The 48231-nt window shown below is 68.7% G+C and carries 29 protein-coding genes and 2 pseudogenes; 10 read left to right on the forward strand and 21 right to left on the reverse strand.

What is annotated here, in order from left to right; all coding sequences use genetic code 11:
* Nucleotides 1-314: pseudogene (locus QH195_RS24070) on the reverse strand (hypothetical protein); the annotation flags it as partial.
* A gap of 253 nt (nt 315-567) precedes the next feature.
* Between QH195_RS24070 and QH195_RS24075 the strand changes: the two are divergent.
* The gene (locus QH195_RS24075; protein WP_280437111.1) at nt 568-2697 is read left to right on the forward strand and encodes an ATP-dependent DNA helicase UvrD2; all 2130 of its coding nucleotides are present in this window, start codon (nt 568-570) and stop codon (nt 2695-2697) included.
* Nucleotides 2698-3352: 655 nt separating this feature from the next.
* The gene (locus QH195_RS24080) at nt 3353-3634 is read left to right on the forward strand and encodes a WhiB family transcriptional regulator (protein ID WP_280422011.1); all 282 of its coding nucleotides are present in this window, start codon (nt 3353-3355) and stop codon (nt 3632-3634) included.
* A 236-nt stretch (nt 3635-3870) separates the two neighbouring features.
* Here QH195_RS24080 and QH195_RS24085 read toward each other — a convergent pair whose 3' ends face one another.
* The 5 genes from QH195_RS24085 to QH195_RS24105 form a co-directional block, all read right to left on the reverse strand.
* Nucleotides 3871-5214, reverse strand: coding sequence for an ABC1 kinase family protein (locus tag QH195_RS24085; protein ID WP_432278509.1), 1344 nt, complete (start codon nt 5212-5214; stop codon nt 3871-3873).
* Between the two features lie 83 nt (nt 5215-5297).
* Nucleotides 5298-6164, reverse strand: a complete 867-nt coding sequence (locus QH195_RS24090) for a TOMM precursor leader peptide-binding protein (protein WP_280437112.1) — start codon at nt 6162-6164, stop codon at nt 5298-5300.
* A 561-nt stretch (nt 6165-6725) separates the two neighbouring features.
* Nucleotides 6726-8171: a zinc-dependent metalloprotease gene (locus QH195_RS24095; RefSeq protein WP_280437113.1), complete on the reverse strand. Its 1446-nt coding sequence runs from the start codon at nt 8169-8171 to the stop codon at nt 6726-6728.
* Between the two features lie 175 nt (nt 8172-8346).
* Entirely contained in the window at nt 8347-9300 is a 954-nt protein-coding gene (nudC, locus tag QH195_RS24100) for an NAD(+) diphosphatase (protein ID WP_280437114.1), read from the reverse strand.
* A 40-nt stretch (nt 9301-9340) separates the two neighbouring features.
* Nucleotides 9341-10417: a potassium channel family protein gene (locus tag QH195_RS24105; protein ID WP_280437115.1), complete on the reverse strand. Its 1077-nt coding sequence runs from the start codon at nt 10415-10417 to the stop codon at nt 9341-9343.
* 140 nt (nt 10418-10557) lie between these two features.
* On the opposite strand from QH195_RS24105, the pseudogene QH195_RS24110 reads away from it, so the two are divergent.
* Nucleotides 10558-10740: pseudogene (locus tag QH195_RS24110) on the forward strand (hypothetical protein); the annotation flags it as partial.
* Between the two features lie 135 nt (nt 10741-10875).
* Here the strand turns inward: QH195_RS24110 and QH195_RS24115 are convergent.
* Both QH195_RS24115 and QH195_RS24120 read right to left on the reverse strand, forming a co-directional pair.
* Nucleotides 10876-14271, reverse strand: a complete 3396-nt coding sequence (locus tag QH195_RS24115; RefSeq protein WP_280437117.1) for an ATP-dependent DNA helicase — start codon at nt 14269-14271, stop codon at nt 10876-10878.
* Entirely contained in the window at nt 14268-18338 is a 4071-nt protein-coding gene (locus tag QH195_RS24120) for a PD-(D/E)XK nuclease family protein (protein ID WP_432278510.1), read from the reverse strand. The genes QH195_RS24115 and QH195_RS24120 overlap by 4 nt, the downstream gene beginning before the upstream one ends.
* A gap of 96 nt (nt 18339-18434) precedes the next feature.
* On the opposite strand from QH195_RS24120, the gene QH195_RS24125 reads away from it, so the two are divergent.
* The 4 genes from QH195_RS24125 to QH195_RS24140 all read left to right on the forward strand — a co-directional run bounded on the left by QH195_RS24125 (nt 18435) and on the right by QH195_RS24140 (nt 22494).
* On the forward strand, nt 18435-19211 hold the full coding sequence (locus tag QH195_RS24125; RefSeq protein WP_280437119.1) for an alpha/beta fold hydrolase: 777 nt from the start codon (nt 18435-18437) through the stop codon (nt 19209-19211).
* Nucleotides 19212-19218: 7 nt separating this feature from the next.
* On the forward strand, nt 19219-19515 hold the full coding sequence (locus QH195_RS24130) for an MGMT family protein (protein ID WP_280437120.1): 297 nt from the start codon (nt 19219-19221) through the stop codon (nt 19513-19515).
* Nucleotides 19516-19574: 59 nt separating this feature from the next.
* Nucleotides 19575-21623: an NTP transferase domain-containing protein gene (locus tag QH195_RS24135; RefSeq protein WP_280437121.1), complete on the forward strand. Its 2049-nt coding sequence runs from the start codon at nt 19575-19577 to the stop codon at nt 21621-21623.
* A gap of 145 nt (nt 21624-21768) precedes the next feature.
* Nucleotides 21769-22494, forward strand: coding sequence for a MerR family transcriptional regulator (locus QH195_RS24140; protein WP_280437122.1), 726 nt, complete (start codon nt 21769-21771; stop codon nt 22492-22494).
* Nucleotides 22495-22616: 122 nt separating this feature from the next.
* On the opposite strand, the gene narI is transcribed toward QH195_RS24140, so the two are convergent.
* From narI to QH195_RS24160, 4 genes are all read right to left on the reverse strand, one after another.
* Nucleotides 22617-23357, reverse strand: a complete 741-nt coding sequence (narI, locus tag QH195_RS24145) for a respiratory nitrate reductase subunit gamma (protein WP_280437123.1) — start codon at nt 23355-23357, stop codon at nt 22617-22619.
* Between the two features lie 58 nt (nt 23358-23415).
* Nucleotides 23416-24096, reverse strand: a complete 681-nt coding sequence (gene narJ / locus QH195_RS24150; RefSeq protein ID WP_280421998.1) for a nitrate reductase molybdenum cofactor assembly chaperone — start codon at nt 24094-24096, stop codon at nt 23416-23418.
* Between the two features lie 31 nt (nt 24097-24127).
* Nucleotides 24128-25894 carry a nitrate reductase subunit beta gene (gene narH, locus QH195_RS24155; RefSeq protein WP_280437124.1) on the reverse strand — a complete coding sequence of 589 codons (1767 nt, stop codon included), beginning with the start codon at nt 25892-25894 and terminating at the stop codon, nt 24128-24130.
* A 105-nt stretch (nt 25895-25999) separates the two neighbouring features.
* Nucleotides 26000-29704, reverse strand: coding sequence for a nitrate reductase subunit alpha (locus QH195_RS24160; protein WP_280437132.1), 3705 nt, complete (start codon nt 29702-29704; stop codon nt 26000-26002).
* A 478-nt stretch (nt 29705-30182) separates the two neighbouring features.
* Here QH195_RS24160 and QH195_RS24165 point away from each other — a divergent pair, with 478 nt between their 5' ends.
* Nucleotides 30183-30929 (forward strand): hypothetical protein, encoded by a 747-nt coding sequence (locus QH195_RS24165; RefSeq protein ID WP_280422000.1) that lies wholly within the window; start codon nt 30183-30185, stop codon nt 30927-30929.
* 6 nt (nt 30930-30935) lie between these two features.
* Here QH195_RS24165 and QH195_RS24170 read toward each other — a convergent pair whose 3' ends face one another.
* From QH195_RS24170 to QH195_RS24210, 9 genes are all read right to left on the reverse strand, one after another.
* Entirely contained in the window at nt 30936-31910 is a 975-nt protein-coding gene (locus QH195_RS24170) for an alpha/beta hydrolase (protein ID WP_280437125.1), read from the reverse strand.
* A gap of 41 nt (nt 31911-31951) precedes the next feature.
* Nucleotides 31952-32725: a DUF6875 domain-containing protein gene (locus tag QH195_RS24175; protein ID WP_280437126.1), complete on the reverse strand. Its 774-nt coding sequence runs from the start codon at nt 32723-32725 to the stop codon at nt 31952-31954.
* Nucleotides 32722-36819: an amino acid adenylation domain-containing protein gene (locus QH195_RS24180; protein WP_280437127.1), complete on the reverse strand. Its 4098-nt coding sequence runs from the start codon at nt 36817-36819 to the stop codon at nt 32722-32724. The genes QH195_RS24175 and QH195_RS24180 overlap by 4 nt, the downstream gene beginning before the upstream one ends.
* A 602-nt stretch (nt 36820-37421) precedes the next feature.
* A complete protein-coding gene (locus tag QH195_RS24185; protein WP_280437128.1) occupies nt 37422-38381 on the reverse strand; it encodes a sirohydrochlorin chelatase in 960 nt (319 codons plus the stop codon).
* Entirely contained in the window at nt 38378-39595 is a 1218-nt protein-coding gene (locus tag QH195_RS24190) for a uroporphyrinogen-III synthase (RefSeq protein WP_280422004.1), read from the reverse strand. The genes QH195_RS24185 and QH195_RS24190 overlap by 4 nt, the downstream gene beginning before the upstream one ends.
* Nucleotides 39592-39990 carry a nitrite reductase small subunit NirD gene (gene nirD, locus QH195_RS24195; protein WP_280422005.1) on the reverse strand — a complete coding sequence of 133 codons (399 nt, stop codon included), beginning with the start codon at nt 39988-39990 and terminating at the stop codon, nt 39592-39594. The genes QH195_RS24190 and nirD overlap by 4 nt, the downstream gene beginning before the upstream one ends.
* Nucleotides 39991-40106: 116 nt before the next feature.
* A complete protein-coding gene (gene nirB, locus QH195_RS24200) occupies nt 40107-42635 on the reverse strand; it encodes a nitrite reductase large subunit NirB (protein ID WP_280437129.1) in 2529 nt (842 codons plus the stop codon).
* 24 nt (nt 42636-42659) lie between these two features.
* Entirely contained in the window at nt 42660-44135 is a 1476-nt protein-coding gene (locus tag QH195_RS24205; RefSeq protein WP_280437133.1) for a nitrate/nitrite transporter, read from the reverse strand.
* 324 nt (nt 44136-44459) lie between these two features.
* Complete coding sequence (locus tag QH195_RS24210; RefSeq protein ID WP_280437130.1) at nt 44460-45722, reverse strand: MFS transporter; 1263 nt, start codon at nt 45720-45722, stop codon at nt 44460-44462.
* 65 nt (nt 45723-45787) lie between these two features.
* Between QH195_RS24210 and QH195_RS24215 the strand changes: the two genes are divergently transcribed.
* Together QH195_RS24215 and QH195_RS24220 are read left to right on the forward strand one after the other, a co-directional pair.
* Nucleotides 45788-46456, forward strand: coding sequence for a FadR/GntR family transcriptional regulator (locus QH195_RS24215; RefSeq protein WP_280422008.1), 669 nt, complete (start codon nt 45788-45790; stop codon nt 46454-46456).
* Nucleotides 46457-46661: 205 nt separating this feature from the next.
* Nucleotides 46662-48149: an MFS transporter gene (locus tag QH195_RS24220; RefSeq protein WP_280437131.1), complete on the forward strand. Its 1488-nt coding sequence runs from the start codon at nt 46662-46664 to the stop codon at nt 48147-48149.
* Nucleotides 48150-48231: the final 82 nt, after the last annotated feature.

Raw genomic sequence — 48231 nt, forward strand, 5'->3', positions numbered from 1 at the left:
GTATCGGAGAGCCGGATCAGCAGGGCGCGCAGCAGCGGCGGATCGCCGATATCGAACAGTTCCCCGCCCGCGGCCTGCTCAAGCGCCAGCGCGCGCCCGGCGGCGGACCGCCCGGGGCGCCGCTGCAACACCCCCCCCCCCCCCCCGCCCCCCACCCGCCCCACCCCGCCCCCGCGGGTGCGCTTTGCCCGCTGCGGCGGCCCCCCCGCCGCCCATACGCGTCCCGGCCCGCGCGGCCCGCCCGCCAGGCCGGCGACGATATCGACCTCGGTCAACCGCCAGGGGGGCCCGGGTCTCGAGGTCCGCGACACCACTGCGCGAACATACCGGCGCCCACCACAGGCCGCGTCGGGCCGGCCACCACACAGTGCAGGAGGAACAGGGCGGGCGGTGTTCTTGCCTATCGGCGACGCCGGACCGGCAGCCGGCAGCCGCGACCTCGGCCCGGACCGGGGGCTTCGGGCATTCCGCATCTCCCATCCGGCGCCGAGCCGGGCTCGCGTGGCCCGCCGAGCCGACCGGGCGTGCGGCTCGGAGCCCGCCGAGCGGGCTGTGCACAATGGACGCGTGGCCGCAGTCGATCTTTCCGCACTGGATCCGGAGCAGGCCGCCGCTGTCCGCGCACCGCGGGGACCGGTCTGTGTACTCGCCGGGGCCGGGACGGGTAAGACGCGCACCATCACCTATCGCATCGCACACCTGGTAGCGGCCGGGCAGGTGCGCGCCGACCAGGTGCTGGCGGTCACCTTCACCGCGCGCGCCGCGGGCGAACTCCGTGGGCGGTTGCGCGGTTTGGGCCTGGGTGCGGCGGCGAATACGGTCCAAGCCCGCACTTTTCACGCGGCGGCGCTGCGTCAACTGCGTTATTTCTGGCCACAGGTGGTGGGCGAGGTCCCGTGGCGTCTGCTCGACCGCAAGTTCCCGGTGGTGGCCCAGGCGGCGAACCGGGTGGGAGTCGCATCGGGCACCGACAGTGTCAAGGATCTGCTGAGCGAGATCGAATGGGCGAAATCCGCGCTGGTGGCGCCCGAGGACTACGCGGCCGCGGCCGCATCCCGGCAGCGCGATATTCCCTTCCCGGCGGCCCGTATCGGTGAGGTCTACGCGGCCTACGAAACGTTGAAGACGACACCCGAGGGCATGCTGCTCGATTTCGACGATCTACTGCTGCACACCGCCGCCGCGCTCGAAGACTATCCGGCGGTCGCCGATGTGTTCCGGGAACGCTACCGCTGTTTCGTCGTCGACGAATACCAGGACGTCACTCCCCTGCAGCAGCGTGTACTGGATGCCTGGCTGGGCGACCGGGACGATCTCACCGTGGTCGGCGACGCCAACCAGACGATCTATTCGTTCACCGGCGCCAGCCCCGCCTATCTGCTGGACTTCTCCCGCCGGTACCCGGACGCGACGGTGGTCCGGCTGGAACGCGACTACCGCTCCACACCCCAGGTGGTCGATCTGGCCAACCGGGTGATCGGGATGGCGAAGGGGCGGATAGCCGGAACCCGGCTGCAATTGATCGGCCAGCGCGACGACGGGCCGGAGCCCGAGTTCGCCGAATACGCCGACCTGCGCGAAGAGGCCGACGCGGTGGCACACCGGATCACTGATCTACTGGCCGGTGGTACCCCGGCCGCGGAGATCGCCGTGCTGTATCGGATCAACGCCCAGTCCGAGGCCTACGAACAGGCCCTGACCGAACAGGGCATCGCCTACCAGGTTCGCGGCGGCGAAGGTTTCTTCCAGCGGCCGGAGGTCCGCCAAGCGGTCGAGGAGCTACGCAAGACCGCGGCGCGCGACGATCTGCCCGCCGCATCGCGTACCGGCGAGAATCTGGTCACCCTGGTCCGGGCGGCACTGGCCCCGATCGGGCTCACCGCCGCGGCACCGGCCGGCGCTCAGGCGCGGCAACGCTGGGAGTCGCTGGTGGCGCTGGTACGGCTCACCGAAGAACTCACCGAACAGCAGCCCGAGCTGGATCCGGCCGGGTTGTTACGCGAACTCGCCGCACGCGCCGAGGCGCGCCAGCCACCGACGGTGCAGGGCGTGACCCTGGCCTCCCTGCATGCGGCCAAGGGACTGGAATGGGATGCGGTATTCCTGGTCGGCCTCACCGACGGCACACTGCCGATCAGTTATGTCCTCAACGGCGACGGCTCGGTCGCCGATCCCGCCGCGCTCGAGGAAGAACGCCGGCTGCTCTACGTCGGGGTGACCCGGGCGCGGAGTCATCTGCGCTTGTCCTGGGCATTGTCGCGGGGTGACGGGGATCGCCGCAATCGCCGGCGCTCCCGGTTCCTCACCGGCCTCGTCCCCGAGGAATCCCCGGCGTCCCGCATCGCCGCACCCCCGCGGCCCGGCACGGAAACCGCCCGCCCGGTCTGCCGGGTCTGCGGGCGGGCCCTGCTCGATTCGGAGACCGTGCTGCTGCGCCGATGCAAAGGATGTGTGGGCGAACCGGATCTGGAATTGCTGGGGGCACTACAGGATTGGCGCCGGGAGAAGGCGGCGGAACTCGCGGTGGACCCGCGCGGGATCCTCGGAGTGAACACGCTCACCGCGATTGCCGAGCAGCTGCCCGAGGACGAGGCGGGACTGGCCGCGCTCGGGGTCGGTGCGGCGAAGGTGCGCCGGTACGGCGCCGAAGTTCTGGCGATCATCAGGTCGCGACGGCGGTCCCTGTCGAAGCCGTAGCGCAGTAGAGCGCAAAACCGCAGGTAGAAAATAGGTTGTCGAGCCCGGTGAGATTGCCTTAAGGTGGGAATCGCGCTCGGGAGGGTACATCCACGCGCATCATTGGAATTTCGGATCACGAGTACAGGAGGGAGGCAGACAGATGAACGGCATGACGAATTACGGCATCGTCCCCGTAATCCCGAATACGCGGTTGTCGGCTGCTTCCCGGGGGGTCCTCGCTCTGCAGGGGACCGGCCCGTCCTGCATCGATCGTTTCGGTGCGCAGCCGCGCGTGCGCTATTCGCATCAGCCGAACTTTGTCGAACTGCAGGACCAGTCCGTCGCGATCTGGCACCCGGCAGCTGCATTCGCAGCCGCCGGCTCGCTCGCTATCGATACCGCCGCAGCACCCGCGGTGGCCGATAAGGGAGCGGAAAGCCTCCGCAAAGGACACCACGCGACCGTGAACAGGCGGCCCCACCGCCGACCAGGTCCGGGGTAACACCCCGAACCTCCTGGCCACGGGTCGCATATGCGAAACCGTGGCCATTTTTTTGGCCTTCAGCCCACAAGGCAGCGGTTTCGCAGCAGGAACACCGAACCGCTGCACAACAAGCTGAAGGAGAACGACGTGGTCACCACCACCCAGAGTTGGCCGCAGGCCGCTACTGATGTGGCGTGTCGCACCGTGGCAACCGACCCCGAAACTCAGCCGCTGACCACCCTGCCCTGCCGGGCGGGTGATCCGGATCTGTGGTTCGCCGAGAGCCCGGTCCAGTTGGAGCAGGCCAAGGCACTGTGCGCGTCCTGCCCGATCCGAAAGGGCTGCCTGAGCGCCGCGATCGATCGGCGGGAGCCGTGGGGTGTCTGGGGCGGGGAGATCTTCGATCAGGGGGTCGTCATCGCCCGCAAGCGCCCGCGGGGCCGGCCGCGCAAGGTCGCCAGCTGTGTCTGACCGCGCCGGCGGTCACCCGCCCGCGGATTCGCGCCGACACCGGAAACGAGCCGCTCATCGCTTCGCCGATGAGCGGCTCGTTCGCGTTCAGGGTGAAATTCACCGGTGGCGAGCAGTTTTCGTGCGGCTGCGCGGAACCACCCGCCCGGCCCGTCGGCGAGCCGCCGGCCCGATACCCGGATGTATCGGCAGCACCTACCAAGATCAGCCCTGTAAGGGTTGAACTGCAAGGGTTTTCAGGCGCTGTTACGTTCCTCGCGGAACCCGGGCAGCCAGCGGGAGGCCAGCTGCATGAAGGGCACCTCGGCATCGAGCTGGGCACAGATGCCGATCGAACCGCCCAGTACCCGGAAGATCATCACGTATTCCCCGGGCAACATCATGGCCCGCGCGGTTTTCATCTCCGGCGAGGAATAGTCGGTGGCCTTACCCGCTACCCGCTGCATCCAGCGGCGGGTGAAATGGAACGAATCGGAGCGGATCGGGTCGGTGAACGGACGCAGATAATCCTCGATCTCCTGCTCGGTGAGGGTTTTACCGGGCAGTACCCATCCGTTGGCATGCAGTAGTTCGGTGAGTTCGCCGTATTCCTCGGCCACCGCCAACGCGAGTATCCGTCCCAGGAGCTCGGGAAAACCACCCGGCAGCGGGGCGCAGGCACCGTAGTCGATCACCGCGAGCTTGCCCTCGGCAGTGATCATGAAATTACCCGGATGCGGGTCCGCGTGCAGCAGCCCGACGATTTCGGGCGAGGAGAAGTGGAAGCGCCCCATCAGTCCGGCGACCCGGTTGCGCAGAACACGAGTTCCCTCGGGATCGGCTTGACCCGCGGCGATAATGGCGGAAACCGGTGTGCCGTCCAGCCATTCGCTGACGATGACCTTCGGCGCGCTCGCGACCACCTTCGGCACCACGAATTCCGGGTGACCCTCGTAGGCCTTGCTGAAGGCCCGCTGGTTCGCGGCCTCGTTGCGGTAGTCCAGCTCTTCCTCGGTACGTTCGTTGATCTCGGCGAGCAGCGGTTTCACATCGGCGCCGGGGATAACCTTCGCGAACAGGCCCGTCATCCGGTTCAGCGTCCGCAGATCGGCGCGCAGTGCCTCGTCCGCGCCGGGGTACTGGACCTTGACCGCGACCGGGCGGCCGTCCGACCACACCGCCTTGTGCACCTGCCCGATACTGGCCGAGGCGGCCGGGGTGTCGTCGAACGATTCGAAACGTTTCCGCCAGTCGGTGCCGAGCTGTTGGTCGAGGACGCGGTGCACCGTGGCCGCAGGCATCGGCGGGGCTGCGGCCTGCAGTTTGGTGAGGGCCTCGCGATAGTGCTCGCCGAATTCTTCGGGAACCGCGGCCTCCATCACACTCAGCGCCTGACCGAACTTCATGGCGCCGCCCTTGAGCTCACCGAGCACGGAGAACAGCTGCTCGGCCGCCTTCTGGTTCATCTCGGTGTTGATCTCTTTGCGATCGCCGCCCGCGAGCTTGCGGCCGAATCCGACCGCGGCACGACCCGCCACACCGAGCGGAATCTTGGCTAACTTCGCATTGCGGGACATAGGCCGGCGCACGATCTCAGACACTCCCCCATCATGGCCGACGGACCGGCGGATCTGCCACGGAAAACCGAAGAGAATTACCACAGCGGCCAGAAGTGTGATTGCCATCACACAACCGCGCTGCTCGGCTGCGGCATCAGGCAACCGCACCGCTCGTGCGGGGTCCAGGGGCGCCGGCTCAGCTCCCGGGTACCGAGGTCGAATTCCAGCGTGCGATTGAGCGTATCCGGTGGCGACGCCGGGTCGCAGGCGAGAATCGTCTCGAGTTCGCCGAGCGCCAGGGCGGCCACGGCGGCGATTCCGGCGGGGCTCGCATGCCCCATCCGGCCGAGCAACTGAGCGGCCAGTCGCGGCCATTCGGCATCACGATCGGCCCTGGCGAGATCGGCGCAGCGCAGACAACTCGTCAGTCCGGGCAGGACCAGTGGACCGACGAGTCCTTTACCGTCGCGCAGGCGGACCACCAGATGCGCGATCCGGGCCCGGCCCAGCTCCCGGACCAGGCAGGGATCGGGAATCAGCGCGTCGGCCAGCACCACCAGATCCGCCGGCGCGACCGGACCGGGCAGCCGGGTGCTCCGATCCCGGGAGCGGGACGGCCGGATACCGAGCGCACACAGGCCGGAGCTGATCGCCTCGGCGAGCGGGCCCGTCCCGTGGACGCGGATGGACCGGACGCAACCTGCCGGGCAGGAGGGATGTACCACCAGGCCCGCCGCGTCGATCACTTCGAACAACGCGGTCGCGTGCCGGGGTTCGAGACCGAGCGAACGCGCCCGCCAGACGATCGCCGGACGACTGTTCAGTCCGTCGAGTAGGCGGAGGAATCCCAGGACCTGCTGGGTGTCCAGGCCCGGGGCCTCGCACAATACGGCGGTCTCGGGGTCCCAGCCCAGCTGGACCTGGCCGGTCGAACGCACCAGGATCGGTACCCGGGGATGCAGGAGCGGCCCGCGCGGCCGAAGCGTCGTCATGCCCGAAGTATGCGACGGCCGTTGTGGCGCAACAGGTTCCCGGAAGGGAGTTATCCACAGGGGTAAGGCCTGTGGATAACTCCGATGCTCGCAGGTGGCGGGCGGTTCGCGGCAGCGTTTCAGGGTGCGCGGGAAATCCGCACGAAACCGGGCACTCCGTGGACCGTCCACGGCTCCGCACGGTCCCGTTCCGAGTTCCTACGCCGCCCTCCGCAGAAGCTTCTGCGGGCCGACCCCCGAACTCCGCAATATCTGGATATCTGGCCCCGCCCTCGCAGGCTGAGATCGAACCCATAGTGGCCGCGTTGCGGCGGTTGCCCCAGGCAGGTCGTCGGCACCATGGCACGGTCGCAGCCCGCATGCCTATCGGCTGATGCGGCGACGCATGGTTCCGGCGAGCATCGATGACCCGGGGTGCTGCCCCGCGACCGAGGCTCAGGCTTTCCAGCCGCTGCGCCGGCCCGCAGCGGCTCGGTCGAGAATTGGAGCCGGGCAGTACGGCCGGTCCGGATCAGCGACCGTCGGCCGGCCCGCGAACGAATATCTTGCGGGTGCGGCCGTTCAGTCCTTGCCGTTACCGGGTCCGGGATTCTCCGGGCCCGATTCGTCTCCACTCCGATCGGTGGGCGAATCCTGCGTCTCGCCTTTATCGCCCTTACCGGCCTGTTCGCGTTCCGCGGCCTCCGTGGCGGCCAGCTGGGCCAGCGGATCGTCGAACGCGCCCGCACCGCCGCCGATCACCGAATCGATGAACCCGGCGGGCGCATCGAGATCCGCGGCGTCGGGCAGCAGATCCGGATGGGCCCAGACACCGTCGCGCGCCGCGATACCGGCGTCGTCGGTCAAGCGCTGCCACAGCGTGGCGGCTTCGCGCAGTTTGCGCGGTCGCAGCTCCAGGCCGACGAGCGTGGCGAAGGTTTGTTCGGCCGGGCCGCCGGTCGCCCGCCGGCGCCGCAGTGTCTCGGCCAGTGCACCCGCACCGGGAAGGCGCTCCCCGACCGCCGCACCGACCACGACCTGGACCCAGCCCTCGATCAGGGCGAGCAAGGTCTCCAGCCGGTCCAGGGCCTGTTTCTGTTCGGGGGTCGTCTGTGGTTCGAAACTCCCCTGGGACAGGATCTCCTCGAGCTTGCTCGGATCGGTCAGCGCCGAGGGGTCGAGATCGCGGGCCGCCTCCTCGAGCGCGGAGAAATCCATGGTGATCCCGCGCGCGTAGTCCTCGACCGCGCCGAGGAGCTGTTGGCGTAGCCACGGAACGTGCACGAACAAGCGCTGATGGGCGACCTCACGGGCAGCGAGGAACACCATGATCTCGCTCTCCGGCTGCTCGAGCCCCGCACTGAACTGCGAGATCGCGGTCGGCAGCAGCGCGGCCGTACCGGCCGGGCCCAGCGGCAGCCCGATATCGGTCCCGGTCAGCACTTCCTTGGCGAGCTGGCCGAGCGCCTGCCCGAGCTGCGAACCGAAGGCCAGCCCACCCATCTGACCGAGCATTCCCATCATCGGGCCGGCCATTTCGCGGGCTTCCTCGGGCAACCCGGCGGCCCACATACCGGAGATCTGCTGTGCCACCGGGTCACAGAGCCGCTGCCAGGTGGGTAGCGTTTTCTCGATCCAGTCGTTGGCAGTCCAGGCCACCGTGGTCGTCGCGCCGGCCGGGAAGGTCGTCGCATCGTCGAGCCACAGCTCGGCCAGATGCGCGGCATCGGCGACAGCGGCGGCCGTGCCGCTCGACACCGGCTCGACGGTTTTACCGAGCTGCTGGCGGGCCAGCTGTTTGGCCACGTCGTAGTTCACCGGGCCGGAGCCGCCACCGCCGGCGACGCCCTGTCCCATACCGCTGAGCATCTGCCCGAGCGAGGTGAGCATCTGGCCCAGTGCCGCCGGGTCGAAACCGGCCGCGCCGCCACCGAGACCGAACGGATCGTTACCGCCGCCGGGCTTGTCACCACGGCCGCGGTCGTCGTCCTCGCCGCCCTGGGAGAATCCGAATCCGAAATCGCTCATGACGCCTCACCCGCCGTTACGACGTCCGGGTGGTGTCCGGGGAGCGCGCGCGCACCGAGCGAACCGGCCGGCGCTTCGTGAAGCTGCATGTTCTCCATAGTAGGCGCGGCGAACCGGCCGGTCCGCCACGGCGGGGCGGCTTCGCGCTCGGTGAACACGCCGGACCGGTGACCGCTCACTCCGCGGGCGAATCGGCACGGTCGGCGGCAACCCACGATTCCACGATGGTGCGGGCGATGGATACCGAGCCCGGCAGCAGCAGTTTCGCCCCCGCGGCCGGGTCGGGGTCGATTCCCGCACCCGGCCGGGCGGGCCACCCCCCGGCCGCCAGTGCCGCGCGCACCTCGTCACGGGTGAACCAGCGGGCCTCGGCGATCTCGCCGTCGGTGAACACCAGCGGTTGCCCCGGATCGGCGACCGCACAGAAACCGAGCATCAGCGACCTCGGAAACGGCCACGGCTGGCTGCCGAGATAGCGGATATCGCGGACCTCGAGCCCGACCTCCTCGAGCATCTCCCGTTCGACGCAGCGTTCGAGCGATTCCCCGGCCTCGACGAAACCGGCCAGCAGCGAGAACATCGTGGCCGGCCAGCTGTGCTGGCGACCCAGCAGGACCCGGTCGCCCCCGTCGTGGATCAGGCAGATCACCGCCGGGTCGGTGCGCGGGAAATCCTCGCGGCCGTCCTCGGTCACCCGGGACCACCCCGCCTTGGCGGGGATCATCGGACTGCCGTCGGCACCGTGGAACGCGGCGCCGGCATGCCAGTTGATCAGGGCGAGTGCGGCCGAAAGCACCCCGGCGGTGAAATCGTCGATCGGGCTGTCCGCGAGCTGACGCAGATCACGCAGTTCACCGGCGAGTTCGCGGTCACGCACCGCCCACAGGTGCACACCCTCGCGGACACCGAGAAAGACCGCGTCCGGGCTGGGTTCGGCAGCGAGTTCGGTGGCGGCTTCCCAGACCAGCGCACCGGATTCGTAGCGCACCGCACCGCGCCGCCCGATCCGTAACAGCCGGGCGGTGGCCCAGCCTTCCTTCAGCGCATGTGCGTCGCCACGCAGATGGTCGGCGCGATCGAGCGCCGAACGGGACAACAGAGGGATCTGATTGAGCTCGAATACCGCCACGACCCGAGACTATCGCGGCGCGAACCGCGGGATAGCCGGGTCAGCGTGCGCGACGGATATAGAGCAGTTTGTCCCCGGTTTCCAGGGCGTCGACAGCCGGTTCGCCCACCCGGATCAGATCGCCGTCGCGTACCACACCGAGCACGATATCGCTGAGGTGACGCGGCGATCCGCCCACCTCACCCGGCTCGACCTCGCGTTCGGCGACCGCGAAACCGTGTTCCGGGGTGAGCAGATCTTCCATCATCTCCACGACGCTGGGTGTGGTGGTCGCGATACCGAGCAGCCGCCCGGTGGTCTCCGAGGACACCACCACCGAATCGGCACCGGACTGGCGCAGCAGATGGGTGTTCTCCGATTCCCGGATCGAGGCGACGATCTTCGCTTTCTTGGTGAGCTCGCGGGCGGTGAGCGTGACCAGGACCGCGGTGTCGTCACGGTTGGCGGCCACGATGACCGAGGCCGCGTTCTGCACCCCCGCCAACCGCAGCACATCGGACTGTGTGGCCGTCCCGTGCACGGTGACCAGGCCCGCGGTGGCGGCCGCCTCGAGGGCGATGGCGTCGGTATCCACGACGACGATTTCGGCAGGCTGCACGCCGTCCCCGAGCATGGCGTCGATAGCGGTGCGGCCCTTGGTGCCGTACCCGACGACGACGGTGTGATTACGCACGGTGCGCCTCCAACGCTGGATCTTCAATGCCTGGCGGGAACGTTCGGTGAGCACCGCCAGGGTGGTGCCGACCAGGACGATGAGGAACAGCACCCGCAGCGGTGTGATGACGAAGATATTCACCAACCGCGCCGAATCGGTGACCGGTGCGATATCGCCGTACCCGGTGGTGGACAGCGATACGGTCGCGTAATAGAACGCGTCGAGCAGGTCCACCGAACCGTCGGAATTGTCGTTGTAACCGGCACGGCCGAGGTAGACGACGATCGCCGCGGTGCACAGCAGGCCGATCGCGAACAGCACCCGGCGGGTCAGCGAAATCCACGGACTGTTCTGTACCTCCGGGATCCGCAGCACCCCGACCAGCGCGAAATCCGGACGCTCGCCGCCGAGCCGCCCCCGGCCGCCCAACTGGGCGAACCGGGCACTGACGGGGGCTACCATCCGCTACCCCGGGAATTCGACACCCTCAGTCCCTCCGACACAGCTCGGGAGCCTACCCGCTCGCGGGCGGTCCGGCCCGGTGCGTGCCCGGCGGTCCGCAGGCCCGCCTTCGCCCGTTCCCACGGATTACGGTGAAGCTCATGGCAGACGACACACATTCGGGCACCTCCGACCCCGGCCGCGCCCCCGCGCTGCGCCTGGCCGCGATCCTCCTGGGTGCGGGGGTCATGCATTTCGTGGCTCCCGGGCCGTTCGATTCCATCGTGCCGAAACGGTTGCCCGGCAAGGCGCGCTCTTACACGTATCTGTCCGGTGTGGCCGAAATGCTCGAGGCGATCTCGCTGCTGCGTCTGCCCTTGCAGGTGCCGTTGATCACCCAGGCCTTGGCGGTGGGCCGCCGGGCGCCGCGGGCCTGAACGGGCGCACGCGAGCGAGATTCTGCTCGGCTTCCCCGGCCACTACCGCCGCGATCTCTCGTCCGGATCGCCGGAGCCCTCTGCGTGGGTCGTGTTCGTGAGCAGCTCGGTGAGTTCCGCGGGCCCGGGCAACCGGTCCGGAGAGACAGTGCGGCCGGTGTGCACATAGTGGAAGGCGGCGCCGACCCGTTTCAGCACCTGCTCTTCGTCTTCCCCGGTCCGCGCCGCCAGCAGGCGCGCCCAGGCCAGGCGGTAGACGGCCAGCTGCATGGCGACCGCGGGTTCGTCGGCGGGGCCGGGTTCGGCACCGGTTTTCCAGTCGACAACGGTCCAGCCGTCCTCCGGTTCGGCGAAAACCGCATCCATCCGGCCGCGGATCACGATCCCCGCGATGGTCGTTTCGAACGGCACCTCTATCTCCACCGGGCGCCGTGCCGACCAGCGCGAGGACAGGAAAGCATCCTGCATCCGGGCCAGTTCCACATCGGCCGCGGCGCCCGCGTCCGCCGCACCGGGCAGATCGTCGAGGCCCGGTAGCTGGTCGGTGGCGAACCAGCGCTGCACCCACGCATGGAATGCGGTGCCGCGGCGAGCCAGCGGATTCGGTGGGTACGGCAGTGGGCGGCGCAGCCGCGCGGCGAGCTTGCCCGGATCGGCGCGCATTTCGACCAGCGCGGTGGCGGGGAGCTGGCTGGGCAGTTCCACATCGGTGACCGTGGCCGCCGTCGACCGGAATTCGGCGAGCAGCGCATCGACATCGGCGGCCCAGCCGTCCGGATCGTCGTCCGGTTCCGGTTCGGGCACTCCGGCGGCGAATTCGGCCAGCGCGGCGTGCACCAGAGCCGCCCCTTCCTCGATATCCGCGCGGCGGTCGCCCAGCGGATCCTCGGGCCAGGGCGCGGTATCCGGAGTCGCGGCCAGCGGGTTCGCTTCGCCCTCTTCCGGTTCCGGCGCCCAGTACGCGATCTCCACACCACTGTCGGGCAACTCGGCGGCGGCTTTCACTTCCAGCAGGAACTCCGAGGGTCCCTTCGGTTTGTCACCGGATTCGGGCCAGTGATGGGCGGAGACCAGCAGTACGCGTTCGGTTCTGGTCAGCGCGACATAGAAGAGTCGCCGGTCCTCGTCGAGCCGGCGGCGCTGCAATGCCTTCTTGTGCGCGGCCAGACAGCGCTGCAGGTCGGCGCGGTCGGCGCAGTCGGCGAGCTCGAGCACCGGCACACCGTCCGGTGAATCCGCGGTGGCGCGGTCGCCACGTAGCGAGGTAGGCAGCTCGGCCAGCGCACCCAGCCAGGTGTTCACCCCGCGGGTGGACGGGAACACTTCCCTGCACACATGGGGAACCGCGACCACCTCCCATTCCAGGCCCTTGGCCGCATGCACGGTGAGCACCTGGACACGGTCCGGGGCGACCTCCACCTCCCCGGGTTCCAGACCGTTCTCCACCGATTCCGCGGCCGCGAGAAACGCGAGCAATCCGCCGAGGCTCGCTCCGGTATCCGCGGCGAAACCGGCCACCACTTCGGCGAAGGCATCCAGATGTTCGCGTCCCGCGCCGGACCCGGTCAGGGCACGCCGCGCCTGCGCTTCCACACCGACCCCGATGGTGCGCTCCACGTCGGCGACCAGTTCGGTGAGTGGCTGCCCGGCCCGTTCCCGAAGCATCGCCAGTTCCCGGCCCAGCGTGGTGATCCGCCGATACCCGGCTGTCGAATAGCGTTGCGGCGGGCCGGGGTCGGCGATCGCATCGGCGAGTCCGGCACGTTCGGCGGGTTCCGGCGCCACCTCGCGGAGCGCCGCGGCCAGGGTGGTCGCATCGGTGATCTCGCCGCCGGGATCGTGGCCGATCGACAGTTCCCGGGCCCGGCGGGCGAGGGCGGCCAGATCGGCCACACCGAGACGCCAGCGGGCACCGGTGAGGATCCGCACCGCCGCGCTCCCGGCCGCCGGATCGGCGATGAGCCGCAGGGTCGCGACGATATCGGCGACCTCCGGCGTCGCAAGCAGCCCGCCGAGACCGACGATCTCCACCGGCAGCCCCTGTGCGCGCATATGTTCGGCGAGTTCGGCGGCATCGGCGTTACGGCGGATCAGCACCGCGGAAGTGGGCGGTGGCCGCTGTGCTTCGCGGGCGCGCGCCCATTCGGCGGCGATCCGTTCGGCGATCCAGCGGCGTTCGTCGGTCACGGTGGCACACAGCGCGAGAGCGAGATCGCCGGACGTGGCATCGGGTTTCGCGCGTAGCGGATCCACCGTGACCCCGCCGCTCGCGCGGGCCGCGGCGCGTAGCGGCTCGACGACCATGTTGGCGAGGTCGAGTGCCTCCGGTGGGTTGCGCCAACTGGTGAGCAGCGGCAGGACCGGCGCCGGATCGCCGGGGCCGCGCGGGAAATCGGTGGTGAACCGGGGCAGGTTGGCCGCCGACGCACCACGCCAGCCGTAGATCGACTGCATAGGATCACCGACCGCGGTCACCGACGGTGCCGGCGGTTCGCTGCGCCGGGGCCCGCGCCGCTCGGCCGCATAGCCGGCGCCGAACAGGGCCGACAGCAGAATGCGCTGCGCGTGACCGGTGTCCTGGTATTCGTCGAGCAGGACCAGCCGGAACCGGGCTCGCTCGGCATCGGCGACCTCGCGATGCTCTGCGGCGAGCCGCGCCGCCAGCGACATCTGGGCCCCGAAGTCGAGCGCACCGCGCTGATGGAGGGTTTCGCGCAGTTGCCGGACCAGCGGCAACAGCGCGACCCGTTCCCGCTGCGCGCGCAGAATCGACAACAACTCCTTGTTCGGGCCGCCCCGCTGGCGCGGGCCGGGCGGCAGGGTGTGGACCAGTTTCTCCAGCTCGGTATGCGCTTCGGCCAGTTGTTCGGGTTCCACGAGATGTTCGGCGAGCTGGCCGGACAACGCGAGAACAGCCTCGGTGACGGTAAGCGGTGAACGGTCGGTCTCCAGATCGCCGTCCCAGCCGCGCACCACTTGATGAGCCACCTGCCAGAGCTGCGTTTCGGTGAGCAGCGCGGCCGACGGCTCCACCGGCAGCAGCAACCCGTGTTCGCGGAGCAACCGCCCGGCGTAGGAGTGATAGGTGCTGATCTCCGGTTCCGCGGCGGTCAGAGTGGTGCGCAGCTCGCCGGTCGGATCGAGATCGCGTAACAGACGGGAACCGGCCAGCCGGGCCAGCCGGGTCCGGATACGGGCGGTGAGCTGCTGGGCGGCTTTCCGGGTGAAGGTCAGGCCCAGCACTTCCTCCGGGGTGACGAGGCGGTTGGCCACCATCCAGACCACCCGCGCCGCCATGGTCTCGGTTTTACCCGCGCCCGCACCCGCCACCACCAGCGCCGGACCCGGTGGTGCGGCGATCACCGCGGCTTGTTCCGCGGTCGGCGGAGGCAGGCCGAGCGCCTCGGCCAGTTGCCCCGGAGTGACCCGGGCGCTCACTCGTCGGTCACCTGACGTCCGGCGTCCTGAATCGGGCAACTGTTCTTCACGGCGCAGTGGCGGCAGCCGTCGTTGCGGATCGCCAGGAAACCGGGCCCCGCGGTGGTCGCCGCGGCCGTGTGGATCGTGTCCCGCCAGGCCTCGACGGCTTCGGAGTCGAACGCCGGTTGGACGCGTTCTTTCGCGACCCCGCTGGAAGCCGGCAATCCGACGTATACCAGCCGCGCGCCACCGGGTTCGGAATCTGTGGCGGTCTCGTCGAGTGCGCCCGCGGCGGCCGCGACCTGGTAGGTCGCCAGCTGGGCGTGCTGGGCGGCATCGGCCTCGCTGACCGGGTTCTTCCCCGTTTTCACGTCCACGATCACGAACCGGCCCCGCTCGTCGCGTTCGAGGCGATCGATCCGGCCGCGGATCCGGACCGCGGGCGCGTCCTCGCCGCGGCCGGGCAGGACGCAATCGACGGGCACCTCGACACCGGCCTGAGTGAGTTCGGCCCGGGTATTGCGCACCCAGGCGACGAACGCGTCCAGCATGGACTCGGTCCGGCGCAGTTCCTGACGGGAGTGCCAGCTGGTTTCCGGGTCGATCGCCGGCCAGGTGCGGGCGAGTTCGGCACGCACCCGGTCCAGCGGGACGTGGCCCGCCAGCGCCTGCACGAGGGTGTGCACCAGCGTTCCCTTCACGGCGTGCGGGTTCTCCCCGTCCGACCCGCCGTGCCGCTCCAGCGCCCAGCGCAGCGGGCAGGTGCGCAGCAGCTCCACCGTCGACGGGGACAGCGCGATCGGCCCGTCGTCCTCCCACAGGGTCTCGGTGGAGCTGAGGCCGGGAACGCCGTACCAGTCGCCGGGCGCGGTGCCGGGTATCCCGGCCAGTGCCAGCCGGGCCAGCTGGGCGGCGGCGCGGCGACGGCGCTCGTCACCGGCGTCCGGATCGCAGACGACCGCGCGCAGTTCGGCCACCAGCGCATGCAACGCCAGCACGCGGCCCGGCTCGGCGATCGGGAGTGCTTGATCGTCGGCTTCGCCGCCGACCAGCTCGGCCATGAACCGCGACGGCACCAGATCGCGTTCACCGGTCACGGATTCCACCGCGGTCACCAGCAGTGCACGCCGGGCCCGGCTGCAGGCGAGGAACAGCAGGCGGCGTTCCTCGGCCAAGATCGGCGCGGACCGGCTCACCCGCTCGGTGATACCGGCGACCTGATCCACCAGATCCTCGGTATGCAGCAAAGTGCCGCGGGGGCGTGGATCCGGCCAGATGCCCTCCTGCACCCCGGCAACCGCGACGACCTCCCATTCCCGCCCGGCCGCGGCATGGGCACTCAGCAGATCGACGGCCTCGTCCTGCCGCGACCGCGCCGCCCGATCCTGCGCGATCTGCTGCTGGGTGAGGTATTCCACGAACCCTTCGATGGTGGCGCCCGGTAGCCGATCGGTGTAGGCGGCCGCCGCGTCGAACAGCGCGACCGCCGCGTCGAGGTCGCGATCGGCCTGCATCCCGGCCGCCCCGCCGCGCTCCGACTGCGCCAGCCACCGCTTCTCCAGGCGCGACCCGGTCCACAGCGCCCACAACACGTCCTCGAGGGTGCCGCCGTCACGCCGGACCCGGCGGGCACGGTCCAGTGCCCGCAGTGCCCGGTTCAGCGGCGCGACCTCCACCTCGGTGAGACCCGCGAGGATTCGCTCGTCACCCGAACCGAGGAGCAGGTCGCGCAGGATATCCACCGAGGGACGATCGGAAATTCGCCCGTGGTCGCCGCCGGTGGCACCGACCTCGCCGGCGCCCCTTCCGCGGGCCCCCGAAGTCGAACCGGTGGAGGAATTGCCGTCGGCCCCGCCGGGCCGGGCCGGCATCGCGTTCTTGTCCACTGAAGACCGGACCTCGTCCGTCGTCGACAGGGAGCCGAATATTTCTCCGTCGTCCGCGCGTTCCGGTGGCGGCCCGAACCCATCGTTTCCGGCGGCGAGATGGGGCAGTGATCCGAACTCTTCGCCATCGTCCGCGAGCTCCGGCGGGGGCACGAAGTCGTCGTCTTCATACGGGCGGTCCGGCGGAAGCCCATCCCAGGGGTCCGCGTCGGCATAGTTCTCATCCAGACCGAACCAATCCGCGTCCTCCGCGTAGCGGACCGTATCGTCGGCGAAGCGGTCCGCGTCCCGGAAGAATTCGGGGCGTGGGAAATCGTCCGGGCGCTGCGCCTGCGGCGATTCCGGATCGGGAATCGGCGGCTCGTATTCCGGTTCGGGCAGCTCGTGATCCGGTTCGGGTGGCGCGGCTTCCGGCCCGGACAGCACGTCCCCCGGCCCGAATGCTCCGGCCGCGGGCTCGGAAGGTGCGGCCGCGGTATCCCCCGCTTCCGGCTCGGAGCGGGACAGTTCGAGTGTGGTGCGCCGGATTCCGCGGCGCAGGCGGCGCATGCCGATCTGGTCGGCGCCGCCGAGCGGGCCGCCCAGCAGGTCGAGCGCGTCGTCGGGACCGAAGAGCGATTCCGTGGACCCGGGACCCCGGCGGGCGGCCTCCCCGGCGAGCACGGCGCGCAGCGCGAGCAGCATCCAGGCGGCGCCGCGGCGGCGGGCCAGGGGGGTATCGGTCACCGGCTGCCGGACCGGGACCCCGGCGGCCAGCAGCGCCCGCCGCAACGGGGGCAGCAGCAGCGGGACCGATCGCACGATCACCGCCATCTGCGACCACGGCACCCCATCGGTGAGGTGGGCGCGCCGCAACTGATCCGCGATGAGCGAGGCCTCCTTGGCCGGGCTGCCGAGCACCCGGACGCGGACCTGCGCGGCGGGTGCCGTCTCCCCCGCCGCCGGTTCGCCACGTTCCGCGGGACCCAGATCCGCGAAAGTGGTGCGATGCGCGGCGCTGCCCGGCAGCCGCGAAGCGATACGGGCGGTCGCGGCGTGGATGGCCGGCCCGGAACGGTGGTTGGTGTGCAGCACGATCCGTCGCGCCGCCGGAACCTCGAGATCGGTCAGCGATCGGGCGTCGGCGCCGCGGAAGGTGTAGACGGCCTGGTCGGGGTCGCCGGCGATCACGGTGGTACCGGCGCCCTCGGCGAGGACCCGCACCAGCAGCGCGGCTTGCGGGTCCAGATGCTGGGCGTCGTCGACCAGCAGGCAGCGCAACCGGGCGCGTTCGGCGGCGAGCAGATCGGGGTCACCGGCCAGCGCGTCGAGTGCGGCCCCCACCAACTCCGCCGCGTTCAACGCCGGCGCCGAGGCCTCCGGCGCCGCCACCCCGACCGACCAGCGCAACAGCATGGCCTGTTCGTAGCGCAGTGCGAACCGGCCGGCCGCCACCCAATCCGGCCGCTCCTGCCGCCGGCCGAGCTCGATCAGATCCTCCGGGCCGAGGCCGCGTTCGGTGGCGCGCAGCATGAGGTCGCGGAGTTCGTCGGCGAAGCCGTCCAGGCCGAGGGCCGGTTGCAGCCGGCGCGGCCACAGGTCGCGAGCACCCGCGGCGATATCGGTGAGGTCGCCGCGCAGCATTTCACGCAGGACCGCATCCTGTTCGGCACCGGTGAGCAGCCGCGGCGGCGGGTTCCCGTGCCGCGCGGCCTGGCGGCGCAGTATCCCGAAAGCGTAGGAGTGGATCGTCCGGGCCAGCGGTTCACGGGTCGCGCCTGTGACCGAGCTCGTGGACAGGGTGTCGGAGCCGGACCCCGCGGCGGTGCTCGATTCCGGATCGGCGAGCGGGAACAGGGCCAGGTCGGCGAGACCGTGAGCATCCGGACCGCTGTCGAAGACGGGGGCGCATACGTCCCAATGGGTCAGGCGTTCGGTGAGGGCATCCCGGGCGGCGGCCGCGGCCTGCTTCGAGTGGGTGAGCAGCAGCACCGATTCCGGATCGGCACCGCCGGCGATCCGCGCGGCGGCCACATCGATCAACAGGGCAGATTTCCCTGTTCCGGGCCCGCCGAGCACGCGCCACAACCGGCCCGAACCGGATTGCGTGGGGGTTGCCGGGGTGGGGGCGAACAGCGCGCGAATACCGGCGCCCCAGGTCCGAGCCCGGGGAGCCGATGTTCTCCGGCGCACCAGCCGCACCGGCCTATCCGAACGCACCACAACCGCTATTGCAACAGACGGGGCCGACACCGCCGATACCCCGTCGCACCCGCGGGCGCTGCGGGTCCGCGGCACGCCGATAAGAATGTCATCGTGTCCACACTGCATGTTCACCGATTCGGCCCGGCCACCGGGCCGCCGCTGCTTGCCCTGCACGGTCTCACCGGCCACGGCAGACGCTGGGCCGACCTGGCCACCCGGTTGCTGCCCGATATCCGGGTGATCGCACCCGACCTGCGTGGACACGGCCACTCCACCGCGCTGCCGCCGTGGGACCTCGAGACGATCGTGGCGGACTTGGTGGCGTTGCTCACCGCGGAAACCGACGAACCGGTGGTGGTGGTCGCGCATTCTTTCGGTGGCGCGTGCGCGCTGCGGCTTGCCGAACAACGGCCCGACCTGGTCCGCGGCCTGGTGCTGCTCGATCCGGCGGTCGCGCTCGACCCTGCCTGGTTGCACGATATCGCCCTGGCCACCCTCGACTCCCCGGATTACACCGACGCCGAGGAAGCCCGGATGGACAAACTCGCCACCGGGTGGAGCGCGGCCGACCCGGGCCTGCTGCAGGCCGAACTCGACGACCATCTGGTCCCGGCGCGCGACGGCCGGGTCGGGTGGCGGGTGAGCCTGCCTGCCTTGATCGCGTACTGGAGTCAGCTGGCCCGCGAGCCCGCGCTGCCGCCACCCGGTATGCCGACGGTTCTGGTGCGGGCCACGAAAGTGGACCCGCCTTTTCTCGCCGAGCCGGTGCAGGCACTGCTGGCCGCGCACCTGGGCGCGAATCTCACCGTCGAGGAGTGGGACTGCGAACATATGGTGGCGCAGATCCTGCCGGATCGGACCGCGGCGCTGATCCGCGCGGCACTGTAGGGCCGCGATGGTCACCAGTGACGCACAGATCGAACACGTCCGGGAACTGGTCGCCTCGATACCGCCGGGCCGGGTCGCCACCTACGGCGATATCGCCGCGGCGGTGGGTTTGTCGACGCCGCGCACGGTGGGCTGGATCATGCGTACCGACTCCGGCGACCTGCCCTGGCACCGGGTACTCGGCGCCTCCGGAAAACCCGCCGCCCATCTGGCCGAACGGCAATTGCGACTGCTCGCGGGCGAGGGGGTACCCATCTCGGACGGCCGGGTCGATCTCCGGACCGCGCGGCACCGGTTCGGCTGAGCCGGTGAAGTGGTCACCGAGCCGGGATATCGTCCCAGACGGCGCATAGCATGAGCGGTATGCCGAATTCCGCGCCCGCCCCGGACGTGATCGTGCTCGCCGGGGGCCGGGCCAGTCGTATGGGTGGCGTCGACAAACCGGGGCTCGTGGTGGGCGGTCGTTCCATGCTGGAAACCGCGCTGGCCGCCGCGGGACCGGGTCGCACCGTGGTCGTCGGCCCGCCGCGACCGGAACTCGCCGCGGCGATTCTGCAAACCCGCGAACCCGAGCCCGGTTCCGGGCCGGTGGCGGCCGTCGCCGCCGGGTTGGCCGCTCTCGGCGACGAGGTCACCGCCCATGTGGTCGTCCTCGCCGCCGATATGCCGTTCCTGACCCCCGCGGTAATCGGCGAACTGCTGCGGCATCGTGCGGATTTCGACGCCGTGTTCGCGGCCGACAGCAACGGCCGTCCGCAGTACCTGATCGGTGTGTGGCGGTACGAGGCGCTGGCGGCCCGGCTGCGCGAACTCGACACTGTGGTCAACCAGCCGATGAAGGTACTGGTACCCCGGCACACGAAAATGGTGCCGTTGGCCGGAGTCGACGATTGCGATACACCGGGAGATATCGACGTCGCCCGCGCAGCGCTGGCAACGAGTCGGGATCCGGCGCACCGCGGCGACCACGACGCTTCCCGAAACACCGCCGACGGTGGAACACACGGCTCCGGCGGTAACCCGACGTTCGGCGCGGGCACCGCCGATGCCTCCGACAGGGGTCGCGGCGCGGCCGGGCGCGGCGGTAGCTCCGCGGTAATCGGCCTTCCCGCAGCTTTCCCGGCCGGTGGCGCCGGGCCGGCCACCTCCGATGAACCGAGGGATATCGGTGCACCGGTTCCCCCAACCACCGCACAATCGGTCACCGGCACACCGCACCCCGCCGGCATCCCGGAACCCGCTGCCGGCTCGCCGCTGTCGCTGGATCACGCGCGCGAGGCCCTGCGCGAGAGCCTTTCCCGGCTTCCCGAACGCCACTGCGAGTTGACAGTTGCCCGAGGCGCGGCGCTGGCCACCCCGCTCAGCGCGCTCGGCGCGCTGCCGCGGTTCGATGTCTCGGCGATGGACGGATACGCGGTCCGCGGTGACGGCCCGTGGGAACTTCGCGCCGATATCGGTTTCGCCGGCGGACAGCGCCCGGACGGTCTGCACCCCGGAGAGGCGGTCCGGATCGCCACCGGCGCCCAGGTTCCCGAGGGCACCACGCGTGTCCTGCGCGACGAGTTCGCCCGATACGACGGCCGGCTGCACCGGCTTCCCGATACTCCGGAGCGTTCCGATATCCGCCGTCGCGGCGAGGACCGTACACCCGGTGACCTCATCGCTCCGGCCGGTTCGGCGGTCACCGCCGCGCTCGTTTCCGCGGCCGCCGCGGTGGAGGTCACCACAGCAGCCGTCCGCGGACCCGTCCGCGCCCGGATCGTCATGACCGGCGACGAGATCCGCAGCACCGGGCCGCTACAGGCCGGGCAGACCCGGGATTCCATCGGCCCCGTCCTGCCGGACCTCCTCGCCGCGCAGGGGGTCCGCACCGTCGACCAGGTACACCTGCGCGATACCGCCCACGGTTTCGACCAGGTGCTGGCCACCGCCACCGATTGCGATCTCCTCGTCGTCGTCGGCGCGACCGGCGGCGGCGCCGCCGATCAACTCCGCGGCGCTCTGGACCGCGCCCGAGCCCGAATCCTGGTGCCCCGCCTAGCATTACGCCCTGGCGGGTCCACTGTGGCAGCCGAACTCCCCTCGACGACAACGGTCCTCGGACTTCCGGGCAACCCGTTTGCCGCCGTCGCCACGCTGCTCGCCCTGATCCCCGCCATCGTCGCGGGCCGCACCGGGGCCCACTTCCCCCGGCCGCTGATCGGACCGCTGCACAATGCCGCCGAGATCGCCGGCCCGGTAACCCGTATCGTCCCCGCCCGCGTTGCCGCGGACCTCACCGGCGGCTTGATCGGCGACCCCACCGTACGAACCGCCCACCTCGGCGGCCTCGTCGACCGCGATGGTGTGGTCGTCGTGCCCGCCGGCGCTCCCGACGGCACCCCGGTCGAGTTCATCCAGGTCCCCTGCTGACCTCGCCCCACGACCTGACCGGCCGACGCTGCGTCGCCTACCGATCGGACGCGTCGGGCAGAATTTGACTATGCCGTTACGGCACGGTTCACGCTGGAGTAAGGGCCGGGCATACGCGCGGCAGATCCGATCCGAGGAGCCGATCATGTCCTGGAGTACTCGTGAACTCGCCGAACTCGCCGGCACCAGCGTGCGGACGGTACGGCACTATCACGACGTCGGTCTCCTCGAGCAGCCCGAACGCGGAAGCAACGGCTACAAGCGCTACGGCGTCGCCCATCTACTGCGCGTCCTGCGCATCAAACGCCTGTCCGACCTCGGCATACCCCTGTCCCGGATCGCCGAGATGGGCGAGAACGAATATCCGCGCGAATCGCTGCTCACCCTGGACGCCGAACTGGCCTCGACCATCGAGCGCCTGCAGCGCATCCGCATGGAACTCGCCCTCATCCTCCGCCAGGGCACCCCCACCGATCTGCCGCCCGACCTGGCGTCGAGCGCCGCGGAGCTCACCGAGGCCGATCGCGCCTATACCGTCATCATGAACCGGGTCCTCGGCCCGACGGCCCTGAATTCGATGCGCGAATTGCTCACCACCGATGACATAAGCGATCCCGCGATGGCCGATTTCGACAACCTCCCCGCCGACGCCGACGAACAGAGACGCGCGGAAGTGGCCGAACGCGTCGCACCGTACGCCCGGAGACTCCATGCCGCCTACCCGAACATCGCGACGGTGCACGATTCACCGGTCGGTCCCGAGCGCGCGGCCCAAGCGCTCGCCCTGGCCCTGAAAGACCTCTACAACGAGGCCCAGTTCGACGTCCTCCTCCGCGTGAACCGCATACTCACGGCCACCGAACAGGACTGACCCGAAGGCCTGCACTCCGTCCACTTCGCCGAGGGCGAGGTGTGACCGGCGGCACCGCGCCACGCAGTCAGCAAGGTCGCATCAGCTGAAAAGCGTTGTGGCTGCTCTGTGCCAGGATCCGATCAGCTCCAGCGTTCGGGGGTGACCGGGGCTTCCCAGGCGCGGGCGTAGCGGCGTTTGTCGGGGCCCGCGATCTCCTTGCTGCGGTAGACCACGTACGGGCGGACCAGGTAGCCGACGGGGGCAGAGAACATGTGGACCAGGCGGGTGTAGGGCCAGACCGCGATCAGGGCCAGGACGAACAGGCCGTGGGCTTGGAACGTCCACGGAGTGCCGACCATCAGATCCGGTTGGGGGCTCAGGGTGAACAGGCTGCGGAACCACGGGGAAACAGTTTCGCGGTAGTTGTAGGTGCCCCACAGCAGGTTGCTGCCCATGGTGTTCAGCATGCCGGTGATCAGGGCGCCGGCCAGCAGGAAATACATGAACTTGTCGTTGGTGGTGGTCGCTTTGCGGACGGCGGGAACGGTGAACCGGCGGTAGAGCAGAATGCCGATACCGGCGATCACCATGAGACCGGCCAGCGAGCCCGCGCTCACCGATACCAGGTGATAGACATGTTCGCTGATACCCACAGCCGCGGTCCAGGATTCCGGGATCAGGACGCCGAGTACGTGCCCGAAGAACACTCCGAGCATGCCGAAATGGAACAGTGGGCTGCCCATGCGCAGTAGGCGGGATTCGTAGATCTGCGACGACCGAGTGGTCCAGCCGAACTGGTCGTTGCGGTAGCGCCAGATATGGCCCAGCACGAAGGATGTGAAGGCCACATAGGGCAGGGTCATCCACAAGAAGGTGGTCACCGGGTCCTCCTCGGAGCAGTTTCGGGCAGGCCACCGAGGCCGCAGCGGACATATCGGCTCATCGGCGGCCTTCCGATCGCTCCGGCATCGTCGGGTCCACGGCGAAGGGGTCCAGCCCGACCTCTTCCTCGGGCGGCCCCTGCGCGGCGAGTTCGGCGATCTTGCGCCGGTCCGCGGTGGTCGGCGGGGCGAGAGTCGCCAGCACGGCGGCCAGTACCGCGGCATAGGGCGAACCGGCATCGGACAGCGACAGCCGCAGCAGCTCGATCACCGGCACGTGTTCGCCCAGTAGTCGTTCCCCGCCGACGGGGTCTACGGTGGCGGCGAATTCCAGCAGTACCGGCAGGTGATCGGGGAGTTCGGTGTCGTCGAGTTCGACCCCGGCGTGCCGGTAGGCGTGTTTGAACCGCAGCAGCGCCATACCGCGTTTACGGGTGTCGCCGTACGCGTAGAAGGTGAGGTGCAGGCTGGCACGGCGGCGCATATCGAAGGTTTCGACGTAGTCCGCGGCCAGGTCGAGTTGCGGGGTGGTACGCAAGTGGTCGCAGAACTCCGCGAGATGGGTACGCACCGGTTCCGGTAACTCGCCGACGGCCGCGATCACCTGGTCGAGCATGGTGATCGTGGCGGCGGCGGGATAGTCGAGTAGTAGGGCGGCGGTCCGCCAGACGAGCCGGCGGTCCCGTTCACTCATCGCGACGGTGGGTTCGGGCCGGCGGCGTAGTTTCAGGAGGGCCATCGTGCACTCCGCCGGCAGGTCATCGTGTAGGTCACCGGCCGGCCTCCGAGGTTTCGGGCCGCACCGCGCCATCACCGTTCACCGCGGCGACCCGGTTCTCCGTCGCAGCGTCGTTGTGCCCGCTTACTGCCCTGCTACGTGCGCCCGCGCCGTTCGCGACGGGGGCACGCTGTCCATTCCGCTCGCCCGCGGCCGGCCCGTTCGCACCGACCGGGATCAATCCTTCGGTGCTCTTACCATCCCAGTTGAGCAGATTGATCCGGCCCGACTTCTCCTCCGGTGCCGCGTCGTTCGAATCGGTGAGATGAAATTTCTCCACCATCTGATCGAAGGCGGTCATGCCCGGGCCACCGTCGTTGTCCAGGCTGCAGCCGGTGGCGAGCGAGTCCAGTTCGTGTGCCTGCGCGCCCGCGCCGGTCGGGATCACATAGCGGTGCTCGTATTTCGCGATGGCGAGCAGCCGGTACATGGCCTCGATCTCCTCCGGTTCCAGCCGCACCGAGGGCGCGATGGCCGGGTCGGGTTCCTGCCCGAGGTTGATGGAGCGCATGAACGCGCGCATCCCGGCGAGCCGCTGCAACGCGGCGCGAACCGGGCCGACGTCACCGGCGGTGAACAGTTCGGCCAGGTACTCCACCGGGATGCGGAGTGCGTCGATAGCGCCGAACAGGTTGGCGTGGTCCTCGCCGTCGTGCCCGGTTTCGGTCAGCACATCCACCACCGGGGAGAGCGGCGGTACGTACCAGACCATCGGCATGGTGCGGTATTCCGGATGCAGCGGTAGCGCGATCTGGTAGTCGACGATGAGTTTGTAGACCGGTGAATCCTGTGCGGCCTGAATCCATTCCGGGGATATCCCGGCCCGTTCGGCCTCGGCGACGACACGCGGATCGTGCGGGTTCAGGAAGACCCCGAGCTGGCTCGGATACAGATCCTTGTCCTCGGTGACCGACGCCGCCTCGAGCACCGCGTCGGCGTCATAGAGCATGACGCCGATATAGCGCAACCGGCCGACGCAGGTTTCCGAGCATACGGTCGGAATACCGACCTCCACCCGCGGGTAGCAGAATGTGCATTTCTCGGCTTTGCCGGTTTTGTGGTTGAAATAGATCTTCTTGTACGGGCAGCCGGTCATGCACTGCCGCCAGCCGCGGCATTTGTCCTGGTCCACCAGGACGATGCCGTCCTCGGAGCGTTTGTAGATCGCGCCGGAGGGACACGACGCCGCACACGACGGGTTCAGGCAGTGTTCGCAGATCCGCGGCAGGTAGAACATGAAGGTCTCTTCGAATTCGAGCTTCACCTGCTCGGAGACTCGCGCCAGCAGGGGATCCTTGCCCACCTGTTCCGGCCCGGACCCGAGATCGTCGTCCCAGTTCGCGCCCCAGGTGACTTTCGTATCGTCCCCGGTGATCAGCGATTTCGGCCTGGCCACCGGCGTGGTGTCGATGGCCGGGGAAGACAGCAGATTGTCGTATTCGTAGCTCCAGGGCTCGTAATAGTCCTCGATGGTCGGCAGGTCGGGGTTGGCGAAGATATTGAGCAGCCGCTTGAACCGCGACCCCGATTTCAGGGTGAGCTTGCCCCGCTTGTTCAGGGTCCAGCCGCCCTTCCACTTCTCCTGGTCCTGGTACTGCCGCGGGTAGCCCTGCCCGGGCCGGGTTTCCACATTGTTGAACCAGACGTATTCGGTGCCACCGCGGTTGGTCCAGGCCTGTTTACAGGTCACCGAGCAGGTGTGGCAGCCGATGCATTTGTCCAGATTCATGACCATGGCCATTTGTGCCATCACACGCATAGGAGCAGTTCCGCCTCTCCGGGAATTGTGCACACGGCCGAAAACCGTCGGCAGCCGTGCACGCGTGCCTGCGGTCGAATGGGGGCACCGATTCGCTGCGCCATCTCAATACCTGACTTCCTGGCTGCGGCGGCGGATGGTGGTGACTTCGTCGCGCTGGTTCCCGGTCGGGCCGTGGTAGTTGAGCGCGAACGACTGCTGGGCGTAGCCGCCGATCAGATGCGTGGGTTTGATCATGATCCGGGTGAGCGCGTTGTGGATACCGCCGCGTTTGCCCTTGCCTTTGAAGGTTTCGCCGGTTCCCGTGATTCCCTCGATCCGCGGGACGTCCACCGCACGGTCCTGCGCGTGGTACATGAACACGGTGCCCTCGGGCATCCGGTGCGAGACGATGGCCCGGGCCACCACCACACCGTTGCGGTTGATCGCCTCGATCCAGTCATTGTCCGCCACGCCGATTTTCGCGGCGTCCTTATCCGACATCCAGATCGTCTGCCCGCCACGCGAAAGCGTGAGCATATGCAGGTTGTCCTGGTAGGCGGAGTGGATCGACCACTTGGAGTGCGGTGTCAGATAGCGCACCGTGATACCGCGCTCGCTCACCTCGCCGACCCCGGGTTCGGCGAACAACGCCGTCATATCCAGCGGCGGCCGGAAGGTGGGCAGCTGTTCGCCGAGTTCGATCATCCAGTCGTGGTCGAGGTAGAAATGCTGGCGCCCGGTGAGGGTGTGCCATGGTTTGAGGCGTTCGGTGTTGATGGTGAACGGCGAATACCGGCGGCCGCCGGTTTCCGATCCCGACCATTCCGGTGAGGTGATCACCGGTACCGGACGCGCCTGGGTATCGGCGAAGGTGATCCGTTTACCCTCGTGTTCGGCGGCCAGATCGGCCAGTTCGGTACCGGTGCGCCGCTCCAGGGCGTGGAAACCTTCCACCGCGAGCCGGCCGTTGGTGGTACCCGACAGCGCCAGGATCGCCTCCGCGGCGTGGCTGTCCTTGGCCAGCGACGGCCGCCCCTGCGCCACCCCCGACACCACTGTCCCGTTCATCCCCGCGAGGTATTCGACCTCGGCGCCGGGGTGCGTGGTGATTCCCTTGGTGGTGACGCCGAGGGTATCGATCAGCGGCCCGAGCGCGGCCATCTTCTCCGCGATCTTCGAATAATCCCGCTCGACCACAACGATTTTCGGCATGGTCCTGCCCGGAATCGGTTCGCATTCCCCCGTCTTCCAGTCCAGCACCTTGCCCCCGGCCTGCGCCATGGCATCCGGCGAATCGTGTTGCAGCGGAACCGCGACGATATCTTTGCGCACTCCGAGATGTTTCTCGGCCAGCCAGGAGAAACCGCGGGCGATCCGGTGGAACGCCTCGAAATCGGTTTTCGCCTCCCACGGCGGCGAGATGGCCGGGGTGAAGGCATGTACGAACGGATGCATATCCGTCGAGGACAGATCGTGTTTCTCGTACCAGGTGGCGGCCGGGAGCACGATATCGGAGAAAAGCGTGGTGCTGGTCATCCGGAAGTCCAGGGAGAGCAGCAGGTCGAGCTTTCCGGTCGCGGCTTCGTCGCGCCAGACCAGTTCCTCGGGACGGACCCCGGTGGTGTCGGTGGTCTGCAGATTGGAATCCGCGCCGAGCAGATGCCGGTGGAAGTATTCGTTGCCTTTACCCGAGGAGCCCAGCAGATTGGCCCGCCAGACCGTGAGCACGCGCGGGAAGTTCTCCGGGGCATCCGGGTCTTCGCAGGCGAAGCGCAGCTCACCGGATTTCAGTCCGTCGACCACATGTTCGGCAGCGGTGCGCCCGGCGGCCTCGGCCTCGTCCGCGAGGTCGAGGGGGTTGCGGTCGAAGGTCGGATAGGAGGGCATCCAGCCCAGGCGGGTCGCCAGGGCGATATTGTCCGCGGCCGTGCGTCCGGCGAACGTCCCTTTGCCGAGCGGTGAGGCGAAGGTTTCGGCGGTGAACGGGTCGTAGCGCCACTGGTCGTTGGTCAGATACCAGAACACCGTGCCCTGCATCTGCCGCGGCGGGCGCTGCCAGTCCAGGCCGCAGGCGAGCGTGGACCAGCCGGTCACCGGGCGACATTTCTCCTGACCCACATAGTGCGCCCACCCGCCGCCGTTGACCCCCTGACAGCCGGTGAGCAGGGTCAGGGTGAAGAAGGATCGGTAGATCTGATCGGAATGGAACCAGTGGTTGGTGCCGGCGCCCATCAGAATCATCGACCGGCCACCGGAACGGTCGGCGTTATCGGCGAATTCGCGGGCGATCCGCCGGGCCTGCACGGCCGGAACGCCGGTGATGGCCTCCTGCCAGGCCGGGGTGTACGGCTCACCGGCGTCGTCGTAGCCGGTCGGCCAGGTTCCGGGGAGATCCGGGCGGCCCACTCCGTACTGGGCGAGCAGTAGATCGAACACTGTAGTGACCCGTTTACCGGCGACGATCTGCGTCGGCACCCCGCGGGTCAGGACACCGGGCACATCGCTGTCGAACCGGGGAAACTGTACGGCCGCAGCATCATCGGTGCGGCCGTACAGCGTCAGGAGTGGCTCCACACCCCCGAGATCCAGATTCCACCGGCCGGTGCCGTTCTCGCCGAACCGATCCCCCAGCGATCCGTTCGGCACCACCGGTGCCCCGTCCGAATCCAGCACCACGGTCCGGAACTCGGCGCCCTCGTCGGTCTTTCCGAGATCGGCGGCGGTGAGGAATTTGCCCGGTACCGCGACCCCGTCGGCGCCCTCCTCCACGGTGATCAGGAAAGGCAGATCGGTGTATTTGCGGATATAGTCCAGGAAGCGAGGCGTGCTGCGGTCGACGAAGAACTCGCGCAGCACCACATGACCCATCGCCATGGCCAGCGCGGCATCGGTGCCCGGCCGGGCGGCGACCCATTCGTCGGCGAATTTGGTGTTGTCGGCGTAATCCGGCGACACCACCACGACCTTCTGACCGCGGTAGCGGGCCTCGGTCATGTAGTGGGCGTCCGGCGTGCGGGTCACCGGGACGTTCGAACCCCACATGATGAGATATCCGGCGTCGAACCAGTCCGCGGATTCCGGCACATCGGTCTGATCGCCGAACACCTGCGGCGAGGCAACGGGCAGATCCGCGTACCAGTCGTAGAACGACAGCATCGACCCGCCCAGCAGGGAGATGAAGCGGGCGCCCACCGCATGGCTGACCATGGACATCGCCGGGATCGGCGAGAATCCCGCGACCCGGTCCGGGCCGAACTCCTTGATGGTGTGCACATGAGCCGCGGCCGCGATCTCGGCGGCCTCCCACCATTCGGCGCGGACGAATCCGCCCTTACCCCGCGCGGCCTTGTATGCCCGGGACCGCTCGGGGTCGGCGACGATATCGCCCCACGCGAGCACCGGGTCCTTCAACCGCTGCTTGGCTTCCCGGTACATCTCCAGCAGCGTCGACCGCACATACGGATACCGGACCCGCGCCGGGGAATAGGTGTACCAGGAGAACGACGCGCCACGCGGGCAGCCACGGGGTTCGTACTCGGGTTTGTCCGACCCCACCGACGGATAGTCGGTCTGTTGCGATTCCCAGGTGATCACACCGTCTTTCACGTAGATCTTCCAGGAGCACGAGCCGGTGCAGTTCACTCCGTGGGTGGAACGCACCACGTTGTCGTGCGACCAGCGGTCGCGATAGAACTCGTCGGCACTGCGCCCGCCGACCTTGTGCACGGTGCGGTGGTCGGCCGAGACCTCGCCCCGCTGGAAATATTTGCCCAGCCGCAGGAGTGCGTCGCCCGCGCCGGGTTGCCCGGTCGCGGTGTCCGAAGTGATATGCGTTGAGCCCGGAGTACGTGAAGCAACCACGACGCCCCCTTTTCTACAAGCGGTGAAATCGGGCTGACGCCTCGACTGTAAGGACGCCGCCGGACCGGGCCAAACGGCTTTCTCACAACGAAAATCGCAGGTCGGTGAGCTGTGAGGGCACCGCAATGTGGTGGTCACTGCGCGGGTGCGGGTGGTACGGCGGCCGGGCGAGGCCACCTGGGAAAACGGGGCGCGATGCCGAAGATCGGGTGTCCCGGCGGCACCCGCCGGCCGGTCCGGTGAAATTTCGGCAATGGCCGCTTCTCCAGCGGTTTACATTTGTTTACATACCGTGGCGGTCACCTCGGGCCGGAATTCGTGCACCTGGCATAGGCACTTCTACACAGCGGGAAGCCGCCGGCTTCGAGCCCGGAGGCGGTTCGCCTACGATTGCTGCCCGATCCGACTGCCGCCGGCGGTCGCCCGATCAGCTTCGAGGTGCACCATGGTCAGGCCTGTGCCGGTGTTGCGGGGGCGGCGAACTACTGCTCGCGTCCTGGCCGCTGTAGCGGCGATTATGCTGGCCGCCGGTGCGGTGGTCGCGGTTGGTGCGGTTTCCGCGCCGGGCCGGGCGGCCGCCGCTCCGGCCGTGACCGTGTATCCCGGTATGGAGGTCAAGCGTACCGAGATCGTGGGCGGCAAGGTCGAGGTCAGCCGCTGCACGGTGGGGCTCACGGGCATGATCGGCGAGGCCCGGTACGCGGTCACGGCGGGGCACTGCTACCGCAATGGGGTCGTCACGGACAAAGACGGCAACCCGATCGGCTGGTACGAATTCCACCGGCCGGACGAAGGTCTCACCTTCGGGTTCGCGCTGATCCGGCTCTACGACGGTATCGGGGTCGCCGCCAGCATGGGCAGCTTCGGCCTGTCCTCGGTGGATATGAAGCCGCAGATGAGCCAGCAGGTCTGCAAACTCGGCGCGACCACCGGCTGGAGCTGCGGAACGATCACCGAAATCACCGAGGGTTACCTCTACACGACGAATACCCTGGGCGCGAAGGGCGGTGATTCCGGTGCGGTCGTCTACCGGCAGACCTCCGACGGGCACGCCGCCTTCGTCGGCATCCTGGTCGCATTCGACGAGGGCAACGACAACAGCGCGGTGGTGGAGCCCGCCTCCTGGCTCTTCGATCAGATCGATGAGCACGGCCCCACCCGCGACAATCCGTTCGTCTGGTACCGGGTCTGACCCGTTTCAGACGCCCAGCGCGCCCGCGAAAACCGGCCAGGACCGGTGCAGATCGTCCTGCCAGTAGGCCCATGCGTGCGTGCCCGGATGGAAGTGCACGGTCGCCGGGATCTGCCGGTCGGCCAGTGCGGCCGCCAGCGGACCGGTGCAGTTGTCGACGATGGATTCCATCGTGCCGCCGACCAGTATCCGGTCGGCCAGCCGCAGCGGATCGCCGTCGATTCCCCGGGCATGCAGCACCTCGTGCGGGCCGGGCGCCCCGCTACCGGAGGAGATGTAGAGCGCCGTTCCCCGCAATCGCTCCAGGTGCAGCATCGGGTCGTGCTCGAGCCACTCGGGATGGCCGGGGTCGCCCCACATGTTCGTGGCATTCGCGCCGAATGCTGCCAGCTGCGAATACACGATGGCGCGGGCCGCCGGGTCGGTGGTGCGGGGACAGCCGCTGTAGGCACCGACGGCCTGGTACAGGCCGGGTGCGTGGATCGCCAGGTTCAGTGCCGATATCGCCGACATGGACAGGCCGGCCACCGCATTGCGGCCCGTCATCCCGAAGCGCGCGTTCAGCAGCGGCGGCAGTTCGCTGGTGAGGAAGGTTTCCCATTTGTTGCGGCCGAGAACCGGATCATCGGCGATCCAGTCGGTGTAGAAGCTGGCCCGGCCGCCCATCGGCACGATCACGTTCACCGGTTTGTCGGCGAAGAATTCCACCACGTCGGTGCGCCGCGTCCAGGGACCGCCGTCCTCGCCGCCGTCGCCGGCATTGAGCAGGTACAGCGCCGGAGCGGTCGTACCCGGATGCGATATCCACAGCGTGATCGGTTTGTCCATGGCGGCCGAATGAACCACCACCTCGAACTGCCGGCCACCCACAGGACGTACGTCCAGGATCCGGGCCGGCCCCTCCGCCGCGGCCGGGACGGCCGGTATCGACGCGAAACACAGGGCGAACAGGTACACCAGGCAACGCGGCAGCCGGTACATGCCGTGGTTTCTACCACGGCCTGCACCGGCGCCACCGGTACTCATTTGGCGTGTTCGTCGCGGGCGTGCACCCGCAGTGCGGTGATCGCCCCGGCCTCTTCTTCCGATACCCGCATCCGCTCCGCGATCGACCAGCGCAGACCACGCGGCAGGTGCGGCGCGACCTTGCTGAAGTACGCGTACAGCCAGTCCGTCCGCTCCACCAGGAACGGGTAGTCGGTGGTCATCATGGGCCGGATCACCAGCATCGGTAACGGTGCATCCAGCGGGTGGAAATCGGCGTTCCACAGCCCGGGTACCCGGCAGCCCGGATAGAACTGGCCGAGCATCAAGCCGTCGCGCACCACCTCGGTCTTGTGACGGCGGTGCGCCGTATCGATACGCTCGTAGTCGGTGAGACCAGGGAAAACGGCCACCGTGGTGAGCCATCGACTATCGGTCTCCGCGGCACGCAAGCGGTCGTACAACTCGTGGGCGTCCGCCACCGCGGCCGATACCTCCTCGGTGGTCAGCGCGTCACCACCATGGAACGAGGCGACCCACAGCGCGTGGCAACGGGCAGTCTGCCGGACGAACGGGCATACCGGTCCATCCCGTCCCAGGTCCGGATGCGCTTGCATCAGATGGTCGTCGACCCAGTGCACGAGCGCCGCGACATCGGGATGGTTTGCGGTCCAGCTCGCGCGGTTTTCGTAAACATCCCACCAGGTCGAACCGGTCCGCCTGCCGCGATATGCATGCGGGGCCGCATCCTCCGGCACAGGGGCCAGGGGACGCCGGGACTGCGGCGGAATCATCGCCCGCTGCCCGGTCATCGGCTGTCCACCGGTTCGGCGAGGCCGGCCAGGTAATCGGTCAGGATGGGCGCGATCACCGCGACAGCCTCCGGATTCATCAGCTGGCCATGGGCTGCGTCGACCGAGAACTCGATCAGGTCTCCAGTGACGTAGGGACGCCACAGCCGCGCGTCGAGTAGTTCGGTCATGCCACGGGTGGCCGAGAAGTACAGCAAATCACCGTCGAAGACGCCGGGCCGGTAGCGGGCCGATATCTCGACTCCGGCGATGTAGGCGCGGTGCAGCCGGTCGAGCCGATCGGCGGACAGACCGGCGCCCAGGGTCGCGCCCGCGGCCGCCAACTCGGCGGCTGCTTCGGCGGCGGTCAGATCCGGGACCTGTGCCGCGTCCGCCTCGTCGGGTTCGCCGCCGAGCAGATGGGTCAGCAGATCCCGCATCCGCGGCCGCGGCGGCGGTGGCGGTGGGGTGTCCGGCGGGAAGACGACGCTGTCGAGCAGGGCCAATACCGCGACCTCGCGGCCGAGATCACGTAAACGCACCCCGACCGCATGGGCGAGCTGACCGCCGAGCGACCAGCCGAGCAGATGGTAGGGCCCCTCGGGCTGCGCCCGCAGAATTTCGCGCAGATAGCGATCGGCGAGAGTTTCCACGGTGGCCGGGTCCGGCTCGTCGGAAGTCAGCACCGGGGATTGGATCCCGTAGACCGGGCGGTCGCCGATCCGGCGGGAAAGACCCATATAACACCAGGCCAGTGGTACCGCGGAATGGAAACAGAACAGCGGCGGCGATGCGCCTGCGCGCCGCAACGGCAGCAGTGTCTGCAGCCCTTCGGTATCCGCCGTCGCAACGATCCCGGATTCGGTCTTCACCTGCCCGTTCCGGGCCTCGAAGCTATCGGTTCCGCGATAACTCGCGATCCTGTCGGCCAGATCCGCCACCGTCGGTGTGGTGTACAGCCAGCGCACAGTGACCGGGACATCGGTCGCATCGGCGAGTTCGGCCGCAAGCCCGACACCGAGCAGAGAATTGCCGCCGAGCGCGAAGAAATCGTCGTCTACGCCGATATCCGGACGGCCGACGATACTGCCCACCTTCTGCGCGACCAGTCGCTGAATCTCCGTCTCCGGGGCACGATAGGAGCGCGCCGATACGGGTTCGGGCAGCCGATCGCGATCCAGTTTCCCGTTGGGGGTCAACGGGATCCGGTCGATCTCGAGCAGCACCGCCGGCACCAGCGCGGCCGGCAACACGGTCCGCAGCCGACGCAACGTGCCGGCCGGATCGAAACGGTGCCCCGCGGCGACGACCACATAGCCCGCCAGCCGGGCCGAGGGTCCGGGACCGCCCGCGACCGTCACCACCGCCTGCGTGATCTCCGCACAGGCGGTGAGAGCCGATTCGATCTCGCCGGGTTCGATCCGGCGGCCGTGCAGGGCGAGCTGCCGATCGACGCGGCCGAGGAATTCGTAACCACCGGGGTCTGCACGCACCAGGTCGCCGGTCCGATACAGTCGCGCGCCGGTGTCCGCGGGATCGGCGACGAAACGGGCGGCGGTGGCCGCCGGGTTGTGCAGATAGCCGAGCGCCACTCCGGGCCCGCCCACATACAGTTCGCCACGCCCGCCGGTGGGCACCGGCCGCAGCCGGGTGTCCAGGACCGCTGCCCGCACACCGGGCAGTGCCGGGCCGATCAATACCGGTTCGTCGGGCGTCAACGGTTCGCTCTGCATCGTCATCACCGTCGCCTCGGTCGGACCGTAGCCGTTGTACAACCGGACGCGCGGAACCCAGCGCCGCACGAGTTCAGCGGCGGGAGCCTCACCTCCGGTCACCACGGCTTGCAGACTCGGGAGCCGGCCGGGATCCAAGGTGCCGAGTACCGCGGGAGTGCTGAGCAGATGGGTGATTTCGGCGGCCCGGATCGTATCGGTGAGCTCGCCACTCACCGGCGGCCCGGCCGGAGCGACGAAGAGCCGCGCCCCGGCCGCGAACGCCGCGAGCAACTCCAGCAGGTGAGCATCGAAAGCAGGCGAATGTGCGTGCAGAACAACCGAATCCGCACCGACTCGATAGCGGTCGACGATGTACTCGGTGAGCGGACCCAGCCCTCGGTGCCCGACGAGAACACCTTTCGGCGTTCCGGTGGTGCCCGATGTATGAATCAGATAGGCCGGATGGTCCGGGCAGAGCCCGGACCACGGCACCTCCGGACCGCCGGTATCCGTATACGTTCCCGGCTGTTTCCCGTTGCCACCATGCCGAGTACTTCCGGTCGCCGCCGGCTTTTCCGGTGTGCGAGCCGCCCCTGCCGCGCCGTCCAGTTCCAGCCAGCGCACACGATCGGCAACGTCGTCCGTCCCGGCCGGAGCCGTATCCACGCCGAGCAGCTCCGGCCGCACCGCTGTCACGGTCAGGCCGAGCCGGATGCCGGCGGCTGCCAGCACTGCGGCAATCCGGTGCGGTGGGTCGGTGGGATCGATCGGCACGAAGCACGCGCCCACGGTGGCGACGGCCCAGAGACCGAGCACCGATTCGATCGAACGCGGTACCACCACCGCCACGGAGACCCCCGGTCCGGCACCATATTCGGCCAGCACCCGGGCCCATCTGCGGGACAGGTGGTCCAGCTGCAGATAGGTCAGTGACCGGGTCCCGTCACCGACAGCCACCGAATCCGGGGACCGCATGCCCGCACGGAGAAGTTCCGGCAGCAACCGGACGCTCGGCTGCCCCCGCGTCCGCGGATCGCGCCGGAGCTCCGGCCGCGGGGCATCAGATCCTGGTTCGCCCGAGAGGTTTTCGGATATGTCTATACGCGCGACCGGCTCGTCTGCCGCGGCGACGAGGAAACGGTCGAGAAAGGCGAGAAAGCCGGAGTGAAACCAAGCCAGGGTGGCAGGCGAGTACCGGGCGGGGTTGCCCTGGAAGTCGATACGGATACTGCTTTCCTCGGGACCGAGCTGGTAGCCGTTGACCAGCAGGTCCTCCACCGGCCCGGACGACAGCAGATGCGCGTGCCCGGTGACCGGGCCCAGCCGCAGCGGCTCCACGAAACCGAGCACATTGATCACCGGTCCGAAGCCGCCACGCTCGACTCGGCCGCCGCCGCGGTCACGCTGGATATCCTCGTACGAATACTGCTGATGACGTAGCGCTCCGAGGACTTTCGCGCGCACTCCGGAAACCGCCGCGCCGACTGTCCCCCGGGCGATACCGGTGAGCCGCAGCGGAACGACATTGGCTACCGACCCGGCGGATCGGCGCAGTACAGCCGTGGTGCGCGCCGGTACGGGTAACGAGAGCACGGGGTCGTCGTTCCCGGTCAGCCGGGCAACGTAGCTGCCGAGAGCAGCGATCAGCAGTTCGCCGAAGGAGGCGCCGTGCCGCCTGCGGGCCGTAGCGACCGACCGTGCTGTCGCCGGTCCGACCACGGCCGAAACCCGGTGCGGCCGCGCCCGCGGCGCCGCAGGCCGGCCGGCGAGCCCCACCGGCTCGGCCAGACCGGCCAGCACGCTACGCCAGTAATCCCGGTCGGCCACCGCCCGCGCCGAACACCGATAAGCGTTCTCGGCGGCCAGCAGCCCCGCGGTGTCCAGCCCGCCCGGCCCGCCCTCGTCCGTGCCGGTGACCGCGGCCCGGTACAGCTCCCCGGTGCGACGCAGTAGTGCGACGGCGCCCGCTCCGTCGAGCGCAAGATGGTGGCTGCGCAGGTACAACAGATGCCGCTGCGGGGCAACCCGGTACAGCACCGCGACAGTGAGTACATCGGTGCGCGGATCGAGCGGGGTGTGATAATCGTCGTCCATGCGGTCCAGTGCCCGGGTTACCGGATCGTGGTGAGCGGCGAGATCACAGTCGGTGAAAGCGAGCTCGGCATCCGTGCGCACCTGCCGCGGCCTGCCGTCCACCGACCGCACCTGCACACCCGGAGTCCCGAGCTCCCGGGCCGCTCGGCAACCACATCCCCGCATCAGCGCCACATCGAGCGGACCGCGTAGATCCAGGTACATCGCCACAGTGTTCGGAATGGCCGGGTACAGTTGCTGGGCCACCCACCAGCGCAATTGAGCGGCCGACAGGGGATGATCCGATACCGTCCTCTGAGAGCTCATCTCGACCGCTCCTTCTGCATTGCCCGGTCGGATCCGATCGAGAAACATCGGGCCGCCGATCCACGCGCCATTCGGCAGAACCCGCTGCTACGACTATCTGCGGAAACAATCTGCCGGGAACACTACGCCTGCCGGGAACGTATTACATCGGTCTCGCCCCCGATGCTTTCGCTCACGACCGGATAGCGTCGCACAGCGTTCCGGCGCGTTATGCGCATAACGATCGATCCACCACCCGGACACGGGCGGCTACGACCGACGGCCGAGACGAACGCGGCACTCGGAAACACGCCGCCAACACCTATGCGTGACGACCGGGAGCCACATTCGGACCGACAACAATCCCGCCACATACGCACAGCGAGCACTGCGGTACGAGAAAACACATCCGCGACGGTGCGGCTCGTTACGTCCAGACTTGCGTCGTCACGATTGCGGAACAGTAGGTCGCCGAGCACGGGACGGTGGCGATCGATATCCGGTCCGCCGCACAGCGGTCACGAACTGCACCGGGACTGCCCGATCCGGGCACCGCCATCGACGCTCCGGGGCGGGTCTCCGCCCGGAACCGGGCCCGTATGCCGGGAAGTACTTCTCTCCGGTCAGGGACGCAGCCCGGCGCCCGGCCACTCGCGCGGACGCGGGCCCGCCGAACCTTCTGCGGGGCAGCCGAACTCTGCTCGGGCAGCGGTACGGTAGCGGTCCGCGATCAATCGGACCACCGCGGGATGCACGCCGATCGGGTCGGCGACTCCGGTCGCACCGGCCCGATGCAAGCGCTCGTGGAACAGGCCGTGCGCAAGAAGGTACGAGGCGATGAACACCCTTTCATGCCCCTGCGCGCGCAGCTGCGCCACCACCTCCGGAACACACGGCGTGCCGGTGGCGACATACGCCGTGCGCACCGGTGTCGAGAGTTGCGCGGTGAGCATGGCGGCGGCACGGCGCACATCCGCGAGGGCCCGCGGATCGGAGGAGCCGGCGGCCGCGAACACCACGGCGTCACCCGGGCGCCAGCCCGCGGCCCGCAACCGGACGGCCATGATCCGGGCGAGTGCCGGGTCGGGACCCATTGCGGCCGTTACCGTCACCGCCGAATGGCCGCTGTCGCCCACTTCCCTCGGCACGTCCTGATAGACGTGATAACCGGACGCCAGAAAGGCCGGAACCACCACAGCCGGAGCGAGATCAGCGCACTCCGGAGACTGCGCGACCAGATCGCCCAGCACTTCCGACGGCGAGGGACCGAGCACATCGACGAATGCGGTACGCACCGATACTCTCGCAGTGAACCGGCCGGAGACGGCGCCCGATTCCGCGAAAGGGTCACCGACGCAACCACACCCGGCGGGCCCGTGATCGGCAGAGCGGATCACTGCCCGGAAATTCCCCGCGCTCGGCCCGCCGACGGCATTGTGCACACAACGGTTACCGGCCGGTGCCGACCGGTGCCCCAGCTCGCGGCCCACCGCCTCGGCCAACGCGGCGATCATCTCCACGCCCTTACCGCTGCGGGTTCCGTGGGCCACCAGCACCAGCACGTGCGGCTGCGGCGCGGTCACCCGGAAACCACCGTGCGCACATAGCGGGTGTTACGTGCCGGGGGTGCGGGCAGCGCGGCACCGGCATTGTTGTCGGTGCATTCGGCCGGGTCCATGGCCAGCCGGTAACCGCGCTTGACCACGGTCTGGATCGCCTTCGGTGTCCCCAGGCCCGCCCGCAGCCGGGCGATGGCTGTCTCCACCGCGTGCGTGTCGTCGCCCCCGCCGGGCAGGGCGGCCAGCAGATCCTCACGCGACACCACCCGCCCTGGATACCGGGCCAGCGAACGCATCAGTGCCATCGGTGCGGGGGCCAGCTGTTTCACCGTGCCGTCCACCACCACGCAGGCCCCGCGGACGCTGATGGTGTGCCCGGCGGCGTTGATCCGGCCGGCCCGGCGCGGTAGTTCCTCGGCCACATGGCGGGCCAGGGCACCCAGCCGCGCGCGGCCGGGCATCGTGACCGGGACACCCAATTCCTCCAGCGGCGCCGCGGTGATGGGTCCGACGCAGGCCGCCGGTACCCGGCTGCGCAGCGCGTGCAGGACACCCTCGAGCACACCGGTTTCCTTGGCACGCATCAGCATCGACGCCACCGCGGGCGCGCTGGTGAAGGTCACGCAGTCGATGGCCGAGGTCACGATGGCCTCGATCAGACTGTCCATCGGACCGCGATCGGCCGGCGGCTCCCACCGGTACACCGGCACCGGCACCACATCGGCGCCGGCGCAGCGCAGCACCTCGCAGAAGTCCGGAATCGGTTCCCATTCGGTGGTCGCGCCGTGCAACTGCACCGCGATCCGCACCCCTTCGACGCCCTCCGCGAGCAGATGGTCGAGCACCTCCGCCGAGGATTCGGAAGCGGGCGACCATTCCTCCCGGAGTTCGGCCGCCCGGATCGCCCCCTTCGCCTTGGGTCCGCGGGCCAGCATCCGGGTGTTGCCGAACGTGGCACGCAGCTGCTCGGCCAGCCCCCAGCCCTCCGCCGCCTCCATCCAGCCGCGGAAACCGATCCCGGTGGTGGCGACGGCGATCTGCGGTGGGTCGGCGACGAGCTCGCGGGTCACCCGTTCGAGTTCGGTGTCGTCGGCCAGCGGAATGATCCGGATGGCCGGCGCGGACACGACTGTCGCGCCCCGCCGGGTGAGCAGGGTCGCGAATTCCTCGGCGCGCCGGGCCGCGGTGATACCGATGGTGAACCCGGCCAGCGAGGTGTTCGTATCCGTAACCGTCATGCGCGGGGGCCGTTCGCGGCCATGACGAGGGGTTCGTCGGAAATCGAGACCAGTCCGCCGTCCACCCGCACGGCATACACCGGCAGCGATTCGGTCGCATCGTCCAGGCACCGGCCGTCGAGCAGCGAGAACGCCTGCTTCAACAGCGGGGACGCAACGACGGGCTCACCGCCGCGGTCACCGACGATCCCGCGCGACATCACCGCCGCCCGGCCGAAGGGGTCGATATTGCCGACCGCGTACAAGGTGCCCTCCGGCATCAGGAACAGCGCGGCCTGGGCCCCGCCGGGCAACAGCACCGCCACGCCGCGGCCGGGGATCAGATAGTCGAGTCGGCAGGCCTGCGTCCACCCGGTGGTGGTCGGGGCAACGCCAGGGGTATCGATCACGGTCATGGTGTTCTCCTCCACACGCCTTAACCATTGGTACCGGCGCACTGTTTCCACACGGTTAAGCCGTCATTTCCCACTCGTAGCGGCTGCTCGCGGCCCGCCCGCAATGCCCTCCGTGGTTACATTCCACTGCCGCCTCCGGGCATCGCGGGCAGGCCGAGCAGCACCGGGACCTTGCGTTCACCGCTGTCGTCGAACGAAATCGTCGGATCGGCTTCGGCCGGGGCGTTGACGAAGGATACGAAACGCGACAGCTTCTGTTCGTCCTCGAGCACCGCGGCCCATTCGTCGCGATAACCGGCCACATGCGATTCCATCGCCGCTTCCAGGTCGGCCGCGATACCGAGACTGTCCTCGCAGACCACCTCGCGCACGTAGTCGATGCCCAGGTCTTCCTGCCACGGCGCGGTGCGCTGCAACCGGTCCGCGGTGCGGATGTAGAACATCAGGTAGCGGTCGATATACGAGATCAGGGTCCGGTCGTCGAGATCACCGGCCAGCAGCACGGCGTGCTTCGGGGTGAGACCGCCGTTACCACCGACGTAGAGGTTCCAGCCGTTCTCGGTGGCGATCACGCCCACATCCTTGCCGCGGGCCTCGGCGCATTCCCGGGCACAGCCGGAAACGGCCAGCTTCAGTTTGTGCGGTGACCGCAAGCCGCGGTAGCGCTTCTCCAGCAGGACCGCCATCCCGACCGAATCCTGCTGGCCGTACCGGCACCAGGTGGACCCGACACAGCTCTTGACGGTACGCAGCGATTTTCCATAGGCGTGGCCGGATTCCATCCCGGCGTCCACGAGTCGCTTCCAGATGAGCGGCAACTGTTCGACGCGGGCACCGAACAGGTCGATCCGCTGGCCACCGGTGATCTTGGTGTAGAGACCGAACTCCTTGGCGACCTCACCGATCACGATCAACTGCTCGGGCGTCACCTCGCCACCCGGCATCCGCGGCACCACCGAATAGGTGCCGTTCTTCTGCAGGTTGGCCAGGAAGTGGTCGTTGGTGTCCTGCAGTGCTGCCTGTTCGCCCTCCAGAATGTGCTCGCTGGAAGTGGAGGCCAGGATCGAGGCGACCGTCGGTTTGCAGATATCGCAGCCGATGCCCTTACCGTGCCGGGCGATCAGCTCGGAGAAGGTACGAATACCGGTGGCCTGCACGATCTGGAACAGCTCGGCACGGGACTGTTCGAAATGCTCACACAGCGCCTTCGACATTTCGACGCCGGATTGTTCGAGCACCTTCTTGATCATCGGCACGCAGCCGCCGCAGGAGGTACCGGCTTTGGTGCAGGCCTTGATCGCGGGGATATCGCACGCGCCGTCGGCGATGGCACCGCAGATGGCGCCTTTGCTCACATCGTTGCAGGAGCAGATCTGGGCTTCGTCGGGCAGCGCGTCGGCGCCGAGCTCCGCACCGGCCGGGGAGATCAAAGCGGCAGGTTCGGCCGGTAGCGGGCGCCCGACCAGCGGCCGCAGCGCCGCATACTGGGTGGCGTCGCCCACCAGAATGCCGCCGAGCAGTGTCTGCGCGTCGTCGGAGATCACCAGTTTCGCGTAGGTGCCGCGCGCCGCATCGTGCAGCACCACCGAGAGGGCGCCTTCGGTCTTACCGTGCGCATCGCCGAAGCTGGCCACATCCACGCCCAGCAATTTGAGCTTGGTGGACATATCGGCGCCGGGGAACTCTCCGGCGCCCCCGAGCAACCGGTCGGCGACGATCTCGGCCGTGGTGTAGCCCGGGGCGACCAGGCCGTAGCAGACACCTTCGACGGCGGCGCATTCACCGATGGCGTAGATGTTCGGATCGGAGGTGGCCAGGCCCAGGTCGGTGACGATACCGCCGCGCGGGCCCACCTCGAGACCGGCGTCGCGGGCGATCTGGTCACGCGGGCGGATACCCGCGGAGAACACCAGCAGCGCGGCGTCGATCACGGTGTCGTCGGAGAGACTGATCTTCAACCGCCCGGCCGGAGCCGCCGCCGCGTCACGTTCGATCCCCTGGGTGCCGACACCGGTGTGCACCTGCAGTCCCAGATCGGTGACCAGTTTCTCCAGGATCGCTCCGCCACCCTCGTCGACCTGGGCGGGCATCAACCGGTCGTTGTACTCGATCACGTGCGGGGTCAGCCCCAGCATCCGCAGCGCGTTGGCGGCCTCCAGGCCGAGCAGGCCGCCGCCGACGACCACACCGTGCGCGCCGGGACCGGCCGCCTCCGCCGTGGCCTTGATGCCGTCGAGGTCCCCGAGGGTGCGGTAGACGAAACATTCCGGGTGTTCGTGCCCCGGCACGGGTGGCACGAACGGGTAGGAACCGGTGGCCAGGACGAGGGCGTCGTAGTCGAGCACCTCACCGGCGGTGGTGGTCACCTTCTGCGCGTCCTTGTCGATGGCCTCGGCGCGCTGTCCCAGGCGCAGGTCCACCAGTTCGTCGCCGGTGTACTCGTTACCCGGCAACGCCAGCGCGGCCGGGTCCCAGTTCCCGACGTAGGAGGACAACCCCACCCGGTCGTAGGCGGGCAGCTGCTCCTCGCCGAGTACGACGACCTGCCATTGCCCGGCGGAGTCCCGGGAGCGGAGCGCCTCGACGAAGCGGTGCCCGACCATGCCGTGACCGGCGACGACGACTGTCTTGCGCTGTGCGTTCATGGTGTCCTCCGTGGAGATCCGGGATCAGGCCGACGACCGGGCGGACCGGGTTTCGGCGGGCTGGGTGGTCGGGGCGCCGGATTCGGCCCGGCGGACCAGGGCCTCGGCGGTGGCGACGATCTCCCGGCCGGCCGCCGGAGCCCCGGGGCGGCGCAGGAACACCGCCCAGGTGACGAGCGCGCAGGCGATATAGAACGTCATGAACACCCAGAAGGCGGTGGTCGCCGATTGCGTCGAGGCGTACGACGAGCGCAGTACGAGGTTGATCCCCACCCCGCCGAGCGCGCCGATGGCGCCGACGAAACCGATAAGCGCACCCGAGGTGTTCTGCGCCCAGGCGGCGCGTTCGGCCGGGCTCCCGTCGAGGCTGCGCGATTTGGCGGCGAAAACCGACGGGATGATCTTGGTGACCGACCCGTTGCCCAGTCCGGAGAGCACGAACAGCGCCACGAAACCGGCGACCAGCACCGCGAGCACCGGGCCGGAGAAACCGTTGGCCGAACCGTCGGCCACCGTCGAGGCAGCGGCCACCACCACGGCGGCGGCCATCATCGCCACGAAGGTGACCAGCGTGACCTTGCTACCGCCGATCCGGTCGGCCAGTTTGCCACCGTAGGGCCGGGCCAGCGAGCCGAGCAGCGGCCCGATGAAGGCGATCTGCGCGGCGTGCAGGGTGGCCTGCGCCGCGGTTTCACCACCGGCCACGAAACTGATCTGCAGAACCTGCCCGAAGGCGAAGCTGTAGCCGATGAACGATCCGAAGGTACCGATGTAGAGAAACGAAACCGCCCACGACTGCGGCACTTTCAGCGCGGTGAGCATATAGGACAGATCGGCCTTCTGGTTCGGCAGATTGTCCATGAACAATGCCGCACCGAGCCCGGCCAGTACGACCAGCACCAGGTACGCCGCGCAGATCACCGTGGCGTACTCGTTGCCGAGTGTCGCGATGATCAGCAGGCCGAACAGCTGGATCACCGGAACACCGATATTGCCGCCGCCCGCGTTCATGCCCAGGGCCCAGCCCTTGAGGCGCTGCGGGTAGAAGGCGTTGATATTGGTCATCGACGAGGCGAAGTTGCCGCCGCCCAGGCCGGCGAACGCCGCCACGATCAGGAATGTCGTATACGACGTTCCCGGCTGGTTCACGAAATACAGCGTGAGCAGAGTCGGTATCAGCAGTGCGACGGCGCTGAACACCGTCCAGTTGCGGCCGCCGAAACGGGCCGTCGCCACCGTGTACGGGATCCGCAGGATCGCGCCGACCAGAGTCGGTACCGCGACCAGGAAGAATTTGCCGGCCGGGTCGATACCGTAGGTCTCGGCCGGCATGAACAGCACCATGACCGACCAGATGGACCAGATGGAGAATCCGATGTGCTCGGCGACGACCGACCAGATCAGGTTGCGCGTGGCGATCTTCTTACCGCCGGCCTCCCAGGCCGCGGTGTCCTCTGCGTCCCAGTGCTCCAGCTTCGGCCGCCGGAACAACGCCTGCACGGCGCCGCGGCGGCTTTCGGTCTGCGTGTTCAAGGGGCCTCCCAACGTGGTTCGACCCAACGTTAGGAAACGGGTATTGCCGCAATGCTGCCCAAAATGACCGCCGAATCAACGGTTTCTCACGCGGTTCATGTGGCCGAGGTGAGAAACCGGCGCTTGTTAACGCGGTGTCACAGAAGGGTTTCCGGGCGTCACGAACCGCCCACTTTCATCGCGGAGTGCGGTGAGGACCTGTTCAAAGGATGACCTGCGTCACGCCCCGGCGCAACCCGGGAAACGAACTCCCGCCGCGCACGGCCAACCGCCCGGTTCCGGGCGGGGCGATCAGCCGCCGGCCGCGCCGTCCTCGAGCAGCCGCGGTTTACAGGCCTCCCAGGCGCCGATCAACAGCACCACCACCGAGACCCCGAGCAGGGCGAACGGCGCCGCCCAGCCACCGGTCACGGTGTGCAGCATCCCGAACACCAAGGGCCCGATACAGGCCAGCGCGTAGCCGACTCCCTGGGTGAACCCCGACAGCGCGGCCGACCCGGCCGGGGTGCGGGTGCGCAGGTTGATCAGGGTGAGAGCCATCGGGAAGGTGCTGGGGCCGAGACCGAGAATGACCACCCACAGCACCGGCGCGCTCATGGGCGCGATCAGCAGGCCCGCGAACGCCACCAGGAAACAGACCGCGCAGCCCACCGCGACCGGGAAGGGGTTGGCCATCCGCGCCGCCACCGTCGGCGCCGTCAATGCCGCGACCAGGCCCATGAGCGCGAACAGGGCGACCATCGACCCACCGAACGCCGCGTCCGCTCCGGCGTCGGACAGGATGGTGGGCAGCCAGGTGAACACGGAATAGGTGGTCAGCGAGGTCATCCCGAACATCGCCGACATACCCCAGGCCAGTGGTGAGCGCCACACCTTCGGGGTGGGGCCCGTGGTCGCGCCCGGCAGTCCGGTCGTATCCGCCACCGCCCGGCCGCGCCGATTCCACAGGACGCCGATCCAGGGCACGGCCGCGGCGAACCCGAGCAGCGCCCACACCCCCAGCGAAACCCGCCAGCCGTGCGCCTCGGCGAGCGGCACCGCCACCAGGGCGGGAATCACCGTACCGATCTGCACCATGGTGATGTACAGCGCGCTCACCGTGGCGAGCCGATCGGGAAAGTAGCGCTTCACCAGCGGCGGGACCACAATATTGCCGATACCCATACCGCCGAGGGCCAGCGCGGAGAACAGCAGCAGTCCCACCGTCTCGGAGACGAGTACGCGGGCGAGCATGCCGGCACCGGCGGCGGCCATGGCCGCCAGCACGGTCCACTCCAGGCCGATCCGCCGCACCAGCAGCGGGGTCGCCAGCCCGGTCACCGAGAACATCAGGGTCGGGATCATCCCGAACACGCCGACGACGGCCGTGGAGTAGCCGATATGTTCGCCGATCTCTTCGGCGAGGGGGGTGAACGCGGTTACCGCGACCCGCAGGGTCAGCGCGGACATGACGATGGCCGCCAGGACCAGCAGGCGGCCTTCGATGAGTGAGCGTCGCCGGCCCGCGGTGGGCGGGTCGGCCGGACGGGAGGTCTCGGGCAACGCTGCAGTCACCGAGAAATCATAGGATGACCGTATGACCAGGACAAGGCACTTGTGACGGGCGGTACTCTGTCGAAGTGCAAAGCGTTCGCCGCACCAGTCTCATCGCCCAGGTCACCGAGCAACTCAAAGAGGATATCCGCTCGGGACGCTGGCCGGTCGGGACGCGGATCCCCACGGAACCCGAACTCGCCGAGCTGACCGGAACCGGCCGCAATACGCTACGCGAGGCCGTCCAGGCGCTCGTCCATGCCGGCATGCTGGAACGGCGGCAGGGTTCGGGTACCTATGTCATCGCGACCTCCGAGGTCGGCAGCACCCTCGAGAAGTACTTCGCCGAGGCCGCCGAACGCGATGTCCTGGAACTACGCCACGGGCTGGAAGCCACCGCGGCCGCCCTGGCCGCCCACCGCCGCGACGAATCCGATATCGCGAAGCTGGAGCGTCTGCTCGACGAACGCAACCGGCTGTGGCCGACCGATCGCTCCGCCGCCATCGCCGCCGATGTGCAACTGCACCGTGCGATCGTGGCTGCCAGCCACAACGCGGTGTATCTGGAGTTCTACGATTCGCTGCTCGGCCGGATCGAAGCCTCCACCCGCTCCCGCACCGACCGGATCGACGGCTGGTACAACGACGAGCACAGCGAACTGGTGCGGGCCATCACCGACGGTGACGCCGAACGCGCGGCCAAGACCACCCGCTGCTTCCTGGATACTCTGCTGGCCGATTACCCCGAGCGCTGACGGGTTCCGGCAACGTTACCGAGAGATCACCCGCGCGTCCGTCGTCCGTGAGCGGGATGTGCGCCGATCGTCACCGCACGCTATTCGATGGAAACACCCGGCTTCTAGCGTTTTCTCACGTCACAACACCGCACTCGACGCCCGGCCGCCGCGCCGGGCGGCCCCGGTTTCCCGGGGTAGTCGAGCCCCGACGAGAGGGACGCCGATGACCGCGATCGCCGACACCGGCTCACAAACACCCGATACGGCACCAACTTTCACCCATCGGCGCCGGGGGCGCTGGATCGACCGATGGGAACCCGACAACGAACGGTTCTGGGCATCCGGCGCCGACCGCACCGCCCGCAAGAACCTCGTCTTCTCGGTTTTCGCGGAGAATCTCGGATTCAGTATCTGGGTGCTGTGGGCCAGTGTGGTCACCAGTATGGGCGCCGCCGGCTTCGGGTTCCTGGAAGGCCTGGGCAGCGGCAACCCGGTGGCCGTGAGCAATGCGCTGCTGCTCACTTCCATTCCGACACTTGTCGGTTCGGCTCTGCGCATCCCCTACACCTTCGCCATACCGCGTTTCGGCGGCAGGCTGTTCACCGCGTTCAGCGCGGCCATGCTGCTCATCCCCACGCTGGGCCTGGCTTTCTTCGTGAACCAACCCGATACTCCGATGTGGGTTTTCGTGGTGCTGGCGGCTCTCTCCGGATTCGGCGGCGGCAACTTCTCCTCGTCGATGGCCAATATCTCGTTCTTCTTCCCCGACGGCAAGAAGGGTGCCGCCCTGGGAATCAACGCCGCCGGCGGCAATCTCGGCGTGGCCCAGACCCAGCTGCTGCTGCCACTGCTGATCACCCTCGGTACCCATCTCACCGCGAAAGACGCGGCCGGCTACCGATTCGGCATCACCCTGTCGGTGCTGGTGTGGATGCCGTTCATCCTCGCCGCCGTATTCGGCGCGCTGCGCTATATGGACAGTCTGTCCACCGCGAAATCCGACGGCCGCTCCTACAAACCGGCCCTCACCAACCGGCACACCTGGGTGATGGCCTTCCTCTACATCGGTACCTTCGGGTCCTTCATCGGTTTCTCGTTCGCGTTCCCGACCCTCATCAAAGCCAATTTCCCCGACCTCGCGAATATCGGCTGGATCAGCACCCTCGGTAACCTGGCTTTCCTCGGCGCCTTCGTCGGATCGTTCGCCAGGCCCTTCGGCGGCTGGCTCTCGGACAAACTCGGCGGCGCCCGGATCACCATCATGGTGTTCGGCGGGATGGCGGTGGCGGTGGCCCTCATCATGGCCGCACTGGAGATGAAGAGCTTCCCGCTCTACTTGGCGGCGTTCCTGGTCCTGTTCGTGCTCACCGGTATCGGGAACGGCTCCACCTACCGGATGATCCCCTCGATCTTCAGCGCCGAAGCCGCGAAATTCGCCTCCGAACGCGGTATCGAGCCGGCCGATGCGGCCGCGTCGGCGAAACGGCAGGCAGGGGCGGCGATCGGGGTGATCGGTGCGGTAGGCGCCTTCGGCGGTTTCGTACTCCAGCAGGCGCTGCGCCTGTCCAACACCAACTTCGGCTCCATGGAACCGGCCTTCTGGGCCTACGCCGGAGCGTTTCTGGTGATGGCCGGAGTCACCTGGTGGTTCTACCGCCGGACCTCCTTCGCCGTGACCCGGGTGCCTTCCCTGGCCTACGCGAATATCTGACGACCGAACCGAGTTGGGGGGGGGCGGGCGCCCCCCCCCCCCCCCCCCCGCCCCCCGGGAGGGGGAGGAGAAGCCGCCAAAA

Origin of the sequence: Nocardia carnea (assembly GCF_029868855.1) — a bacterium.
GTDB classification, from domain to species: domain Bacteria; phylum Actinomycetota; class Actinomycetes; order Mycobacteriales; family Mycobacteriaceae; genus Nocardia; species Nocardia carnea_A.

Bases quoted from the DNA above. Each gene is read 5' to 3' on its own strand.
- nirB (WP_280437129.1), bottom strand. From the start codon at position 42,635: ATGAACGCACAGCGCAAGACAGTCGTCGTCGCCGGTCACGGCATGGTC.
- narH (WP_280437124.1), bottom strand. From the start codon at position 25,894: ATGCGTGTGATGGCACAAATGGCCATGGTCATGAATCTGGACAAATGC.
- QH195_RS24165 (WP_280422000.1), top strand. From the start codon at position 30,183: ATGGTCAGGCCTGTGCCGGTGTTGCGGGGGCGGCGAACTACTGCTCGC.
- QH195_RS24175 (WP_280437126.1), bottom strand. From the start codon at position 32,725: ATGACCGGGCAGCGGGCGATGATTCCGCCGCAGTCCCGGCGTCCCCTG.
- QH195_RS24135 (WP_280437121.1), top strand. From the start codon at position 19,575: ATGCCGAATTCCGCGCCCGCCCCGGACGTGATCGTGCTCGCCGGGGGC.
- QH195_RS24170 (WP_280437125.1), bottom strand. From the start codon at position 31,910: ATGTACCGGCTGCCGCGTTGCCTGGTGTACCTGTTCGCCCTGTGTTTC.
- QH195_RS24090 (WP_280437112.1), bottom strand. From the start codon at position 6,164: ATGACGACGCTTCGGCCGCGCGGGCCGCTCCTGCATCCCCGGGTACCG.
- QH195_RS24220 (WP_280437131.1), top strand. From the start codon at position 46,662: ATGACCGCGATCGCCGACACCGGCTCACAAACACCCGATACGGCACCA.
- QH195_RS24095 (WP_280437113.1), bottom strand. From the start codon at position 8,171: ATGAGCGATTTCGGATTCGGATTCTCCCAGGGCGGCGAGGACGACGAC.
- nirD (WP_280422005.1), bottom strand. From the start codon at position 39,990: ATGACCGTGATCGATACCCCTGGCGTTGCCCCGACCACCACCGGGTGG.
- QH195_RS24190 (WP_280422004.1), bottom strand. From the start codon at position 39,595: ATGACGGTTACGGATACGAACACCTCGCTGGCCGGGTTCACCATCGGT.
- QH195_RS24180 (WP_280437127.1), bottom strand. From the start codon at position 36,819: ATGAGCTCTCAGAGGACGGTATCGGATCATCCCCTGTCGGCCGCTCAA.
- QH195_RS24140 (WP_280437122.1), top strand. From the start codon at position 21,769: ATGTCCTGGAGTACTCGTGAACTCGCCGAACTCGCCGGCACCAGCGTG.
- QH195_RS24130 (WP_280437120.1), top strand. From the start codon at position 19,219: ATGGTCACCAGTGACGCACAGATCGAACACGTCCGGGAACTGGTCGCC.
- narJ (WP_280421998.1), bottom strand. From the start codon at position 24,096: ATGGCCCTCCTGAAACTACGCCGCCGGCCCGAACCCACCGTCGCGATG.
- QH195_RS24105 (WP_280437115.1), bottom strand. From the start codon at position 10,417: ATGGTAGCCCCCGTCAGTGCCCGGTTCGCCCAGTTGGGCGGCCGGGGG.